The organism is Streptomyces sp. NPDC025793 (assembly GCF_055558375.1).
Genome location: NZ_JBVHMR010000022.1, coordinates 56,559 through 112,008, shown reverse-complemented (window position 1 = coordinate 112,008; position 55,450 = coordinate 56,559). Strand labels below are relative to the sequence as shown.

The 55,450-nt window shown below is 69.9% G+C and carries 54 protein-coding genes, 4 tRNA genes and 2 pseudogenes (2 of these 60 only partly in view); 17 read left to right on the top strand and 43 right to left on the bottom strand.

Annotated elements, in window-relative coordinates; genetic code table 11:
* The 11 genes from rplB to ACZ4MF_RS32715 all read right to left on the bottom strand — a co-directional run.
* Positions 1-503: the 5' portion of a 50S ribosomal protein L2 gene (gene rplB / locus ACZ4MF_RS32765; protein WP_020941674.1), read on the bottom strand. Its footprint begins 334 nt before the window's first position; 503 of the gene's 837 nt are visible here — the first part of the coding sequence; its start codon is at positions 501-503; the stop codon falls past the left edge of the window.
* Between the two features lie 40 nt (positions 504-543).
* Entirely contained in the window at positions 544-963 is a 420-nt protein-coding gene (gene rplW / locus ACZ4MF_RS32760; RefSeq protein WP_071373347.1) for a 50S ribosomal protein L23, read from the bottom strand.
* Positions 963-1,619: a 50S ribosomal protein L4 gene (gene rplD, locus ACZ4MF_RS32755; protein WP_071385019.1), complete on the bottom strand. Its 657-nt coding sequence runs from the start codon at positions 1,617-1,619 to the stop codon at positions 963-965. Before rplD ends, rplW begins: the two co-directional genes overlap by 1 nt.
* An 8-nt stretch (positions 1,620-1,627) precedes the next feature.
* Positions 1,628-2,272: a 50S ribosomal protein L3 gene (gene rplC, locus ACZ4MF_RS32750; RefSeq protein WP_062706771.1), complete on the bottom strand. Its 645-nt coding sequence runs from the start codon at positions 2,270-2,272 to the stop codon at positions 1,628-1,630.
* Positions 2,273-2,288: 16 nt separating this feature from the next.
* A complete protein-coding gene (rpsJ, locus tag ACZ4MF_RS32745) occupies positions 2,289-2,597 on the bottom strand; it encodes a 30S ribosomal protein S10 (protein ID WP_003948644.1) in 309 nt (102 codons plus the stop codon).
* 449 nt (positions 2,598-3,046) lie between these two features.
* Entirely contained in the window at positions 3,047-3,634 is a 588-nt protein-coding gene (locus ACZ4MF_RS32740) for a hypothetical protein (protein ID WP_467495826.1), read from the bottom strand.
* A 22-nt stretch (positions 3,635-3,656) separates the two neighbouring features.
* Positions 3,657-3,851, bottom strand: coding sequence for a hypothetical protein (locus ACZ4MF_RS32735; RefSeq protein ID WP_467495824.1), 195 nt, complete (start codon positions 3,849-3,851; stop codon positions 3,657-3,659).
* Between the two features lie 51 nt (positions 3,852-3,902).
* Positions 3,903-5,120 carry a hypothetical protein gene (locus tag ACZ4MF_RS32730; protein WP_467495823.1) on the bottom strand — a complete coding sequence of 406 codons (1,218 nt, stop codon included), beginning with the start codon at positions 5,118-5,120 and terminating at the stop codon, positions 3,903-3,905.
* Positions 5,121-5,243: 123 nt separating this feature from the next.
* On the bottom strand, positions 5,244-5,591 hold the full coding sequence (locus tag ACZ4MF_RS32725; protein ID WP_467495822.1) for a hypothetical protein: 348 nt from the start codon (positions 5,589-5,591) through the stop codon (positions 5,244-5,246).
* Positions 5,592-5,638: 47 nt separating this feature from the next.
* Positions 5,639-5,836, bottom strand: coding sequence for a DUF397 domain-containing protein (locus ACZ4MF_RS32720; protein WP_467495821.1), 198 nt, complete (start codon positions 5,834-5,836; stop codon positions 5,639-5,641).
* Positions 5,833-6,690: a helix-turn-helix domain-containing protein gene (locus ACZ4MF_RS32715; protein ID WP_467495820.1), complete on the bottom strand. Its 858-nt coding sequence runs from the start codon at positions 6,688-6,690 to the stop codon at positions 5,833-5,835. The genes ACZ4MF_RS32720 and ACZ4MF_RS32715 overlap by 4 nt, the downstream gene beginning before the upstream one ends.
* Positions 6,691-6,794: 104 nt before the next feature.
* Between ACZ4MF_RS32715 and ACZ4MF_RS32710 the strand changes: the two genes are divergently transcribed.
* From ACZ4MF_RS32710 to ACZ4MF_RS32700, 3 genes and pseudogenes are all read left to right on the top strand, one after another.
* On the top strand, positions 6,795-7,346 hold the full coding sequence (locus tag ACZ4MF_RS32710) for an ATP-binding protein (protein ID WP_467495819.1): 552 nt from the start codon (positions 6,795-6,797) through the stop codon (positions 7,344-7,346).
* 140 nt (positions 7,347-7,486) lie between these two features.
* A pseudogene (locus tag ACZ4MF_RS32705) lies at positions 7,487-8,328 on the top strand (helix-turn-helix domain-containing protein).
* Positions 8,329-8,417: 89 nt separating this feature from the next.
* A pseudogene (locus ACZ4MF_RS32700) lies at positions 8,418-8,747 on the top strand (Uma2 family endonuclease); the annotation flags it as partial.
* A 110-nt stretch (positions 8,748-8,857) separates the two neighbouring features.
* Here the strand turns inward: ACZ4MF_RS32700 and tuf are convergent.
* From tuf to rpsL, 4 genes are all read right to left on the bottom strand, one after another.
* Positions 8,858-10,051, bottom strand: coding sequence for an elongation factor Tu (gene tuf / locus ACZ4MF_RS32695; RefSeq protein WP_467495818.1), 1,194 nt, complete (start codon positions 10,049-10,051; stop codon positions 8,858-8,860).
* Positions 10,052-10,205: 154 nt separating this feature from the next.
* Positions 10,206-12,332 (bottom strand): elongation factor G, encoded by a 2,127-nt coding sequence (gene fusA / locus ACZ4MF_RS32690; protein ID WP_467495816.1) that lies wholly within the window; start codon positions 12,330-12,332, stop codon positions 10,206-10,208.
* Between the two features lie 39 nt (positions 12,333-12,371).
* Entirely contained in the window at positions 12,372-12,842 is a 471-nt protein-coding gene (gene rpsG, locus ACZ4MF_RS32685; protein ID WP_003992340.1) for a 30S ribosomal protein S7, read from the bottom strand.
* Positions 12,843-12,844: 2 nt separating this feature from the next.
* Positions 12,845-13,216 (bottom strand): 30S ribosomal protein S12, encoded by a 372-nt coding sequence (rpsL, locus tag ACZ4MF_RS32680; RefSeq protein ID WP_003948652.1) that lies wholly within the window; start codon positions 13,214-13,216, stop codon positions 12,845-12,847.
* A gap of 454 nt (positions 13,217-13,670) precedes the next feature.
* Here rpsL and ACZ4MF_RS32675 point away from each other — a divergent pair, with 454 nt between their 5' ends.
* From ACZ4MF_RS32675 to ACZ4MF_RS32650, 6 genes are all read left to right on the top strand, one after another.
* Positions 13,671-14,438, top strand: a complete 768-nt coding sequence (locus tag ACZ4MF_RS32675; protein ID WP_467495814.1) for a Crp/Fnr family transcriptional regulator — start codon at positions 13,671-13,673, stop codon at positions 14,436-14,438.
* A gap of 123 nt (positions 14,439-14,561) precedes the next feature.
* Positions 14,562-15,464, top strand: coding sequence for a hypothetical protein (locus ACZ4MF_RS32670; protein WP_467495812.1), 903 nt, complete (start codon positions 14,562-14,564; stop codon positions 15,462-15,464).
* Positions 15,461-17,716, top strand: coding sequence for a hypothetical protein (locus tag ACZ4MF_RS32665; protein WP_467495811.1), 2,256 nt, complete (start codon positions 15,461-15,463; stop codon positions 17,714-17,716). Before ACZ4MF_RS32670 ends, ACZ4MF_RS32665 begins: the two co-directional genes overlap by 4 nt.
* 52 nt (positions 17,717-17,768) lie before the next feature.
* Entirely contained in the window at positions 17,769-19,241 is a 1,473-nt protein-coding gene (locus ACZ4MF_RS32660; protein ID WP_467495809.1) for a hypothetical protein, read from the top strand.
* Positions 19,238-19,771 carry a Pycsar system effector family protein gene (locus ACZ4MF_RS32655; protein WP_467495808.1) on the top strand — a complete coding sequence of 178 codons (534 nt, stop codon included), beginning with the start codon at positions 19,238-19,240 and terminating at the stop codon, positions 19,769-19,771. The genes ACZ4MF_RS32660 and ACZ4MF_RS32655 overlap by 4 nt, the downstream gene beginning before the upstream one ends.
* 50 nt (positions 19,772-19,821) lie before the next feature.
* Positions 19,822-21,063 carry a M48 family metalloprotease gene (locus ACZ4MF_RS32650; RefSeq protein ID WP_467495807.1) on the top strand — a complete coding sequence of 414 codons (1,242 nt, stop codon included), beginning with the start codon at positions 19,822-19,824 and terminating at the stop codon, positions 21,061-21,063.
* Positions 21,064-21,119: 56 nt separating this feature from the next.
* Here ACZ4MF_RS32650 and ACZ4MF_RS32645 read toward each other — a convergent pair whose 3' ends face one another.
* From ACZ4MF_RS32645 to ACZ4MF_RS32600, 10 genes are all read right to left on the bottom strand, one after another.
* Positions 21,120-25,019, bottom strand: a complete 3,900-nt coding sequence (locus tag ACZ4MF_RS32645) for a DNA-directed RNA polymerase subunit beta' (RefSeq protein WP_356027392.1) — start codon at positions 25,017-25,019, stop codon at positions 21,120-21,122.
* A 102-nt stretch (positions 25,020-25,121) separates the two neighbouring features.
* A complete protein-coding gene (gene rpoB, locus ACZ4MF_RS32640) occupies positions 25,122-28,610 on the bottom strand; it encodes a DNA-directed RNA polymerase subunit beta (RefSeq protein WP_356027394.1) in 3,489 nt (1,162 codons plus the stop codon).
* 611 nt (positions 28,611-29,221) lie between these two features.
* Positions 29,222-29,605 (bottom strand): 50S ribosomal protein L7/L12, encoded by a 384-nt coding sequence (rplL, locus tag ACZ4MF_RS32635; RefSeq protein ID WP_467495836.1) that lies wholly within the window; start codon positions 29,603-29,605, stop codon positions 29,222-29,224.
* 107 nt (positions 29,606-29,712) lie between these two features.
* Complete coding sequence (gene rplJ / locus ACZ4MF_RS32630; protein WP_467495806.1) at positions 29,713-30,243, bottom strand: 50S ribosomal protein L10; 531 nt, start codon at positions 30,241-30,243, stop codon at positions 29,713-29,715.
* A 302-nt stretch (positions 30,244-30,545) separates the two neighbouring features.
* Complete coding sequence (locus ACZ4MF_RS32625) at positions 30,546-31,481, bottom strand: SCO4651 family lipoprotein (protein ID WP_467495804.1); 936 nt, start codon at positions 31,479-31,481, stop codon at positions 30,546-30,548.
* A 164-nt stretch (positions 31,482-31,645) separates the two neighbouring features.
* Positions 31,646-32,371: a 50S ribosomal protein L1 gene (gene rplA / locus ACZ4MF_RS32620; RefSeq protein WP_071385037.1), complete on the bottom strand. Its 726-nt coding sequence runs from the start codon at positions 32,369-32,371 to the stop codon at positions 31,646-31,648.
* A gap of 100 nt (positions 32,372-32,471) precedes the next feature.
* Complete coding sequence (gene rplK / locus ACZ4MF_RS32615) at positions 32,472-32,906, bottom strand: 50S ribosomal protein L11 (RefSeq protein ID WP_018543896.1); 435 nt, start codon at positions 32,904-32,906, stop codon at positions 32,472-32,474.
* 169 nt (positions 32,907-33,075) lie between these two features.
* Positions 33,076-33,936 (bottom strand): transcription termination/antitermination protein NusG, encoded by an 861-nt coding sequence (gene nusG, locus ACZ4MF_RS32610; RefSeq protein ID WP_467495802.1) that lies wholly within the window; start codon positions 33,934-33,936, stop codon positions 33,076-33,078.
* 80 nt (positions 33,937-34,016) lie between these two features.
* The gene (gene secE / locus ACZ4MF_RS32605; protein WP_356027402.1) at positions 34,017-34,304 is read right to left on the bottom strand and encodes a preprotein translocase subunit SecE; all 288 of its coding nucleotides are present in this window, start codon (positions 34,302-34,304) and stop codon (positions 34,017-34,019) included.
* 108 nt (positions 34,305-34,412) lie between these two features.
* A tRNA-Trp gene (locus ACZ4MF_RS32600) sits at positions 34,413-34,485 on the bottom strand.
* Between the two features lie 273 nt (positions 34,486-34,758).
* Here ACZ4MF_RS32600 and ACZ4MF_RS32595 point away from each other — a divergent pair.
* A complete protein-coding gene (locus ACZ4MF_RS32595; RefSeq protein ID WP_467495801.1) occupies positions 34,759-35,985 on the top strand; it encodes a pyridoxal phosphate-dependent aminotransferase in 1,227 nt (408 codons plus the stop codon).
* Between the two features lie 128 nt (positions 35,986-36,113).
* The gene (locus ACZ4MF_RS32590; RefSeq protein ID WP_467495799.1) at positions 36,114-37,154 is read left to right on the top strand and encodes an adenosine deaminase; all 1,041 of its coding nucleotides are present in this window, start codon (positions 36,114-36,116) and stop codon (positions 37,152-37,154) included.
* A 482-nt stretch (positions 37,155-37,636) separates the two neighbouring features.
* Here ACZ4MF_RS32590 and ACZ4MF_RS32585 read toward each other — a convergent pair whose 3' ends face one another.
* On the bottom strand, positions 37,637-38,254 hold the full coding sequence (locus ACZ4MF_RS32585; protein WP_467495797.1) for a TetR/AcrR family transcriptional regulator: 618 nt from the start codon (positions 38,252-38,254) through the stop codon (positions 37,637-37,639).
* A gap of 106 nt (positions 38,255-38,360) precedes the next feature.
* Between ACZ4MF_RS32585 and ACZ4MF_RS32580 the strand changes: the two genes are divergently transcribed.
* Positions 38,361-39,002 carry an NAD(P)-dependent oxidoreductase gene (locus ACZ4MF_RS32580; protein ID WP_467495796.1) on the top strand — a complete coding sequence of 214 codons (642 nt, stop codon included), beginning with the start codon at positions 38,361-38,363 and terminating at the stop codon, positions 39,000-39,002.
* Between the two features lie 9 nt (positions 39,003-39,011).
* On the opposite strand, the gene ACZ4MF_RS32575 is transcribed toward ACZ4MF_RS32580, so the two are convergent.
* From ACZ4MF_RS32575 to ACZ4MF_RS32540, 8 genes are all read right to left on the bottom strand, one after another.
* Positions 39,012-40,097, bottom strand: a complete 1,086-nt coding sequence (locus ACZ4MF_RS32575; RefSeq protein WP_467495835.1) for a UDP-N-acetylmuramate dehydrogenase — start codon at positions 40,095-40,097, stop codon at positions 39,012-39,014.
* Positions 40,098-40,341: 244 nt separating this feature from the next.
* The gene (locus tag ACZ4MF_RS32570) at positions 40,342-41,823 is read right to left on the bottom strand and encodes a DHA2 family efflux MFS transporter permease subunit (protein WP_467495794.1); all 1,482 of its coding nucleotides are present in this window, start codon (positions 41,821-41,823) and stop codon (positions 40,342-40,344) included.
* Positions 41,824-41,910: 87 nt separating this feature from the next.
* On the bottom strand, positions 41,911-42,480 hold the full coding sequence (locus ACZ4MF_RS32565) for a TetR/AcrR family transcriptional regulator (RefSeq protein WP_467495792.1): 570 nt from the start codon (positions 42,478-42,480) through the stop codon (positions 41,911-41,913).
* 149 nt (positions 42,481-42,629) lie between these two features.
* Positions 42,630-43,058, bottom strand: a complete 429-nt coding sequence (locus ACZ4MF_RS32560) for a MaoC family dehydratase (protein WP_356027418.1) — start codon at positions 43,056-43,058, stop codon at positions 42,630-42,632.
* A 7-nt stretch (positions 43,059-43,065) separates the two neighbouring features.
* The gene (locus tag ACZ4MF_RS32555) at positions 43,066-43,518 is read right to left on the bottom strand and encodes a MaoC family dehydratase N-terminal domain-containing protein (protein ID WP_071373380.1); all 453 of its coding nucleotides are present in this window, start codon (positions 43,516-43,518) and stop codon (positions 43,066-43,068) included.
* Between the two features lie 192 nt (positions 43,519-43,710).
* Positions 43,711-43,875: a 50S ribosomal protein L33 gene (gene rpmG, locus ACZ4MF_RS32550; protein ID WP_003948671.1), complete on the bottom strand. Its 165-nt coding sequence runs from the start codon at positions 43,873-43,875 to the stop codon at positions 43,711-43,713.
* Between the two features lie 90 nt (positions 43,876-43,965).
* A tRNA-Met gene (locus tag ACZ4MF_RS32545) sits at positions 43,966-44,038 on the bottom strand.
* A gap of 46 nt (positions 44,039-44,084) precedes the next feature.
* Positions 44,085-44,157, bottom strand: a tRNA-Thr gene (locus ACZ4MF_RS32540).
* A gap of 687 nt (positions 44,158-44,844) precedes the next feature.
* Between ACZ4MF_RS32540 and ACZ4MF_RS32535 the strand changes: the two genes are divergently transcribed.
* Together ACZ4MF_RS32535 and ACZ4MF_RS32530 are read left to right on the top strand one after the other, a co-directional pair.
* A complete protein-coding gene (locus tag ACZ4MF_RS32535) occupies positions 44,845-46,110 on the top strand; it encodes an amidohydrolase family protein (RefSeq protein WP_467495790.1) in 1,266 nt (421 codons plus the stop codon).
* A gap of 214 nt (positions 46,111-46,324) precedes the next feature.
* On the top strand, positions 46,325-46,981 hold the full coding sequence (locus tag ACZ4MF_RS32530) for an SDR family oxidoreductase (protein ID WP_356027422.1): 657 nt from the start codon (positions 46,325-46,327) through the stop codon (positions 46,979-46,981).
* A 99-nt stretch (positions 46,982-47,080) separates the two neighbouring features.
* Here ACZ4MF_RS32530 and ACZ4MF_RS32525 read toward each other — a convergent pair whose 3' ends face one another.
* Both ACZ4MF_RS32525 and ACZ4MF_RS32520 read right to left on the bottom strand, forming a co-directional pair.
* On the bottom strand, positions 47,081-47,293 hold the full coding sequence (locus ACZ4MF_RS32525; protein WP_356027425.1) for a hypothetical protein: 213 nt from the start codon (positions 47,291-47,293) through the stop codon (positions 47,081-47,083).
* A 42-nt stretch (positions 47,294-47,335) separates the two neighbouring features.
* Positions 47,336-47,560, bottom strand: a complete 225-nt coding sequence (locus tag ACZ4MF_RS32520) for a hypothetical protein (RefSeq protein WP_467495789.1) — start codon at positions 47,558-47,560, stop codon at positions 47,336-47,338.
* Positions 47,561-47,733: 173 nt separating this feature from the next.
* On the opposite strand from ACZ4MF_RS32520, the gene ACZ4MF_RS32515 reads away from it, so the two are divergent.
* Positions 47,734-47,964, top strand: coding sequence for a DUF7489 domain-containing protein (locus ACZ4MF_RS32515; RefSeq protein ID WP_467495787.1), 231 nt, complete (start codon positions 47,734-47,736; stop codon positions 47,962-47,964).
* Positions 47,965-48,077: 113 nt separating this feature from the next.
* Here the strand turns inward: ACZ4MF_RS32515 and ACZ4MF_RS32510 are convergent.
* Positions 48,078-48,159: transfer RNA gene (locus ACZ4MF_RS32510), tRNA-Tyr, on the bottom strand.
* Positions 48,160-48,385: 226 nt separating this feature from the next.
* On the opposite strand from ACZ4MF_RS32510, the gene ACZ4MF_RS32505 reads away from it, so the two are divergent.
* A complete protein-coding gene (locus tag ACZ4MF_RS32505; RefSeq protein ID WP_467495786.1) occupies positions 48,386-48,874 on the top strand; it encodes a YajQ family cyclic di-GMP-binding protein in 489 nt (162 codons plus the stop codon).
* Between the two features lie 106 nt (positions 48,875-48,980).
* On the opposite strand, the gene ACZ4MF_RS32500 is transcribed toward ACZ4MF_RS32505, so the two are convergent.
* On the bottom strand, positions 48,981-49,247 hold the full coding sequence (locus tag ACZ4MF_RS32500) for a GlsB/YeaQ/YmgE family stress response membrane protein (RefSeq protein WP_467495784.1): 267 nt from the start codon (positions 49,245-49,247) through the stop codon (positions 48,981-48,983).
* Positions 49,248-49,431: 184 nt separating this feature from the next.
* On the opposite strand from ACZ4MF_RS32500, the gene ACZ4MF_RS32495 reads away from it, so the two are divergent.
* On the top strand, positions 49,432-50,685 hold the full coding sequence (locus ACZ4MF_RS32495; protein WP_467495782.1) for an APC family permease: 1,254 nt from the start codon (positions 49,432-49,434) through the stop codon (positions 50,683-50,685).
* Positions 50,686-50,831: 146 nt separating this feature from the next.
* On the opposite strand, the gene ACZ4MF_RS32490 is transcribed toward ACZ4MF_RS32495, so the two are convergent.
* From ACZ4MF_RS32490 to ACZ4MF_RS32470, 5 genes are all read right to left on the bottom strand, one after another.
* A complete protein-coding gene (locus ACZ4MF_RS32490; protein ID WP_356027479.1) occupies positions 50,832-51,224 on the bottom strand; it encodes a YccF domain-containing protein in 393 nt (130 codons plus the stop codon).
* Positions 51,221-52,084, bottom strand: a complete 864-nt coding sequence (gene htpX, locus ACZ4MF_RS32485) for a zinc metalloprotease HtpX (RefSeq protein WP_467495780.1) — start codon at positions 52,082-52,084, stop codon at positions 51,221-51,223. Before htpX ends, ACZ4MF_RS32490 begins: the two co-directional genes overlap by 4 nt.
* A 191-nt stretch (positions 52,085-52,275) precedes the next feature.
* Positions 52,276-53,793, bottom strand: a complete 1,518-nt coding sequence (locus ACZ4MF_RS32480; RefSeq protein WP_467495778.1) for an NADH-quinone oxidoreductase subunit N — start codon at positions 53,791-53,793, stop codon at positions 52,276-52,278.
* Positions 53,790-55,364, bottom strand: coding sequence for an NADH-quinone oxidoreductase subunit M (locus ACZ4MF_RS32475; RefSeq protein WP_467495777.1), 1,575 nt, complete (start codon positions 55,362-55,364; stop codon positions 53,790-53,792). The genes ACZ4MF_RS32480 and ACZ4MF_RS32475 overlap by 4 nt, the downstream gene beginning before the upstream one ends.
* A 6-nt stretch (positions 55,365-55,370) precedes the next feature.
* Positions 55,371-55,450, bottom strand: the end of a protein-coding gene (locus tag ACZ4MF_RS32470) for an NADH-quinone oxidoreductase subunit 5 family protein (protein WP_467495776.1). The gene runs 1,942 nt beyond the window's last position; only the last 80 of its 2,022 coding nucleotides appear in the window; the start codon falls outside the window, past its right edge; its stop codon occupies positions 55,371-55,373.

The following is a 55,450-nucleotide window of genomic DNA, read 5'->3' as shown; positions in this document are numbered from 1 at the left end:
TTCGCGAGCAGCTGCACGGAGGCACCGGCGGAGCGGGCGAACTTGGCACCGCCACCGGGACGGAGCTCGATCGCGTGGATCGTGGTACCGACCGGGATGTTGCGGAGGGCCAGGTTGTTGCCCGGCTTGATGTCGGCCCCGGGACCGTTCTCGACGCGGTCACCCTGCTGCAGGTTGCGCGGGGCGAGGATGTAGCGCTTCTCGCCGTCGGCGTAGTGCAGCAGCGCGATGCGCGCGGTGCGGTTGGGGTCGTACTCGATGTGCGCGACCTTCGCCGGCACGCCGTCCTTGTCGTGACGACGGAAGTCGATCACTCGGTAGGCGCGCTTGTGTCCGCCACCCTGGTGGCGAACGGTCACACGACCGGCGTTGTTACGGCCGCCCTTGCTGTGCAGGGGGCGGACCAGCGACTTCTCCGGCGTGGACCGCGTGACCTCGACGAAGTCGGCGACGCTGGCGCCACGACGGCCCGGCGTAGTCGGCTTGTACTTGCGGATTCCCATTTCTCAGTCCTCGTCCGATATCGGACGATCCGGACCGCCCTTAGGCGGTCGGACCGCCGAAGATGTCGATACGGTCGCCCTCGGCGAGGGTCACGATCGCGCGCTTGCTGCCGGCACGCTGACCGAAACCGGTCTTCGTGCGCTTGCGCTTGCCCTGGCGGTTGATCGTGTTGACCCCGGTGACCTTGACCGAGAAGACCGCCTGGACGGCCTGCTTGATCTGGGTCTTGTTGGCGTTCGGGTCGACGATGAACGTGTACTTGTTCTCGTCGAGGAGCGCGTAGCTCTTCTCGGAGACGACCGGCTTGAGCAGCACGTCACGGGGGTCCGTGTACGACTTGCTCAGCGGGGTCTCGACGGTGTTCTTGCCCTCGGTGGCGTGGCGCTTCGCCTTGGCGACGCGCGCGGCCTTGGCGGCCTTGGCCGCCTTCGAGGCGATGCTCGGGTGACGGGTAGCCATCAGACCTCGGTCCCTTCGGTGTCGTTGGCCTTCGGGCCGGCGACGAAGGACTCGAAAGCGGCCTGGGTGAAGACCACGTCGTCCGAGACGAGAACGTCGTACGTGTTCAGCTGGCCCGGCTCCAGGATGTGGACCTGGGGCAGGTTGCGGGCGGACAGCCACGCGGCCTCGTCGGCGCGGTCGACGACCAGGAGCAGGTTCTTGCGCTCCGAGATCTTGCCGAACAGCGACCTGGCGGCCTTGGTGCTGGGGTTCTCGCCCTCGACCACGCCGGAGACGACGTGGATGCGGTTGTGACGCGCCCGGTCGGTGAGGGCGTGGCGCAGGGCCGCGGCCTTCATCTTCTTCGGGGTGCGCTGCGAGTAGTCACGCGGCACGGGACCGTGCACGACGCCACCACCGGCGAACTGCGGCGCGCGGGTCGAGCCCTGACGGGCGCGGCCGGTGCCCTTCTGGCGGTACGGCTTCTTGCCGCCACCACGGACTTCGCCACGGGTCTTGGTCTTGTGCGTGCCCTGACGGGCCGCGGCCAGCTGCGCGACGACGACCTGGTGGATCAGCGGGATGCTGATCTTCTCCACGTCGAAGATCTCCGCGGGGAGCTCGACGGAACCGGCCTTCTCGCCCGCCGGCGAAAGGATGTCAACAGTGCTCATCGGTTACCTCAGGCCCCCTTGGCCGCGGTGCGGACCAGGACGAGGCCGCCGTTCGGACCGGGAACCGCGCCCTTGATGAGCAGCAGACCCTTCTCCGCGTCAACGGCGTGGACGGTCAGGTTCTGGGTGGTGACCCGCTCGTTGCCCATGCGACCCGCCATGCGGAGGCCCTTGAACACGCGGCCCGGGGTGGCGCAGCCACCGATGGAACCGGGAGAGCGGTGCTTGCGCTGGGTGCCGTGTCCGGCGCCGAGGCCCTTGAAGTTGTGACGCTTCATGACACCGGCGAAGCCCTTGCCCTTGCTCTTGCCGGTGACGTCGACCTTCACGCCGGCCTCGAAGACCTCGGCGGTGACTTCCTGGCCGAGGGTGTACTCGGAGGCGTCCGCCGTACGGATCTCGACAAGGTGGCGACGGGGGGTGACGTCGGCCTTCGCGAAGTGGCCCTTGAGGGGCTTGTTCACCTTGCGCGGGTCGATCTCGCCGAAGGCGATCTGGACCGACTCGTAGCCGTCGACGTCGTTCGTACGAACCTGGGTCACGACGTTGGGGCCGGCCTTGACGACGGTGACCGGAACAACACGGTTGTTCTCGTCCCACACCTGCGTCATGCCGAGCTTCTCGCCCAGGATGCCCTTGATCTGCTTAGCCATTCTCAGCCCACCAGCCTCAGAGCTTGATCTCGATGTCGACACCGGCCGGGAGGTCGAGTCGCATCAGAGAGTCAACGGTCTTGGGGGTCGGGTCGAGAATGTCGATCAGGCGCTTGTGCGTGCGCATCTCGAAGTGCTCGCGCGAGTCCTTGTACTTGTGCGGCGACTTGATGACGCAGTACACGTTCTTCTCAGTGGGCAGCGGCACCGGGCCCGCGACCGACGCACCAGTGCGAGTCACCGTCTCGACGATCTTCTTCGCCGAGGAGTCGATGACCTCGTGGTCGTAGGCCTTGAGCCGGATGCGGATCTTCTGTCCCGCCATGGCTACTCAGTAGTCCTGTCTCTTCTTACGCTCTGGAACCCGGCGGATTCCTTCTGCTGCCTGCTCGCCTCCGACCCACGCGGTCGGGCGTGTCGCTCTCTCGCTGACACGGATGTCCCTTGTTCGAACATCCCTGCAGGGAATGCGACGGCCCTTCCGGAACCGCGGACCGGGGGCCTCAGGCCCACCGGGTGCCTGGCCAGTACCGCACCGCACTTCCCGGAAGATTCCCGTACGTCCGCCCCAGCGCTGCCCGCAGGCAGTTAGGGCGACGAGTACTGTGGGACTCGCTTCCGGTCCTCCCGGCGGGAGGCGCGCAGCATCAACACTCGGCCGAGCAACTCGGACAGTCTGCCATACGGGGCGGGGGCTCCGCCAATCGAGCCGGAGAGAATACCCCGAAGGTGACGGAGGTCAAACCGGGGCGCCGGGCTCCTCGGCCGTCGCGGTCACCGGAGCTTGTCGAGAGCATCGCCGCGGGCCGCGAGGGCACTGTCCCGGGAACCGTACGCCAGAGCGTCCTGGAGCCCGCTGTCGGCGCCGAGCGCCTTGCCCCGGACACGGCTCATGTCCATGCTCTGGGTCTCCAGCCGCGCGAGCGCGTCCGTGGCGTCGGCACCCTTCAGTACCTGCTTCCACGAGTCGATCAGATGGCCGGCGGCGTCCTGGCCGCAGGCGGGCGGCGCGGACGCGTGTGCCGACAGGCGGGCGGCGACGTCCCCGCTCCGCTTCCGCGCCCCGGTCCGTCCCACGCTCCCCCTCACCTTTTCCGCCACCCCGTCCAGCGAGCCGAGGACCCGCCCGCAGAGCTTCGCCCGCAGAGTGAGCGTCTCCTTCCCGGCCGTGGCGGGGGTGGCGGCGAGATCGGCGGCGGCCCGCCGAGTGGCGGCATCACGGACCGTGGCGTAGGCCTCGGGGCTGTCGGACACCGCCCGTACGACATGGTCCGTGTCCACCGACACGGACATGTGGACGCCGGCCCGGTCCTGCCAGGGCGAGGTGGACGACGTGTCCGCGCGGACGTAGCCCACGTTCACCGAGGTCAGGATCTGGTCCGTGTCATCCGCGTAGGCGGCCAGCGCCTGGGTGAAGGGAACGGCGAAGGGCGACCTCGGCCTTCCAGTCGGCGGCCGCGTACTTGGTCGTGCGGTCGTCGTTGACGATGTCCTCCTGGATGACGCTGTAGGTTCCGCGCACCGCTCCGAAGTTCTCGAACTTCGCGTTGATGTCCTGGTGGAGGGCGCCCTTCGGCAACTGTTCTGCCTCGCGAAGTGGCGGGCAGAGCCAGGGCCAGGACTACGTCGATCAGCTACGGGTGACCGTCCCGCACCCCTTGCTGTGGTCGTCCGACACGGACTGGCTGCGGTCGTACGGGTCCGTGGCCGGGCCCGTCGCCGGGGCGCCCGTGGGGGCGGTATTCGGGAAGACGGGGTGGAAGTAGCCGTCGTGGACGCCGCACTCGGTGTTGTAGAACTCGCTGTCGGACGACCGGACCGTGAGCTTGCCCCCGGTCGCGATCCATGTGCGCGGGTCGAGCAGGTCGAAGGTCAGGTCGCGGCGGATGATCGTCCGTGCCACGGCGGCGTCGGCTCCGCCCGACTCCCCGCCGGCCCGGACCAGCGGGTAGACGAAGGTGTAGTCCGCGTGCACCCGCACCTCGCCCGCAGCGCCCGCGGAGAACGTCATACGGCCGCGCACCTTGACCACGTCACCGGCGAGGACCACCTGCGCCGGGTCGAACCGGGTCACCAGTTGCAGGGGGTCGTACCGGCGGTCCGGGGTGCGCAGCGAGCGCCGCAGGTCGGACAGTTCATCGGGGTGCTTCTGCTCCGGGTCGAGCAGGGCCAGCACCGAGGTGGGCTGCCCGCCGCGCAGCACCGCCGGGTCCAGGTTGGCGCCGACCAGGAACTCCTTGGCGCGGCGCAGGGCGACAGCCATGTCCGCCTGGCTCAGCCAGCCCACGGCCTTCGCGCTCGGCACCTCGATGGCGTCCGCCCCGTCGGCCCACCGCTGCGCGGGCGAACCGAGGAACGGGTCCTTGCGGGTGGGCAGTCCGGCCTGGTCGACCGCGCCCGGGGCGCTGGTCGGCGGTGCCGTCTCGGCGGGCAGCGTCGAGGCCGAGGTCCGGGAGCCGTGGTCGCGGCCGGGCAGCCGGTCCAGCAGCAGCGACGGCCGTACGGCCACGAGGGCCAGCGCCGCTGCCAGCACCACACCGATCACCGAGCCCACGGTGCGGCGCCGGCGGCTCCGCCCGTTCATCTCCCGCCAGGCCGGACCGGTGCGCCATCCCGGGGGCAGCGACGGCTGCGGCTTCGCCGGCCGCTTCCGCCAGCGCCGCCGGCCGTTGCCCCCGTCCGCCTCGTCCTGCTCCCGCAGCCGACGGGCCACCATCCGCGCCCGCGCGGACGGCTCCTTCGGCGCATTCCTGCCACCGTCCTCCGTGGCTTCCCGCAGGAACGCCTCCCACTGCTCGTCGGATATGGAGGACTCGTCGGGGTGCTCGGGGGGCTGGACGGCGGTCACGGGTTCACTTTCGGTCGTGCAAGCTCACTGGCGGGGGCAGTGTTCTTCGCCGACACGGGTATTGCACAGAGGGTGTGTCAGATTTTGTGAAAGCCGTGATCGAACCGGTACCGCTTGACGGCTTCAGGAGGCCATACGGCCGGCGAAGAAGACGTACGCAAGCAGCAGGACGCACGGAGCGAGGGTCGCCGTCAGTCGGCGACGTGCCATGTTCTTCACCGTCCACGGCACGCACCAGCTGGTCAGCATCAGCAGCGCGGAAACCGCCAAGCCAGTCAGGAAGACCGGCACGGCGACGTCGTAGCCGGTGTCGAAGCGGTGCGCCTCCGATTCGGTGCAGTTGTCGCACGCCATGGGCGCAAACGCGGCAGCGACGAGGAGGAAGAGGGCCAAGGGAACTGTGACCAGTGTGGACACCAGAGGCGGGATCCACTCGCCCCGCATCCGGTCGTTCCGCGATTCTTCGAGCATGGCTCCACTCAACTCGGCTGTTTCCAGCCGTACATGAGCGCTCGTACTCAGACGAGGGGGCTTCCGGATGCGTAGGGCAGGAAGGCCGACCAGGCCTCCGGCGCGAGGGTGAGGCGGGGGCCGGTGGGGGTCTTGGAGTCGCGGATGTGGATGGTGGTGGGGGTGGGGGCGATCTCCAGGCAGTCGTTGCCGTTGCTGCTGTCGCTGTAGCTGCTCTTGAACCAGTGGAGTTCCGGGGTGCTCATAGTTCTCCCAGTGCTTGCTCGATGAAGACCAGAGACTCCTCTGGCGTGAGCGCCTGAGCCCGGATGATGCCATAGCGCAGGTCGAGGACCCGGAGCTGTCTCGGGTGCGAGACCGGGCGGCCCGAGAAGTCACCGTCGGTACGGCCCATCCCCGTACCGTCCGCGAACTTCAGCACTTGGATACGGCCTCCCGTTCCAGGGTGGTTCGCGCGGGCGGTTGGCATCACCTGAAGCTCCACGAATGGCAACTGGGCCACCTCCAGCATGTGTTCGAGCTGTCGGCGCAACACCATTGTGTCCCCGACCGGACGGCGCAGCGTCACCTCTTCCTGGACGAAGCTGAACTCCGGTGCGGGTGAGCGCTCGAAGACGGACTTTCGAGCCATGCGCCCGGCCACCATGCGCTCCAACGCGTCCACCGAGTAGGCCGGACGCCAGGTGCGAAGCAGCGCTCGCGCGTACTCCTCCGTCTGCAACAACCCATGGATGTTGTGGTTGCTGTACAGCAGCATCTCCACCGACCTCCCCTCCAGCTCCGCCAGCTCCCGCACCTTCTTCGGGTAGCGAGCCTTCCGCATGTCCTCCATGAACGCCCTCAGATGCCCCTGCGCCGTCAGGATCTGGTCCGCTCTGTCCAGGGCCTCCGGCCGGGGAATCCGCGCTCCGCGCTCGATCTTGCGGATCATGTCCTCGCCGTACCCGAGGGCGGCCGCCAGATCCGGCACACTCACCCCGGCCGCCTCCCGGCACACCTTGAGCAGGCGCCCCACCGCCTGCACCACCGGCTCGATCTCGTCCCCCGGCTCGACGTCCCAACCGGCCTCGTCCACCCCGTCGTTCACCACGTCACCCATGCCTCCTCCGACACGCACTCGTACCCGTACAACGCCTGAGACAGCCGAGACAGCCGAGACAAAGCGGGGACAGTCACCGTACGTAAGGGCGTTGACACTCACCCATGGAAGCAAGTCCGGCCACTCTGAGTCACGTGATCCAAGAATCCGTCATCCCCAACTTCACGGTGCTCCTGCCCCCCACCCCACGCGGAGCCCGCCTGGCTCGACTGCTCGCCGTACGGCAACTCCGTGACTGGCAGCTCCCGTTGGACGCCGCGGAGCACATCGTGGCCGAGCTGGCCGCCAACGCCGTGACCCACGGCAAGGTGCCCGGACGGGACTTCCGGCTCACGCTCTACGTCGTCGGCGCCACGCTCCGCATCGAGGTGACCGACACGCGCGGTGACCGCCTGCCCCGCGCCCAAACCCTCACCGCCGAAGCGGAATCCGGGCGCGGACTGCACCTCGTCGGCGCGCTCGCCGACCGCTGGGGAGTGGCGGAGGGGCCCACCCCGCGCAAGACCGTCTGGGCCGAAGTCGCCGTTCCGACACCGGAACCCGGGTGCCCGTGCTCCGGTGCGAGGGGCGGTCTTTCCCAAGGACGAACGAGGGGGAAAGAACCCGACCAAGCCCCACCCCTCCCGCCCACGGCGCAAACTCACCCGCGAGGGTGAACATCGCCAACTCGGCTGGATTCGGGGCCTATTGCCTGCCTTACGCTCGGCGCGACACAGCCGCAGACATGCGACGGCCCTCGCCGGGACGGCAATCCCGTTGCGAGGGCCTGACCACCGAGGAAGGTAAGGACTTCCCGATGGACACCCAGCACCTTAGCGCGCCCCCACACGCCCAGTCCCGCGTTGCAGGCAACAAACACCCGAATCGGGGCCCCCGTACGGGCGTCGGCGGGCTCATCCACGAGCACACCCGCCACACCTCCCGCTTCACGGTGATCGGCAACCATCTCGCCCAGCACCCGGAGCTGTCGGGGCTCGCCATCGGACTGGGGGTGCACATCCAGTCGCTGCCGCCGGGCGCCCAGGTCGACATCAAGACCCTCGCCGCGCGCTTCCCCGAGGGCGCGACCCGCATCGCCGCAGCCCTGCGTGAGCTGGAGGCCCACGGCTACCTGCGCCGCGAACGCACCCGTGTGCCCGGCGGCCGTATCGTCACCCGCACGGTCTCCTGCAACCAGCCCGGTGCCCGGAAGGACGCTCACGAGGCCGGTGTCACGCCTCGCAAGAAGCAGGAACGCCGCCGGTCCCGCGGCCGTCCTGCCCCTCCCCCACGCTCCTCCAGCAGGCCACGGACCTGCTCGCAGGCCTGCGCCGCCACGATCCACGCCTGCTCCTCTCCGAGTGCGACACCGCGCACCTGGCCCCGGGCGTCGCGGCCTGGCTGGAACGCGACGTCGGCCCCACCGCCGTACGCCGGGCCCTGGCCACCGACCTGCCGCCAGAGGTACTACGCCGCCCCGCGGCCCTGCTGGCCCACCGCCTCACCAGCCAACTGCCACCCCTGCCCCCGTTCGCACCAGCCGCCCCACCGCCCGTACGGCACCCCCTGCAGACCTGCGACGTCTGCGACCGGGCCTTCCGCGCACCCCACCCCGGCCACTGCCGCGACTGCCGAACCGATCTGTCAGAGGCCGCCTAGCATGAATGCGACGATCCTTGCCCCTGGGCACGGACGAGGGGCGAGCGCCATGACCATTGCATCGGGCAGCGCACAGCAGGGTGGCTTTCATGCGCCGCCCCGACGTCATGGTGATTACCTGGGCGGACATGGAGGTTCCTGATTCCTTCGATCCCCGCACACTCATCGCCGCCATCGAGATCGTCTCCCGCTCCAACCCTGACAACGACTGGGTGGGCAAGGTCCGCGACTACCCCCTGATGGGCATCCCCGTCTACGCGATCTTCGACCCCCGCACCGGCACCGGCGCCGTCTTCACCGACATCCACCCCACCCCGGACGGCCCCCGCTATGCCACCCGCAAGGACTTCGTCTACGGCGAGGACGTCACGATCGCCGACTGGACGATCTCGACCGAGGGTCTGCCGCTCTACGGGTGACCCTGGACCCCGAGCACCGTTCTCCCCCCAGGCAACAGAAAAGGCCCGTACGACCGAAGTCGTACGGGCCTCTTCGCTGGGTCAATCAGTGACCTTCAAGCAAGCGGTACTTACTTGACGATCTTGGTGACCTGGCCGGCGCCCACGGTGCGGCCACCCTCGCGGATGGCGAACTTCAGGCCCTCTTCCATGGCGATGGGCTGGATGAGCTGCACCGACATCTCGGTGTTGTCACCCGGCATGACCATCTCGGTGCCCTCGGGGAGGGTCACAACACCGGTCACGTCAGTCGTACGGAAGTAGAACTGCGGACGGTAGTTGTTGAAGAACGGCGTGTGGCGGCCACCCTCGTCCTTGGACAGGATGTAGGCCTGCGCCTCGAACTCGGTGTGCGGGGTGACCGAGCCCGGCTTGATGATGACCTGGCCGCGCTCGACGTCCTCGCGCTTGATGCCGCGGAGGAGGAGGCCGACGTTCTCGCCCGCCTGGCCCTCGTCGAGGAGCTTGCGGAACATCTCGATACCGGTGACCGTGGTGGTGGTCTTCTCGGTCTTGATGCCGATGATGTCGACGGTCTCGTTGACCTTCAGGACACCACGCTCGATACGGCCGGTGACGACCGTACCGCGACCGGTGATCGTGAAGACGTCCTCGATGGGCATGAGGAACGGCTTGTCGACGTCACGCTCCGGCTCCGGGATGGCGGAGTCGACGGCGTCCATCAGGTCCAGGACGGACTTGCCCCACTCGGCGTCGCCCTCAAGCGCCTTCAGCGCCGAGACCTTGACGACCGGGACGTCGTCGCCCGGGAACTCGTACTCGGAGAGGAGCTCACGCACCTCGAGCTCGACGAGCTCCAGGATCTCCTCGTCGTCCACCATGTCGGCCTTGTTCAGGGCGACGACGATGTACGGAACGCCGACCTGGCGGGCCAGGAGCACGTGCTCCTTGGTCTGCGGCATCGGGCCGTCGGTGGCGGCGACCACGAGGATGGCGCCGTCCATCTGCGCGGCACCGGTGATCATGTTCTTGATGTAGTCCGCGTGACCCGGGCAGTCGACGTGGGCGTAGTGACGCGCCTCGGTCTGGTACTCGACGTGCGCGATGGAGATGGTGATACCGCGCTGGCGCTCCTCAGGAGCCTTGTCGATCTGGTCGAAGGCCGAGGCCTCGTTCAGGTCCGGGTACTTGTCGTGCAGCACCTTGGTAATGGCGGCCGTGAGGGTCGTCTTACCGTGGTCGATGTGACCGATGGTGCCGATGTTGACGTGGGGCTTAGTCCGCTCGAACTTCGCCTTCGCCACGGGGTCCTCCTGTGGAGTGGTTCTGAACGCCTTGCTTCATCGGCGCCAGGTGATCTTTGCTGGAAAGCCCGGGGCCGAGGGCATTCCCCCACGAATGCGGGTGAATGCCCCTGGCGGCTCCGGAGTCAAGCCTAAAGCGTGTGAACGCGGAGCGTTACTCGCCCTTGGCCTTCGCGATGATCTCCTCGGCGACGTTCCGCGGAACCTCGGCGTAGGAGTCGAACTGCATCGAGTAGCTTGCGCGACCCGACGTCTTGCTGCGGAGGTCGCCGACGTAGCCGAACATCTCCGACAGGGGCACGAGGCCCTTCACGACGCGAGCGCCGGCACGCTCCTCCATGGCCTGGATCTGACCACGGCGGGAGTTGATGTCACCGATGACCTCACCCATGTAGTCCTCGGGCGTGGTGACCTCGACGGCCATCATCGGCTCAAGGAGCACGGGGGACGCCTTGCGCGCGGCCTCCTTGAAGGCCTGCGAACCGGCGATCTTGAAGGCGAGCTCGGAGGAGTCGACCTCGTGGTAGGCACCGTCGTGCAGGATCACGCGGACACCGGTCATCTCGTAACCGGCGAGGATGCCGAACTGCATGGCCTCCTGCGCACCGGCGTCCACCGAAGGGATGTACTCCTTCGGGATACGGCCACCGGTCACCTTGTTCACGAACTCGTACGAGGTGTCGCCACCCTCGAGCGGCTCGATGCCGATCTGCACCTTCGCGAACTGACCGGTACCACCGGTCTGCTTCTTGTGGGTGAAGTCGACGCGCTCGACGGCCTTGCGGATCGTCTCGCGGTAGGCCACCTGCGGCTTGCCGACGTTGGCCTCGACCTTGAACTCACGGCGCATACGGTCGACCAGCACCTCAAGGTGCAGCTCGCCCATGCCACCGATGATGGTCTGGCCGGTCTCCTCGTCCGAGTGGACCTGGAAGGACGGGTCCTCCTCGGCCAGGCGCTGGATCGCGACGCCCAGCTTCTCCTGGTCGCCCTTCGACTTGGGCTCGATGGCGACCTGGATGACCGGCGCCGGGAAGTCCATGGACTCCAGGATGACCGGGTTCTTGTCGTCGGACAGCGTCTCACCGGTGGTGGTCTGCTTCAGGCCCATGACGGCGACGATGTCACCGGCGCCCACCGACTCGATCTCCTCACGCTTGTTGGCGTGCATGCGGTAGATCTTGCCGATGCGCTCCTTCTTGCCCTTGACGGAGTTCAGCACCGAAGAGCCGGACTCCAGGCGGCCCGAGTACACCCGGACGAAGGTGAGCTTGCCGAGGTGCGGGTCGCTCATGATCTTGAACGCCAGCGCCGACAGCGGCTCGTCGTCGGACGGCCTGCGCTTGACGACGACCTCGGGGTCCTTGACGTCGTGGCCCTCGATGGCCTCGATGTCGACCGGGGACGGCAGGTAGCGCACGACCGCGTCGAGCAGGGGCTGAACGCCCTTGTTCTTGAACGCGGTACCGCAGAACACCGGGGTGATCGTCTTGCCGTCGGACTTGCCGGACGCGATGGTGATACGACGGATCGCGGCGTACAGCTGCTCCTCGGAAGGCTCCTCGCCCTCCAGGTACAGCTCCATGATCTCTTCGTCGTTCTCGGCGACGGCCTCGACCAGCTTGCCGCGCCACTCCTCGGCGGCCTCGGTGTGCGTGGCCGGGATGTCGACGACGTCGTACATCTCGCCCTTGGTGGCCTCGGCGGACCAGACCAGGGCCTTCATGCGGACGAGGTCCACGACACCCTGGAAGTCGGCCTCGGCACCGATCGGGAGCTGCATGACGATCGGCTGCGCGCCCAGGCGGTCGACGATCATGTCGACACAGCGGTGGAACTCCGCGCCCGTGCGGTCGAGCTTGTTGACGAAGCAGATACGCGGAACGCCGTAGCGGTCCGCCTGGCGCCACACCGTCTCGGACTGGGGCTCGACGCCGGCGACGCCGTCGAACACCGTCACGGCACCGTCGAGCACACGCAGGGAGCGCTCCACCTCGACGGTGAAGTCGACGTGACCCGGGGTGTCGATGATGTTGATGGTGTGGTCGACGTCTTCCAGCGGCCAGTGGCAGGTGGTGGCAGCAGAGGTGATCGTGATGCCACGCTCCTGCTCCTGCTCCATCCAGTCCATGGTGGCAGCGCCGTCGTGGACCTCACCGATCTTGTACGACACACCGGTGTAGAACAGGATCCGCTCGGTGGTGGTCGTCTTGCCCGCGTCGATGTGGGCCATGATCCCGATGTTGCGGACCTTGGCCAGGTCAAGTGAAGTGGTAGCCATAAGGCTTCAGTCTTCTCTCGGTCTCGATGTGGGTAGCGACTACCAGCGGTAGTGCGCGAAGGCCTTGTTGGACTCGGCCATCTTGTGCGTGTCCTCGCGCTTCTTGACGGCCGCACCGAGGCCGTTCGAAGCGTCGAGAAGCTCGTTGAGCAGACGCTCGGTCATGGTCTTCTCGCGACGGGCGCGGGAGTAACCGACCAGCCAGCGCAGCGCGAGCGTGTTGGCGCGACCGGGCTTGACCTCGATCGGAACCTGGTACGTCGCACCACCGACACGGCGGGACTTGACCTCGAGGGTCGGCTTGATGTTCTCCAGCGCGCGCTTCAGCGTGATGATCGGGTCGTTGCCCGTCTTCTCACGCAGACCCTCCATGGCGCCGTAGACGATGCGCTCGGCGGTGGAGCGCTTGCCGTTCAGCAGCACCTTGTTGATGAGCGACGTGACCAGAGGAGAACCGTAGACCGGGTCGATGATGACCGGGCGCTTCGGGGCGGGGCCCTTACGAGGCATTCTTACTTCTCCTTCTTGGCGCCGTAGCGGGAACGGGCCTGCTTGCGGTTCTTGACACCCTGGGTGTCGAGGGAGCCACGGATGATCTTGTAGCGAACACCCGGCAGGTCCTTCACACGGCCGCCGCGCACGAGCACGATGGAGTGCTCCTGCAGGTTGTGTCCCTCACCCGGAATGTAAGCGGTGACCTCGATGCCGCTGGTCAGACGCACACGCGCGACCTTACGCAGGGCCGAGTTCGGCTTCTTCGGGGTGGTCGTGAACACACGCGTGCAGACGCCGCGACGCTGAGGGGAACCCTCGAGTGCGGGCGTCTTGTTCTTCTCGACCTTGTCCTGCCGGCCCTTGCGGACCAGCTGCTGGATCGTAGGCACTACTTCTCCGGTTTCTGTGTGCCGAATGGTGAAGCTAACCTGGTACGTCGCCGACCCACGCGGTCGGGTGTGTCGAATCCCGCAGACCTTGCCGCAAGGGCAAAAGGGCGCAGAGTACGGTGGCCATGTGCGGCTCGCTGTGCGGTTGAAGGCACGCACGAGAGCCAGGGCACACCCCAGGCACAAGGTCTGAGCGTACCTACCTCACGGACTTCGGTCAAAACAAATGGAGCGGGCCCCGACACGCCGGACTTCTCACCTCGTAAGCGAGCTTTCGTCCCACTTGTCCGATGGCCGCCGGACGGCCGTCCCGGCACCGCATCGTCCCTGGTCGGAGCGGCCACCGGCGACCTTCGGACATTTATGGCCGATTTACGGTCTTGCCGGGGGTACGGCCGATGCGCTTTCAGTACGTTGATCCGTCCGCTGCGGGTGAACAATTCGGGGGACCGGCATGACGAGCGCGTGGACCACCACCTCGGTACGGGACGACGGCGGCCTGGACGACCGGGTGCCCTTCCTGGCCCGGCTGGAGACGGAGGACCGGGAGGCACTGCTCGCCCTCGGCCGGGAGCTGACGTTCCCCGCCCGCACGGTGCTGATCCGGCAGAGCGAGCCGTCCTCGTACGTGCTCTTCCTCGTGCAGGGCTGGACGAAGGTGACCGCGGCGGCCACCAACGGCTACGAGGCGCTGCTCGCGCTGCGCGGCCCCGGTGACATCGTCGGCGAGTCGTCGGCGATCACCGGACGGCCGCGGTCGGCGACGGTGACCGCGCTGGAGCCGGTGCGTTCGCTGGCCGTGGAGCACGAGCGGTTCCGCGGCTTCCTCCAGCACTCCCCCGCCACGTCCTTCGCGCTGCTGGGCCTGACCGCCGACCGCACCCGCGCCGCCGACCGCCGCCGCCTGGAGTTCGCCTCCCTGAACGTGCGCGAGCGGCTCGCCGTCCTCCTCCTGGAGCTGGCCCGCACCCACGGCCGCCGCACCGAGGAGGGCATCGAGCTCTCCGTCCCGCTGAGCAAACAGGAGCTGGCGGGCTCGGTGGGCGCCTCGCGCGAGATGGTCCAGCGCCTGCTGAAGGAGCTCCGTGACAAGCAGGCGGTCACCACGGGCCGCCGCACCCTGCTGATCCGCCGCCCCGACGTGCTCCGGCAGATAGCGGCGGCGACCGTGACGGAGGGAGCACCGGCGATTCCCTCGCCGCCGCGGTCGCCCGAGGGCTGACACCGGCCCCCGGATTCACTCTGTGCACACGGTCACACTTCGACTGCGTCATCCGCCCTCACGGTCGGCGCCGGCGCACGGTCACTCTGCTGCTCTGCACGGCGGAACCTCCGAGAGGCGACCATGACCGACCCCGTGAGCCGGACGATCCTGCTGCTGGACATCGAGCGGTTCAGCGACCGAGACGATGTGGAGCAGGCCTATCTGCGGCGCATGCTGTACGACCTCACCGACCGCGTGCTGGAACGCGCGGGCATCGACGAGACCCGGCGCCGGCGCGCCGACCGCGGGGACGCGGTGATGGAGCTGATCGACGCGAACGCCTCGGTCACCGCGCTGCTGCGGGTCCTGCTCAGCGAGGTCCCGGCCGAGCTGCGGGCCGTCAACCGCATGGCGTCCCGCTCCGCGCAGATGCGGCTGCGCGGCGTCCTCGCCACCGGCTACGTCGCCGTGGACGAGCACGACGGCTGGGTCGGCTCCGATCTGAACCACGCCTGCCGGCTGCTGGACGCCGCCCTGCTGCGCCGGGCCCTGCGCGAGCGGCCCGACGACTTCGCGCTGTGCGTCTCGGACGCCCTGTACGCCGGGGTGGTGCGCCACGACCACCCGGGCATCCCCGCCGGCGACTTCCGCCCGGTGACGGTGGACAGCAAGAACGGCTCGCTGAAGGCCTGGCTGCACGGGCCGCTGCCGGTCGGCCGGGACGGCCGCGCCGACCGGGATCACGACCACGGTGACACGGGGGAGGTGCCGGGCGGATCGGGGGACCGCCCGGCACCGCGGCCGCCCGCCGCGCCGGACGGACCGGGGCAGGCCCCGGCGCCCGGCGCCCACACCACCGGGACGTCCATCACCGTCCAGGGCGGCACCTTCAGCGGCGGCGTGCTCGGCGGCAACCAGTACGGCGGCATCAGCGGCGGCCACTTCAGCGGCGACGTCTCCTTCGGCGAACACCGTGGTGACGGCCGTGGCGACGGCGGCAGGAGAGACGGCCGTGACGGCCGCGGACGGGGTACGGACGCATGAGCACACCCGAGCCACAGGAACCGCCCCGCCCGCCCGCCGGCCCACCGGCACCCGAGCCGCCGGCCGCGGACGAGCCCCGGCCGGCCGACGCCGCCGCCGCGGACCCGGACACGGCCGAGGAACGGGACCAGCCGCAGGACGCCTGGTCGGCCCGGCGCGACCTGGTCGACCACAGCCCGCGCTCCATGAACGTCGGCGCCCGGGCCCGCTTCAGCGGCGGCCTGCTCGGCGGCGACCAGCACGGCGGCATCAGCGGCGGCCACTTCAGCGGCGACGTGTTCCTCGGCGGCAAGACGGAGGTCTACCGGTTCGGCGGACCGGGCACCGCGACCCCGGCCTCCGGCGAGGTGCCCGAGGCCACGCTGGCAGAGCTGGAGCGCGGCTTCGCGGCCGACGAGCAGCTGATGGACCGCCTGCTGCGGCGGCTGCGCGAGGACCGGGTCCTGGTGCTGTCCGGCGGCCGCTTCACCGGCCGGCGCACCGCCGCGCTGATGCTGCTGCGCCGCCTCGGCGCCCACCCCGTGCGCACCCTGGCCCGCGACACCACCGCCGGCGGCCTCGCCGACCGGTTCGGCGACGAGCAGGCCGCACCGGACGCACCGGGCCGGGACAAGGCCCGCGGCCATGTGCTGTGCGACCTCACCCCGCGCCGCGACCAGCCGCTGCGCTGGACCCACCTGCTCGCCGTCCGCGAGCGCCTCGCCGAGCGCGACGCCTACCTCGTCGTCACCCTCGACCCCGGCGCCGCGCTGGACGACGTGACCACCGAGGAATGGCGGGCGCCGGCCGCCGCCGAGGTGCTCGCCGCCCGGCTGCGTGCCCGCACCGACGAGGAGACGGCCGGCCGGCTGCTCGCCCTGCCGGAGGTCGCCGACTTCCTGCGGCGCAGCCACCAGCCGCGCGAGACGGCCGAGTTCGCCGGGCTGCTCGGCCGGTACGCGTCCGGCGAGGCCGACGCGGCCGACGTGGCACGGTTCTCGCTGGCGACCCTGGAGAGCCAGGTCCAGGAGTGGTTCGAGGCCCCGGAGTCCGAACTGCACCTGCGCGACAAGGCCTTCCTCGTCGCCCTCGCCGCCTTCGACGGCGGGCCGTACGCGCTCACCGCCGAGCTGAGCGACCTGCTCTACCGCCACCTCCAGGAGACCGAGAACCGCGCCCGCGTCCCCGAGGTCCCCGTCTTCGGCACGCACGTCGGCAAGCGGCTGCAACTGGCCCGCGCGGAGATGAAGTGGGAGCCCGAGCAGACCGAGTGGGGCCCGGTCGACCAGCAGAAGGCCGTGTTCCGCGACGACCGCGCCTCGCTGGTGCTGCTGCGCGAGGTGTGGACGGGCCACCCCTCCGCCCGGCCCGCGCTGATCCGCTGGCTGCGCCAACTGGCCGACGACGGGCGCCCGTTGGTGCGCACCCGGGCCGCCTCCACGGTGGCGGTCCTCGCCCGCACCGATCTGCCGTCCGCGATGGCGCTGGTCATCGAGCCGTGGGGCACCTCCAAGCGGTACCGGCACCGGCTCGTGGCGGTCAACGCGCTCGCCCTGGCCCACCTGGTCGGCACGCCCAACATCCCGCGCATCCTCGACACCTGGTGCGAGGACGGCCCCGCGTCGCTGCGCTGGGTGGCCGTACGGGCGTACGGGCTGATCGGGGCGGAGCGCCCGGCGCAGGCCATGGGCGCCCTGCGCCGCGCCGTACGGCGGCTGTACGAGGACCAGCCCGACGACATCGACGGCGAACTGGGTGAGGAACTGGCCGAGTCCGTCGCGCTGTTGCTGCTGTCGGCCGCGAGCGACAGCGTCCTCGGCGAGCTGTGCGCCCACCTCGACGACGACCGTGCCGTACACGACCTGACGCTGGCCGGCTTCATCGGGGCGTGCGCGCACACCGAGGGCGACGAGCGGTACGGCACTCCGCTCGTCCTCGACTGGTTCACCCGCGCGGCCACCGGCCACCCCACCGCCGACCCCGTGACCGGCGACCGTATGACCGCCGCGCAGGGAGTGCCGTTCCTCTGGCGGGCCGCGCTGGCCGATCTGGGCACCACGCGGCAGGCACTGAAGGTGCTGAGCAACTGGGTGCTGACCGCCGACCGGTCGACGCCCGTCGAGTGGGCCCTGGCCGCGCTGCTGCCGAGGCTCGTCACCACCACCACCGAGTACGAACGGCTGAGCCATCTGCTGCGCACCATGCCGGGCGAGGACGGTGCCCGTCCGCCCGAGGTCGCGGCCCGCCTGCTGACCGTGCTGTCCGCCCACTGACCAACCCGTCCCGCAGACCGACCCATCCGAGACCGACCCGGGAAGACACACCATGCCCTCCTTCCGGCAACCCGAGTGGCAGCAGCCCGCCGACCGGCACACCCAGCTGGTCGACCCGGTGCTCACCGTGCGGCAGCTGTCGCGCTTCGAGTTCAACTTCCGATCCCTGGTCCGCATCGACCACGCGCTCGTCTTCTCCACGCCGAAGGGCTCCTACGAGGCCTATCTGCCGCCCCAGCGGCCGACGCGCGCCGAGATCACCGCCAAGCGCTACTCCGCCGTCTACGAGGTGGACATGGGCGTCCACCCGTACACCTCCACCCTGACGCTGCCGAGCGACAACGACGCCTTCGAGTTCACCGCCGAGATCGACCTGTCCTGGCAGGTGCTGGACCCGGCCCGGTTCGTGGCGAGCGGGCACCGGGACGTGCCCGCGCTGGTGCTCGGCGAACTCCAGCAGGCGGCGCGGCCGGTCACCCGGCGCTTCCCGGTCGCGCGGAGCGCCTCGGCCGAGCAGGAACTGCTCCAGGCGGTGACCGTGCTGGGGCCGCTCGGGGCGACCGCGGGACTCCAGGTCACCTGGACCCTTCGGCTGCGGCGCGACCAGGCCGACATCGATCACCAGCAACGGCTGCGGGCCATCGACCACTCCGCCACCGAGCAGTCCTTCGCGGCCCAGCGGGGCATGCAGGTCGACGTGGACATGGACCGTCGGCTGCGCCAGCAGGACGCGCTCCAGATCGAGCGGGCCGTCGCGTACGGCACACAGCAGCAGGAACTGCTGCTCCAGCAGCAGCGCTGGCAGCACGAGCAGGCCATGCTCGCGAGCGGGCAGCACCACGAGCTCGCCCTCCAACAGGGGCGCCAGCAGGTGGAGTTGCAGCAGATCGAGGCCCAGAAGATCGAGTTCTACCAGTACCACCTCCAGCAGGGCGGCGTGCACTCCTGGGCCCTCCATCTCGCCCAGCACCCCGAGGACTCCCAGCTGGTGATGAGCAGCATGCGCGAGGACCAACTGCGCATGATCCAGGCCCAGATGGACCTGGTGAAGCAGCTGCTGAGCGGCGACACGGCCGAGAACTACGAGCTGGAGGGCCCCAAGCAGCTGGCCCTGCGCACGGTCAGCGACATCCTCAACCAGCGCCTGCCCGGCGTACCGCAGAACCCGCCCCTGCTGCCGCCGGGCCCGCCGCAAGCGGTACCGGCGGACGCGATGCCGGCGGATGCGAGACCGGCGCAGCCCGCGAGCCCTCCGCCGCCCATCGCCCCGGCCGCCCCGCCGGCCCCGCCGGCACCACCGGCCGCGCCCTACAGCCCGCCGGGTATGCCCGGCCCGTACGCCGCCCCCGGCTTCCCGGCCCCGCCGCCCCCGCCCGCCTACGCCCCGCAGGCACCTGCCTGGCAGCCGCCTCCCGGGTACGGCACGACGCCGACGGTGCCGGATCCGGGTACGGGTGCGGCGGCGCGACCGGAGGACACGAAGCCCCCGGCCGCCCCCGACGACAGCGAAGCGAGCGGCACGTGACGACCGCAGACCCCGCCGCGCCGGGAGACCCGGACACCCCCACCGCCGCCCGGCTGTGCGCACGGCTGCTCGCCGAGACGCGCGGCGAGATCGCCCACGCCGACAACAAGGCCTCCGTCCTCGTCGCCGCGCTCGGGATGACCGCCGGGGTGTTCAGCGCGCTGCTCGCGGGGCGGAAGTGGAGCCCGTCCGCGCTCTCCGTGGCCGGCACCGTCGTGTGGTGGGCCGGGGCCCTGTCGCTGCTGGTCTCGCTGCTCGCCCTGCTCCTCGCCGTACTGCCCCGCTACCGGCTGGGCGCCTGGACGCCCGGGGAGCCGCTGTCGTACTTCGGCGACATCCAACAGGCCGTCCGGCAGGGCCGCCTGGACGCCGCCCTCGCCGACACCGAGCGGCGTCCCACGGCCGGACTGACCCGCGCGCTCACGGAGAACAGCCGGATCGCCGCGCGCAAGCACCAGTGGATCCGCACCGGGCTCATCGCCTTCTGCGCCGGCACGGTCCTGCTGCCGGCCTCCCTGCTGATCGGCTGAACCGCCGCTCGGCAGCCGTCCCCACGCACGTGAAGGAACGAACGACCGCCATGACCTCACCACCGGACCACCCCGAGCCGGCCGCCCGCCCCCACCCCGAGCCGCCCCCGGCGCCGCCGGCGTACCCGACGGCCTCGCCGACGCCCCCGCCGTACCCTCAGGCAGCCGCCGCTCCCCCGTACCCGCACGCCGCACCCCAGTACCCCGGCCCCCCGCAGGCGGCGGCGCCCGTGCCGCCGCCGTACCCGGGAGCCGCCCCGCAGTACCCGGCGGCGCCGCCGCCCGTGCCCCCGGTCGCGCCGCCGGTCCCGCCGGTCCCGCCGCAGCACCCGCACCACATCGACACCGACCGGGGCCGCGTCTTCCTCACCGACAAGCAGCGCCAGACGGACGCCACGGCCTGGGGAAACCTGCTGCTGCACGTGCCCAACTTCCTGTGCAGCCTCTTCGTCGTCGGCCTGATCTCCGCGTTCTTCGGGGGCTTCGGCATCGTCGTCGTGCTCGCCTGGATCGCCAGCGGCGCGCTCGTGTTCCACCGGCCCACCGAGAGCGCCCTCGCGCGCCATGTGTTCCGGCTGCGCCATCCCACTCCGCAGGAACGCGCCACCCTCGAACCGGTCTGGCGGGAGGTCACGGCCCGCGCCGGGGTCGAGGGCCGGAACTACGAACTGTGGGTGGAGGACAGCGACGCCCTGAACGCCGTCGCGGCCGCCGGGCACATCGTCGGCGTCACCCGCTTCGCCATGAACGGACTGCCCAACGGCGAGCTGGCCGCCGTCATGGCACACGAGCTGGGCCACCACGTCGGCGGCCACGCCTGGTCCTCGCTGCTCGGCTACTGGTACGCCCTGCCCGGCCGGACGGCCTGGCGGGTGCTGAAGGCCGGCTCGGGCTTCATGTTCAAGATCTCGCGCGCCTTCGGCTGCTTCGGCATCGGCTTCCTCTTCCTGGTCGTCGGCAGCATCGGACTCGCCACGATCAGCACGTTCTACGGCCTGCCGCTGCTGCTCCTGGCCGTGCCGTACGCCCTGGCCGCCGTCGGCCGCCGCGCCGAACTGCGGGCCGACGAGCACGCCGCCGCGCTGGGCTTCGCCCCCATGCTGGCGGCCGTCCTCGACAAGATGCACCGGCAGGAGCAGTGGCAGCAGGCCCAGCTGGCCGCGCGGAACGGCGGACGGCACGTCGAGGAGAGCGCACTCGCCCGGCTGCTGTCCTCCCACCCCGACCACCACACCCGGCTGCACCACCTCCAGCCCTACCTGCAGCCGCAGGGCCCGGCACAGCACAGGTGAACAACGCCGAAGGGCGGCCACCCCGAAACGGGGTGGCCGCCCTTCATGCTGCTCGCTTACTGGTTGTACGGACCGTAGTCGTAGTCCTCCAGCGGAACGGCCTGGCCGGAGCCGGTGCCGAACGGCGAGTAGTCGATGTCGTCGTAGCCGACGGCCGAGTACATCGCGGCCTTGGCCTCCTCGGTCGGCTCGACCCGGATGTTGCGGTAGCGGGACAGACCCGTACCGGCCGGGATGAGCTTACCGATGATGACGTTCTCCTTGAGGCCGATGAGGCTGTCGGACTTGGCGTTGATCGCCGCGTCCGTCAGGACTCGGGTCGTCTCCTGGAAGGAGGCGGCCGACAGCCAGGACTCCGTCGCCAGCGAGGCCTTGGTGATACCCATCAGCTGCGGACGACCGGAGGCCGGGTGACCGCCCTCCTGGACCACACGACGGTTCTCGGTCTCGAACTTCGAGCGCTCGACCAGCTCACCGGGCAGCAGCTCGGCGTCGCCGGACTCGATGATCGTCACGCGGCGGAGCATCTGCCGGATGATGATCTCGATGTGCTTGTCGTGGATCGACACACCCTGCGAGTTGTAGACCTTCTGGACCTCGCCGACCAGGTGGACCTGGACGGCACGCTGACCCAGGATGCGCAGCACGTCGTGCGGGTTGGTCGCACCCACGGTGAGCTGCTGGCCCACCTCGACGTGGTCGCCCTCGCGGACCAGGACCTTGGCACGCTTCGAGATCGGGAACGCCGTCTCGTCGCTGCCGTCGTCCGGCGTGACGATGATCTTCTTCGTCTTCTCGGTCTCCTCGATCCGGACGCGGCCGGAGGCCTCGGAGATCGGGGCGACACCCTTCGGGGTACGGGCCTCGAAGAGCTCGACGACACGCGGCAGACCCTGGGTGATGTCGTCACCGGCCACACCACCGGTGTGGAAGGTACGCATCGTCAGCTGGGTACCGGGCTCACCGATGGACTGGGCGGCGATGATGCCGACCGCCTCGCCGATGTCCACCAGCTTGCCGGTGGCCAGCGAACGGCCGTAGCACATCGCGCAGGTGCCGACGGCGGACTCGCAGGTCAGGACCGAGCGGGTCTTGACCTCCTCGACGCCACGGGCGACCAGCTCGTCCATGAGGACGTCACCGAGGTCGGTGCCGGCCGGGGCCAGGACCTGACCGTCGACCACGATGTCCTCGGCGAGGCAGCGCGCGTACACGGACGTCTCGACGTCGTCCGCCTTGCGCAGCACGCCGTCCGCGCCCCGCTCCGCGATCCGGAGCTTGAGACCGCGCTCGGTGCCGCAGTCCTCCTCGCGGATGATGACGTCCTGCGAGACGTCGACCAGACGACGGGTGAGGTAACCCGAGTCGGCGGTACGCAGGGCGGTGTCCGCCAGACCCTTACGGGCACCGTGCGTGGAGATGAAGTACTCCAGCACGGACAGACCCTCACGGAACGAGGCCTTGATCGGACGCGGGATGGTCTCGTTCTTCGCGTTCGACACCAGACCACGCATACCGGCGATCTGCCGCATCTGCATCATGTTTCCTCGGGCACCCGAGTCAACCATCATGAAGATGGGGTTGGTCTTGGGGAAGTTCTCGTTCATCGCCTCGGCGACCTCGTTGGTCGCCTTGGTCCAGATCGCGATGAGCTCCTGAGTGCGCTCTTCCTTGGTGATCAGACCGCGCTCGTACTGCTTCTGGACCTTCTCGTCCTGGGCCTCGTAGCCCGCGACGATCGCCTTCTTCGCCTCGGGGACGACGACGTCGGAGATGGCCACGGTGACACCGGAGCGGGTGCCCCAGTAGAAGCCGGCCGACTTCAGGTTGTCGAGCGTCGCCGCCACGATGACCTTGGGGTAGCGCTCGGCCAGGTCGTTGACGATCTCGCCGAGCTGCTTCTTGCCCACCGAGTAGTCGACGAACGGGTAGTCCTCGGGCAGCAGCTCGTTGAAGAGCGCGCGGCCCAGCGTGGTGCGCAGGCGGAACGAGTCACCCTGCTGCCACTCGGGCTCGCCCTCCTCGCGGGCCGGCGGGGTCCAGCCACGCGGCGGGATGGTGCCCACCGGGAAGCGGATGTCCACGGCCGACTGGAGCGCCAGCTCGCCGGCGTCGAACGCCATGATCGCCTCGGCCGTGGAGCCGAACGCGCGGCCCTCGCCCTTGACGTCACGCAGCTCGCCGTCGGTGGTGAGGAAGAACAGACCGAGGACCATGTCCTGGGTCGGCATCGTCACCGGGCGGCCGTCGGCCGGCTTGAGGATGTTGTTCGAGGACAGCATCAGGATGCGGGCCTCGGCCTGCGCCTCCGCGGACAGCGGCAGGTGCACGGCCATCTGGTCACCGTCGAAGTCCGCGTTGAACGCGGTGCAGACGAGCGGGTGGATCTGGATGGCCTTGCCCTCGACCAGCTGCGGCTCGAAGGCCTGGATGCCGAGGCGGTGCAGGGTGGGCGCACGGTTCAGCAGCACCGGGTGCTCGGCGATGACCTCTTCGAGGACGTCGTACACGACGGTGCGGCCGCGCTCGACCATGCGCTTGGCCGACTTGATGTTCTGCGCGTGGTTCAGGTCCACCAGGCGCTTCATCACGAACGGCTTGAACAGCTCCAGCGCCATGGCCTTCGGCAGACCGCACTGGTGCAGCTTGAGCTGCGGGCCGACGACGATGACGGAACGCGCCGAGTAGTCGACTCGCTTGCCGAGCAGGTTCTGACGGAAGCGACCCTGCTTGCCCTTGAGCATGTCGGACAGCGACTTCAGCGGACGGTTGCCGGGGCCCGTGACCGGGCGACCACGACGGCCGTTGTCGAAGAGCGCGTCGACGGCCTCCTGGAGCATGCGCTTCTCGTTGTTCACGATGATCTCGGGCGCACCGAGGTCGAGAAGGCGCTTCAGGCGGTTGTTGCGGTTGATGACACGGCGGTACAGGTCGTTCAGGTCGGAGGTCGCGAAGCGGCCACCGTCCAGCTGCACCATCGGACGCAGGTCCGGCGGGATGACCGGGACGCAGTCCAGGACCATGCCCTTGGGGCTGTTGGAGGTCTGCAGGAACGCGGAGACGACCTTCAGCCGCTTCAGGGCGCGGGTCTTCTTCTGGCCCTTGCCGGTGCGGATGATCTCGCGGAGCCGCTCGGCCTCCTCCTCCAGGTCGAAGGACTCCAGGCGCTTCTGCAGCGCCGCGGCACCCATCGAGCCGTCGAAGTACGTGCCGAAGCGGTCACGCAGCTCGCGGTAGAGCAGCTCGTCGCCCTCGAGGTCCTGGACCTTGAGGTTCTTGAACCGGGCCCACACCTCGTCGAGGCGGTCGATCTCGCGCTGCGCGCGGTCGCGCAGCTGCTTCATCTCGCGCTCGGCACCCTCGCGCACCTTGCGGCGCACGTCGGCCTTGGCACCCTCGGCCTCCAGCTCGGCCAGGTCGGCCTCGAGCTTCTTGGCGCGGGCCTCCAGGTCGGAGTCGCGGCGGTTCTCGATCTGCTGGCGCTCGACCGAGACGTGCGCCTCCAGGGAGGGCAGGTCGCGGGTGCGGCGCTCCTCGTCGACGTACGTGATCATGTACGCCGCGAAGTAGATGACCTTCTCCAGGTCCTTCGGGGCGAGGTCCAGCAGGTAGCCCAGCCGGGACGGGACGCCCTTGAAGTACCAGATGTGGGTGACGGGGGCGGCCAGCTCGATGTGGCCCATCCGCTCACGGCGCACCTTGGCGCGCGTGACCTCGACGCCACAGCGCTCGCAGATGATGCCCTTGAAGCGGACGCGCTTGTACTTGCCGCAGTAGCACTCCCAGTCCCGGGTCGGACCGAAGATCTTCTCGCAGAAGAGTCCGTCCTTTTCGGGCTTCAGGGTGCGGTAGTTGATGGTCTCGGGCTTCTTGACCTCGCCGTGGCTCCACTGACGGATGTCGTCAGCGGTGGCCAGGCCGATCCGGAGCTCGTCGAAGAAGTTGACGTCGAGCACTATGCGTCAATCCCTCTCAGGGTCGTAAGTCTGTGGTCTGAAACGGGGGCCTGGGGGTCGGCGGGGGCCTCACTCATCGGCGAGGCCCCTGCCGGACTCCCGTCAGACCTCTTCGACGCTGCTCGGCTCGCGCCGGGACAGGTCGATACCGAGCTCCTCCGCAGCGCGGAAGACGTCCTCATCGGTGTCGCGCATCTCGATGGACATACCGTCGCTGGACAGCACCTCCACGTTCAGGCAGAGCGACTGCATCTCCTTGATGAGCACCTTGAAGGACTCGGGGATGCCGGGCTCGGGGATGTTCTCACCCTTGACGATGGCCTCGTAGACCTTCACGCGGCCGGTGACGTCGTCGGACTTGATGGTCAGCAGCTCCTGGAGGGCGTACGCGGCGCCGTAAGCCTCCAGCGCCCACACCTCCATCTCGCCGAAGCGCTGGCCGCCGAACTGCGCCTTACCACCCAGCGGCTGCTGGGTGATCATCGAGTACGGGCCGGTCGAGCGGGCGTGCAGCTTGTCGTCGACCAGGTGGTGCAGCTTGAGGATGTACATGTAGCCGACCGAGATCGGGTCCGGGAACGGCTCACCGCTACGGCCGTCGAACAGCCGCGCCTTGCCGGACGGGAGCACCATGCGCTCGCCGTCGCGGTTCGGGATGGTGTGCTGCAGCAGACCCGCCAGCTCGTCCTCGCGGGCACCGTCGAAGACCGGGGTCGCGACGTTGGTGCGCGGGGCGACCTGGTCGGCGCCGATGGCCTGGAGGCGCTGGGCCCACTCGTCCGCGAGGCCGGAGACGTCCCAGCCACGGCTGGCGAGCCAGCCGAGGTGGATCTCCAGGACCTGTCCCGGGTTCATTCGGGACGGGACACCGAGCGGGTTCAGGATGATGTCGACCGGGGTGCCGTCCTCCAGGAACGGCATGTCCTCGATCGGCAGGATCTTGGAGATGACACCCTTGTTGCCGTGCCGGCCGGCGAGCTTGTCACCGTCCGTGATCTTGCGCTTCTGCGCGACGTAGACGCGGACCAGCTGGTTCACGCCCGGCGGCAGCTCGTCGCCCTCCTCGCGGTCGAAGACGCGCACGCCGATGACCTTGCCGGTCTCGCCGTGCGGCACCTTCAGCGAGGTGTCACGGACCTCACGGGCCTTCTCACCGAAGATCGCGCGCAGCAGGCGCTCCTCGGGGGTCAGCTCGGTCTCACCCTTCGGGGTCACCTTGCCGACGAGGATGTCACCGGCGATGACCTCGGCACCGATGCGGATGATGCCGCGCTCGTCGAGGTCGGCGAGGACCTCCTCGGAGACGTTCGGGATGTCCCGGGTGATCTCCTCGGGGCCGAGCTTGGTGTCACGGGCGTCGACCTCGTGCTCCTCGATGTGGATCGAGGAGAGGACGTCGTCCTGCACGAGGCGCTGCGACAGGATGATCGCGTCCTCGTAGTTGTGACCCTCCCACGGCATGAACGCCACGAGCAGGTTCTTGCCGAGGGCCATCTCGCCGTTCTGGGTGGCCGGACCGTCGGCGAGGACCTGGCCCTCGATGACGCGGTCGCCCTCGTTGACGATGACCTTCTGGTTGACCGAGGTGCCCTGGTTGGACCGGGAGAACTTGGCCAGGCGGTACGTGATGTACGTGCCGTCGTCGTTGGCGGTGGTGATGTAGTCCGCGGAGACCTCCTGGACCACACCGTCCTTCTCGGCCTTGACCACGTCGCCGGCGTCGACGGCGGAGCGGTACTCCATGCCGGTGCCGACGAGCGGGGACTCGGACTTGATCAGTGGTACGGCCTGACGCATCATGTTCGCGCCCATGAGGGCACGGTTGGCGTCGTCGTGCTCCAGGAAGGGGATCATGGCGGTCGCGACCGACACCATCTGGCGCGGCGAGACATCCATGTAGTCCACGTCCTCGGGGGCGACGTAGTCGACCTCGCCGCCGCGGCGGCGGACCAGGACACGGGCCTCGGCGAACCGCATCTCCTCGTTCAGCGGCGCGTTGGCCTGCGCGATGACGAAGCGGTCCTCCTCGTCGGCGGTCAGGTAGTCCACCTCGTCGGTGACCACACCGTGCTCGTCGACCTTGCGGTACGGGGTCTCGACGAAACCGAACGCGTTGACGCGGCCGTAGGAGGCGAGCGAGCCGATCAGACCGATGTTCGGGCCTTCGGGCGTCTCGATCGGGCACATGCGGCCGTAGTGCGACGGGTGCACGTCACGGACCTCGAAGCCGGCCCGCTCACGGGAGAGACCACCCGGGCCGAGGGCGTTCAGACGACGCTTGTGCGTCAGCCCCGACAGCGGGTTGTTCTGGTCCATGAACTGGGACAGCTGCGACGTACCGAAGAACTCCTTGATCGACGCCACCACCGGGCGGATGTTGATCAGGGTCTGCGGCGTGATCGCCTCGACGTCCTGGGTGGTCATGCGCTCGCGCACGACACGCTCCATACGGGCGAGACCCGTACGGACCTGGTTCTGGATGAGCTCGCCGACGCTGCGGATACGACGGTTGCCGAAGTGGTCGATGTCGTCGGTCTCGACCATGATCGTGCGGCCGGACTCGCCGGTCGTCTCGGTCTCACCGGCGTGCAGCTTCACCAGGTACTTGATGGTGGCGATGACGTCGTCGGTGGTGAGCACGCCGGCGTCCAGCGGCTCGTCCGCGCCGAGCTTCTTGTTCACCTTGTAGCGGCCGACCTTGGCGAGGTCGTAGCGCTTCGGGTTGAAGTAGAGGTTCTCCAGCAGCGTCTGCGCGGCCTCGCGCGTGGGGGGCTCGCCCGGACGCAGCTTGCGGTAGATGTCGAGCAGCGCGTCGTCCTGGCCCTGGGTGTGGTCCTTCTCCAGGGTGGCGCGCATGGACTCGTACTCGCCGAACTCCTCGAGGATCTGCTCGGTCGTCCAGCCGAGAGCCTTCAGCAGCACGGTGACCGACTGCTTGCGCTTGCGGTCGATACGGACACCGACCATGTCGCGCTTGTCGATCTCCATCTCCAGCCAGGCACCCCGGGACGGGATGATCTTGGCGGAGAAGATGTCCTTGTCGGACGTCTTGTCGATGGAGGAGTCGAAGTAGACACCGGGGGAACGGACCAGCTGGGACACCACGACACGCTCGGTGCCGTTGATGACGAAGGTGCCCTTGTTCGTCATGAGCGGGAAGTCGCCCATGAAGACCGTCTGGGACTTGATCTCACCGGTCTCGTTGTTGGTGAACTCGGCGGTGACGAAGAGCGGGGCGGCGTACGTGAAGTCGCGCTCCTTGCACTCGTCGATGGAGTTCTTCGGCGGCTCGAAGCGGTGGTCCCGGAACGTCAGGGACATCGACCCGGAGAAGTCCTCGATCGGGGAGATCTCCTCGAAGATCTCCTCCAGACCGGACTTGGTGGGGACGTCCTGACCGTTCTCCAGAGCCTCCTCGACCCGACTCTGCCAGGCGGTGTTGCCGAGCAGCCAGTCAAAGCTCTCGGTCTGCAGCGCGAGCAGGTTCGGAACCTCGAGAGGCTCCTTGATCTTTGCAAAGGAGATGCGCAGCGGGGCGGTGCTGGCGCCGTTGTTCGTATTCGCGGTCGAGGCATTGCGCGAGGCGGCCAAGAGGGGGTCCTTCCGAGGGCTCGGACTCACTACGCGCGTGCCGGCCCCTCTCCCACGCACAGAGACAGAAGCCCAGGTCAAGGGTGCTTTTGTCGTCGATGCTCGATTGAGGGCAGACCCCTGGTGACGGGCAGGGGACAGCTAACAGGCAGCGCAAAGGGTCAGTGTAGCCACTTGGCACACTGATGTCCAGTCCCGGGTTGCTGAGACCCTTGCGACTCTCGTTGTTCTCAACGCCTTCGTCAACGCCCTCGGCATGCTGCCCTCAACGCACGTTGATACTGCCCTCTTCGTCGTCGATCCATGCCTCGGATTCGGATCCTTGTGACGACGCGTCCTGAGAATTGCGCGCTGCGTGCGGTTCGTCAAGGCCCCCCAGTCCGAAGCGGGCGGTCCGCGGACGGTCCGGAGACACGACGAAGATCACCATACCCCTCGCCGTCGCGAGTGCAAGGCAACCGTGGTCGGGCCCGCCGGGAACGCCGAAGAGCGACCACCCGGATGGATGATCGCTCTTCGGTGCGTTCGCGTTACAGCCCCAGGAGGCGCTTTTTACGGCGCCACAGGGCTGCGGTCAGCGCGCGTTCGAGTCCTTGAGGACCCGGAAGGTCTTACTTGACCTCGACGGAGGCACCGGCGCCCTTGAGGGCCTCGGCGGCCTTGTCAGCGGCCTCCTTGTTGACCTTCTCGAGGACCGGCTTCGGGGTGCCGTCGACCAGGTCCTTGGCCTCCTTGAGGCCCAGGGAGGTGAGCTCGCGCACGACCTTGATGACCTGGATCTTCTTCTCGCCGGCGCCCGTGAGGATGACGTCGAACTCGTCCTGCTCCTCAGCGGCCTCGGCGGGGGCGGCCGGGCCGGCCGGGCCCGCGACGGCGACCGCGGCGGCGGCGGTGACGTCGAACTTCTCCTCGAACGCCTTCACGAACTCGGAGAGCTGGATGAGGGTCATGCCCTCGAACTCGGCGAGCAGTTCGTCCTGGGTGAGAGCCATGATGGCTTTCCTTCCACTCAATCGGCAGGTGCCGGATGTACATGAATGGCGGGCGTACGTTCGGCCCGCTACGACCGCTGCCTCAGGCGGCGGTCATGATGCGAGCCGAATTACTCGGCACCGCCCTGCTCGTCCTGCTTGGCGCGAAGAGCGTCCACGGTGCGGACGAGCTTCGAGGGAAGCGCCTGGAAGAGCTGAGCAGCCTGGGACTGCTTGCCCTTGAAGGCACCCGCCAGCTTGGAGAGCAGAACCTCGCGGGACTCGAGGTCCGCAAGCTTCTTGATCTCGTCGGCGGTCATCGCCTTGCCGTCAAGGACACCGCCCTTGATGACGAGATTCGGGTTGTCCTTGGCGAAGTCACGGAGACCCTTCGCCGACTCCACCGGGTCACCGGTGACGAAGGCGACAGCCGTCGGACCAGCGAAGAGCTGGTCGTCCAGCGTGATCCCGGCCTCGTTGGCCGCAATCTTGGTCAGCGTGTTCTTCACCACGGCGTACTGGGCGTTCTCACCGAGCGACCGGCGCAGCGTCTTGAGCTGCGCCACGGTGAGACCGCGGTACTCGGTCAGCACGGCGGCGTTGGAGCTGCGGAACTTGTCCGTCAGCTCGGCAACCGCGGCAGCCTTGTCGGGCCTCGCCATAGAGCCTCGGCCTCCTTCCGGGTGATTCTGACCGCGCGGACCCGAAGGAGGACTGGGTAAACGAAACGCCCCGGCGCAGGCGCTCGGGGCGGACTCGACCGGCCGCATACGCGCGGGGCGCACACTCCGGGAGTTCTTCCACTGACACCTGCGCGGGTCGTCCACTTTTCAGCGGATCCTTCGGCCACCGCGCCCTCGTGGGAGCGCACGGCAACGACCAGCGGTCTTTGGCTTCGGGAAGAGAGTACGGGAACGGGCCGCACGGGAGCAAATCCGGCGGCCCGCCCGTCCGGTCAGAGGCTTCAGGAGGCGCCGGCGGAGCCGCTCGCCACGTTCCCCGTGCCGGAGGTGCCGAGGGACTTCAGCAGGTCCTTGAAGTCCTTGGTGTCGCCGGCCGGGGGCGCCTCGGCGGAGACCTGCACGCCGTAGTCGCTGTAGTAGGCGGTGTTGGTCAGGGCGCCCTTGGCCGTGTGCGCCTTCTCGGTCTTCTTCACCAGCAGGTTCTGGTCGTTGATCCAGATGTCGATGGTCTCGGTGGTGATCCCCGCCGTGTTGAGCTGGGCCTTCAGGCCCGCCATCTGGTCCGCGGTGAGGCTGCTGCTCCTGCCCGCGAGGTCGGCGACGTTCACCGTGCCCGAGTAATGCGTGGCATGGGTGCCGGAGACCGACTCCTCGCCCACCTTCTTCACATCGCCGGAGGCCAGCAGCATCTGCACGGAGGAGTTCGGCGTGGAGGTCCGGACCTGGTCCTTCATGTACGCCCCGGAGGCGCCGCCGAACTTGGCGAGGTCGTCGTACGAGTACTTGAGCCAGTGCTTGCCGCCCATGCGCTGAGCGGACGCGTCGCCCATGTTCACGTAGTAGGCGTCCGGCAGATAGCGGGCCTGCATCGACGGGGCCGCACCGCTCTTGCGCATGGCCTCGGCCAGCTGTCCGCCGGTGTAGGTGATGGTCAGGTCGCCGCGGAGGCCGTCGCCCCAGCGCAGGGACCCGGTCGACGACGCCGACATCACGTCGCCGATGGACATCGTGGAGCGCACCTTGGCCGAGTCCGCCTTGTCGGTGGACTGCTCGGCGGCGCGCAGCACGGCGGCGATGGGGCTGACGTGGATCGTGCCGCCGCCGGACGCCTTGTCGCTCTTGCCCGAGCCGGCGGAGGAGCCGCAGGCCGCCACGGACGTCAGTGCGGCGGCCGCCGCTACGGAAAGGGCCGTACGGCGGACGGTCGTGCTCTTCATCTGGTCCCACCCCCATGAGTCGTGTGCCCCGCACGGTAGCCCAGGGCACTGACAGCCGTGCGACAGGCTGCACAGAGAAAGGACGGGCCCCGCACCTGGAAGGTTGCGGGGCCCGCCCTCTGCTTCACGCGTCCCTGACGCGGCTACCGGGGTGAGCGCAAGGCTCAGACGGCGGCCGGGTCCTCCTCGACGAGGAGGTTGCGGGTGCGGTTCGGGTCGAGCTGGATGCCGGGGCCCATGGTGGTGCTGACCGCGGCCTTCTTGATGTAGCGACCCTTGGCGGCGGACGGCTTCAGACGGAGGATCTCCTCCAGAGCGGCGCCGTAGTTCTCCACCAGCTTGGCGTCGTCGAAGGACGCCTTGCCGATGATGAAGTGCAGGTTCGAGTGCTTGTCGACGCGGAACTCGATCTTGCCGCCCTTGATCTCGGTCACGGCCTTGGCGGTGTCCGGGGTCACGGTGCCGGTCTTCGGGTTCGGCATCAGACCACGCGGGCCGAGGACGCGGCCGAGGCGGCCGACCTTGCCCATGAGGTCCGGGGTGGCGACGACGGCGTCGAAGTCCAGACGGCCCTTCGCCACCTCGTCGATCAGCTCGTCGGCACCGACGATGTCGGCGCCCGCGGCACGCGCGGCCTCGGCACGGTCACCGGTCGCGAAGACCAGGACCCGGGCGGTCTTACCGGTGCCGTGCGGAAGGTTCACGGTGCCACGGACCATCTGGTCGGCCTTGCGCGGGTCGACACCCAGACGGAAGGCGACCTCGACGGTGGCGTCGAACTTGGTCGTGGAGGTCTCCTTGGCGAGACGGACGGCCTCGAGCGGGGCGTACAGCTTCTCCCGGTCGACCTTGGCGTCCGCAGCGCGGAGAGCCTTGCTGCGCTTGCTCACAACTTGCTCCTGTGTGTTCTGAAAGGAGTCGTGGTCCCTGGGCCGAGCAGGCCCTGCCACGTGCGACCGGCTACGGCCGCATGACTGCTGGGGGGTGAGGTCAGCCCTCGACCGTGATGCCCATGGAACGGGCGGTGCCGGCGATGATCTTCGACGCGGCGTCCAGGTCGTTGGCGTTGAGGTCGGGCATCTTGGTCGTGGCGATCTCGCGGACCTGCGCCTCGGTGATCTTGGCGACCTTGGTCTTGTGCGGCTCGCCGGAGCCCTTCTCGACACCAGCGGCCTTGAGGATCATCTTCGCGGCCGGCGGCGTCTTGGTGACGAAGGTGAAGGAGCGGTCCTCGTAGACCGTGATCTCCACCGGGATCACCCAGCCACGCTGCGACTCGGTCGCGGCGTTGTACGCCTTGCAGAACTCCATGATGTTGACGCCGTGCTGACCGAGCGCGGGGCCGACCGGCGGGGCCGGGTTCGCCGCACCGGCGTTGATCTGGAGCTTGATGAGCCCCGTGACCTTCTTCTTCTTGGGAGGCATTACTCTCCGGGTCCTTTCGATTCGGGTCCATGCCCGCGCGCGGACCGAGTCCTGACGCAGGCATACCGCACAACGATAACGGGTATAGATGCGCGGCTTAAAACCGAGCAGGTCAGACGGGCTGAGACAGCCTGCCTGACCTGCTCGGAAGCGGTGGCTCCAGAGGGAACTAGTTCTTCTGGATCTGGTCGAAGGACAGCTCGACCGGCGTCTCGCGACCGAAGATCTCCACCAGACCCTTGACCTTCTTGGAGTCGGGGTTGATCTCGTTGATGGTCGCCTGGAGCGTGGCGAACGGGCCGTCGGTGACGGTGACCGAGTCGCCGACCTCGAAGTCCAGCACCTGGACCTCGACCTTGCGCTGCGGGGCGGGCTTGCCCTCGGCCTCGGCGGCCTCGCGGGCGGCCTTCTCCTCGGCCTCCGGGGCGAGCATCTTGACGATCTCGTCCAGGGTCAGCGGGTACGGGTCGTAGGCGTTGCCGACGAAGCCGGTGACGCCCGGGGTGTTGCGGACGACGCCCCAGGACTCGTTGGTCAGGTCCATGCGGACCAGGACGTAACCCGGCAGCTTGTTCTGCTTGATCGTCTTGCGGTCGCCGTTCTTGATCTGGACGACCTCTTCCTGCGGCACCTCGGCCTGGAAGATGTAGTCCTCGACGTTCAGCGAGACGGCGCGCTGCTCCAGGTTGGTCTTCACGCGGTTCTCGTAACCGGCGTAGGTGTGGATGACGTACCACTCACCGGGCAGGGTGCGCAGCTCCTCGCGCAGGGCCTCGACGGGGTCGACCGGCGCGGCCGGCTCCTCCTCCGCGGCCTCCGCGACAGCCTCTTCGGCGTCCTCCGCCGCTTCGGCGTCCTCGTCCTCGACGTGCAGCGCGGCCTCCTCGGCCGGCTCGCCCGCCTCGTCGTCGGCAGCCTCGACCTCGTCCAGGTCCTCGTCCGCACCTTCGACGATGTCGAGCTCGTCTTCCACGGACTCGGCTTCCTGCCCGTGCGACTCGATGGCGTCGTTCAGGTTCTGGTCAGACACGGTGGCTGCTTCTTCCTGGATACATAGGGGTGGAACATGCGAAAACGGGCGCCGGTACCACGGCGCCCTTCGCTCTTGGCTCAGCCGAAGACGTACTTGGCCGCGTGGTTGAGCCCATAGTCAATCACGGTCACCAGGGCGATCATGATGGCGACGAAGAAGATCACCACAGTGGTGTACGACGTCAGCTGGTTGCGAGTCGGCCAGACGACCTTGCGGAGTTCCGCGACGATCTGGCGGTAGAAGGTGGCGAGGCGCTTCAGCGGGCCCTTCTTGGCGCGCTTGCCGCCCTTGCGGGCCTTCTTCTTGGACTCGGACACCTCGTCCTGGGCGTCAGGCATGTCGATGGAGCCCACGGCGTCCGTCATGCGTCCTCACCTGGTCCCGGGTCATGGCCGTGCCGCACCCGGTTTCTGGAGCCGCACGGCGGTGCATTACTGAACGTACATGCGCACACATCCTGGCGGTGTGTGTAGCAGGGCCGGAGGGACTTGAACCCCCAACCGCCGGTTTTGGAGACCGGTGCTCTACCAATTGAGCTACGACCCTTTGTGTGCCCCCCAACGTACCGCATCCGACCGGGTGCTCGGTGTGCACCGGTGCCGACGGCGGCTGCTGAAGGCCAACGAGGAGAGAGTGTACGTGGTCAACGGCCCGGCGTCGAACAGAAAGTGCCCGTCCGGGGCGGTGCGGCCGAAGATCGTCCTGGCCGGAGAGCGAACAGGCCCCGGATTCGGATCCGTGTTCACCTGCCACCCCCTGGCTGTTCAGTCTGTGAAACCCGTGTGCCGGGGACATTTCCGGTCTGGAACGATGGGCCGCATGAGCGCTGCAACCCCTCCCACCGAGCGCCGGGTCTCCGCCCGAGTCGGCGCGATCTCCGAGTCCGCCACCCTCGCCGTGGACGCCAAGGCCAAGGCCCTGAAGGCCGCCGGGCGTCCGGTGATCGGCTTCGGCGCCGGCGAGCCCGACTTCCCGACCCCGGACTACATCGTCGAGGCGGCCGTCGAGGCCTGCAAGAACCCCAAGTACCACCGCTACACGCCGGCCGGCGGCCTGCCCGAGCTGAAGGCCGCCATCGCCGCGAAGACGCTGCGCGACTCCGGCTACGAGCCCGAGGTCTCCGAGATCCTGGTGACCAACGGCGGCAAGCAGGCCATCTACGAGGCGTTCGCGGCGATCCTCGACCCGGGCGACGAGGTCATCGTCCCGGCCCCGTACTGGACGACGTACCCCGAGTCGATCCGCCTCGCGGGCGGTGTCCCGGTCGAGGTCGTGGCCGACGAGACCACCGGCTACCGCGTCGGCGTGGAGCAGCTGGAGGCGGCGCGCACGGAGCGGACCAAGGTCGTCCTCTTCGTCTCGCCGTCCAACCCGACCGGCGCGGTCTACAGCCGCGAGCAGGCCGAGGCGATCGGCCGCTGGGCCCACGAGCACGGCCTGTGGGTGCTCACGGACGAGATCTACGAGCACCTCGTCTACGGCGACGCGGAATTCACCTCCCTGCCGGCGCTCCTGCCCGAGCTGCGCGACAAGTGCATCGTGGTCAACGGCGTCGCGAAGACGTACGCCATGACCGGCTGGCGCGTGGGCTGGGTCATCGGCCCGAAGGACGTCGTCAAGGCCGCGACGAACCTCCAGTCGCACGCCACCTCGAACGTCTCCAACGTGGCCCAGGTGGCCGCGCTGGCCGCCGTCTCCGGTGACCTCACGGCCGTCGCGAAGATGCGCGAGGCCTTCGACCGGCGCCGCAGGACGATCGTGCGGATGCTCAACGAGATCGACGGCGTGCTCTGCCCCGAGCCCGAGGGCGCCTTCTACGCGTACCCGTCGGTCAAGGCCCTCCTCGGCAAGGAGATCCGCGGCAAGCGCCCGCAGAACACGGTCGAGCTGGCCGCGCTGATCCTGGAGGAGGCCGAGGTCGCGGTCGTCCCGGGCGAGGCCTTCGGCACGCCGGGCTACCTGCGGCTGTCGTACGCACTCGGTGACGAGGACCTCGTCGAGGGCGTGAGCCGGCTGCAGAAGTTGCTGGCGGAGGCCCGGGACTAGTTCCTGGTTCACTACGCGCGCGTGCGGGCCGTTTCCCTGCGGGGAGACGGCCCGCTTCTGTGTGCGAGCAAGACCACGTTCAGGGAAACGACTTCCGGGAGTTCGGGGACGTACGGCAGGATCCTGGAATGGAGCGTGTACGTGATCTCTCTGAGCTGCCGAAAGCCCATCTGCACCTGCACTTCACCGGCTCGATGCGACCGGCCACCGTGCTGGAACTGGCCGACAAGTACGGCGTCCGTCTGCCCGACGCCCTGACGGGCGCGCTGACCAGCGGCGAGCCGCCGAGACTGCGGGCCACGGACGAGCGCGGCTGGTTCCGTTTCCAGCGTCTGTACGACGCGGCGCGCTCCTGCCTGCAAGAGCCGGAGGACATCCAGCGCCTCGTCCGCGAGGCCGCCGAGGAGGATCTGAAGGACGGCTCGGGCTGGCTGGAGATCCAGGTGGACCCGACGTCGTACGCGCCCCGGATGGGCGGCCTGATCCCGACCCTGGAGATCATCCTGGACGCGGTCGACACCACCGCCCGGGAGACCGGGCTCGGCATGCGCGTCCTGGTCGCCGCCAACCGGATGAAGCATCCGCTGGACGCGCGCACCCTGGCCCGGCTGGCGGTGCGGTACGCGGACCGGGGCGTGGTCGGCTTCGGGCTCTCCAACGACGAGCGGCGCGGCATGGCGCGCGACTTCGACCGGGCTTTCCACATCGCGCGCGAGGGCGGCCTGCTGTCGGCCCCGCACGGCGGCGAGCTGACCGGCCCGGCCTCGGTGCGCGACTGCCTGGACGACCTGCACGCCCATCGGATCGGGCACGGCGTCCGCGCGGCGGAGGACCCGCGGCTGCTGAAGCGTCTGGCGGACCGGCAGGTGACCTGCGAGGTGTGCCCGGCGTCCAACGTGGCGCTCGGCGTGTACGAGAAGCCCGAGGACGTGCCGCTGCGCACGTTCTTCGAGGCGGGCGTCCCGATGGCGCTCGGCGCCGACGACCCGCTGCTGTTCGGCTCGCGGCTGGCCGCCCAGTACGAGATCGCCCGGCACGTCCACGGCTTCTCGGACGCCGAACTCGCCGAGCTGGCGCGTCAGTCGGTGCGCGGTTCGGCCGCCCCGAAGGACGTCAAGGCGCGGCTGCTGACCGGCGTGGACGAGTGGCTGGTGCGCCCGGCCGCCTGAAGCGGGCGTAGGGCGGATGGGGCTTGGAGCAGACGAGCACGTCGACGCAGTGTCCGCCGCCGGGCGGCTGGACCGGCACCGGGGCGGCACCCTTCTGGTGCGGCCCGTTGCCCGCCGCGTGGGCGAACCAGACGGCCGTCTCGGCGAACACGTCCCTGCCGAAGAGGAAGAACGTACGCGCGTGCGTGGCGTGCCGCAGTTCGTCCCGGAAGCCTGCGCGGTCCGGACGCGCGCGCCAGGCGGCGGCGTCCCGCGCGGTGCGGGCCTCGTCGGTGCGGACGGTCAGCGGGGTGCCTCCGCACAGCTTGCGGCGCAGTTCGGGCCACCGGCTGGGGCGCAGGCCGAGCCGGTGGTGGACCAGGGCGAGGTCGAACAGGCCCGCCGGCCGGCTCAGTCCGTCGTGGTCGCCGAGCAGGTGCCCGATGGGCTCGGGGCGCGCAGCGAGGTGTGGGCGCAGGGGGCGGAGGGCCCCAGCGTGCGGCTCACGCGGAGAGCGGCGCAGCGGAGATTCCGCCCAGCAGGGTCTTCGCGAGCCGCGCGGCGAAGGCGTCGACCGGCGGCCGCTTCCCGGTGTCGGTGGCGTCGTAGGCGAAGGCGCGCTGCGCGCAGGCGCCCAGCAGCAGGGAGGCGGCCGCAAAGGTGTCGGCGTCCGCGCGGACGCGGCCCGCGGCCTGCTCGGCGCGCAGGTAGGCGTCCAGGTCCCGGATCGGCCGGTGCGGGCCCGAGCCGAGCTCGCGCAGCGCCTCGAAATGGCGCTCCTTGAGCTGCGGTTCGGCGTACAGGGAGGCGGCGATCGGGAAGCTCTGCTCGTAGAAGAGGGCGGCCTGGCGCGCGATCTCGGTGAGGTTGGCCTCCAGGGTGGCCTGTCCCGGTGCGGCGGCGAGGCCGCCGAGCAGCGGCGTGAGACGGGGCAGCCGCTCCTTGAGCACCTGGACGAACAGCTCTTCCTTGCTGTCGAAGTACTTGTAGAGAGCCGCTTCCGAGCAGCCTGCCGCGCGGGCGATCTCCTTGGTGGTGGCGCGGGCGAGCCCGACGGTGAGCATCAGCTCGTGTGCGGCGTCGAGGATGCGCACGCGCGCGGGCTTCGGCTCTGGCTCCATGAGGCGTCCAATCGGGCTTGACGGGTGGGTGAGTGTTTACCCACTCTAGAGGGAGCAGGGGTGAGTGAACACTCACCCACCCATCCCGAGTACGGGGGCAGCACTCATGAACCTCACCGTTTTCGGCGCCACCGGAGGCATCGGCCGGGAGATCGTCCGCCAGGCACTCGACGCCGGCCACCGGGTCACCGCCGTGGTCCGCGATCCGTCCCGGTTCGATGTCACAGCCGTCAGGGGTGGCGCGCTGGACGTGTTCCAGGCCGACCTGAGCGACCCGGAGGGCGTGCGTGCCGCCGTCGCAGGCCGGGACGCCGTCCTGTCCGGCCTGGGCGCGCGCAGCCGCAAGGACGCCGGGGTCGCCACCCGGCTGACCCGCACGGTGCTGCGCGCCATGGAGGCCGAGGGCGTACGGCGGCTGCTGGTGGTCAGCGCCGGTCCGGTCGGCCCCGCGCCCGAGGGCGACGGCGCCCTGGACCGGACCGTGCGCGGGGTGGTGAAGGCCGTCCTCAAGGACGTCTACGCCGACCTCACCGAGATGGAGGCCGAGCTGGCCCGCAGTGGCACGGACTGGACCTCCGTGCGGCCCCCGCGCCTCCAGGACAAGCCGCTCACCGGTCGTTACCGCACGGTCGTCGGCGGCTTCCCGCGGGCCGGCCGCTTCATCGCGCGCGCGGACGTCGCGCACGCGATGCTGTCGATGATCGACGAAGAGCGGACGGTGAAGCAGGGAGTGGGCGTGGCCTACTGAACCGCCGTGCTAGAGGCTGACACCCACGGTCACCGGTTCGTTGACGAGGGTGATCCCGAAGGCCTCGCGGACACCGGCGACGACCTCGCGGGCCAGCGCCAGCAGGTCCTCTGTGGTGGCCGCGCCCCGGTTGGTGAGGGCCAGGGTGTGCTTGGTGGAGATGCGGGCGGGCCCGGTGCCGTAGCCCTTGGTGAAGCCCGCCTTGTCGATCAGCCAGGCCGCGGAGGTCTTCGTGCGGCCCTCACCCGCCGGATAGGCGGGCGGCTCGACGCCCTCCCCCAGCCGCTCGCACGCGCACGCGTGGAACGCGGCGAACTGCTCGTCGGTGAGGATCGGGTTGGTGAAGAAGGACCCGGCCGACCAGGTGTCGTGGTCCTCGGGGTCGAGCACCATGCCCTTGCCGGCGCGCAGCTTCAGCACGGTCTCGCGGGCGTCGGCCAGCGGCACCCGGTCACCGGGCGCCACGCCGAGCGCCCGCGCCGCCTCCGCGTACTTGACCGGCGCCGACAGCCCGCCCGCGTCCTCCAGCCCGAAGCGGACGCGCAGGACGACGTAACGCGCGGGGTCGGCCTTGAAACGGCTGTGGCGGTACGAGAAGCCGCACTCCTCGCTCGTCAGCGTGACCGTCTCGCCCGCACGCCGGTCGTAGGCGATCACCTCGGTGATGGTGGAGGACACCTCCTGGCCGTAGGCGCCCACGTTCTGGATCGGCGTGGCGCCCGCGGAGCCCGGGATGCCGGCCAGGCACTCGATCCCGGCGAGCCCGGCCTCGACCGTGCGGGCCACGGCGTCCGTCCACACCTCGCCGGCGGCCAGCTCCAGCGTCGTACCGCGCAGTTCGGCACCGCGCGTGGCGATGCGCAGGGCGGTGCCGTCGAAGCCCTTGTCGCCGATGACCAGGTTCGACCCGCCGCCGACGATCAGCAGCGGGGTCCCGCTGTCGTCAGCCTCGCGGACGGCGTCGATCACCTCGGCGTCGGTCTCGGCGGTCACCAGCCGCGTCGCGGGACCGCCCAGCCGGAACGTGGTCAGCGGGGCAAGGGGGGCGTCGTGGAGTACCTGCACGGCCCCAAGACTACGAGACGCCTCGGACAGCCCGTCACGCACGCGGTCCCCCAGCCCGCCTCACCGGACGCCGCCCCGTCCGGCACACGCCGGCCCCGCGGATCCGGCCACGGCGCGTGCAGGCAACGCGCGCGTGGCCCTCGTCCGACTGCGCCACGCCCGGCCGTCGGCCACGCTCAGCGACCGGCACGCACGCACACGCACACGCGCGTGCCCGCGGCGGAACGGTCGCAGGGGTCCGGGGGAGAACGGGCACCACGGGCGAGTTCCCTGATCAGCGGGCGGTGGTCTCCAGCGCGGCGGCTTCGCCGGAGGTGGGCCCCTGGGCGCGGTCGAGCGCCCGCTCGTCCTCCGGGCCGGCCGGGACGACACCGCGGCGCGCCGGGATCACCAGAGCCGCCAGCGCGGCGACGGCGACCACCGCCGAGCCGGTGACCAGGGCGGGCCGCAGGCCGTCCACGAAGCTCTGCGCACTCCCGTAACCGCCCCGCGTGGAGAAGATCGACGACATCACGGCGATGCCGAGCGCACCGCCCACCTCGCGCAGCGCATTGTTCGCGCCGGAGGCGATGCCCTGCTCCTGCGGGTGGACGCTGGACATCACGAGGTTGGCGGCCGGAGCGAAGTACAGGGCCATGCCGACCCCGCTGACGATCAGGGCGGGCAGCTGGACGGCGTAGGAGGCGTCCGCGGTGGCCACGACGGCCATGTAGCCGAGCCCGACGGCCTGGAGGAACAGGCCCGCGGCGACGACCGGACGGCCACCGATGCGGTCGGAGAGGATTCCGGCGACTGGCGCGACCAGCATCGGCATACCGGTCCACGGCAGCATCCGCAGGCCCGCCTCGGTGGGCGAGTAGCCGAGCACGCCCTGCATGTACTGGCTGAGCAGGAAGATCGAGCCGAACATCCCGACGAACATCAGCAGGCTGGCCGCGTTGATCCCGGCGAAGGCGCGGGAGCGGAACAGCCGCATGGGGAGCATCGGATGCTGCGCGCGGGAGCTGTAGATCACGAAGCCGGCCAGCAGGGCGGCGCCGGAGAACAGCGCGGTGAGCACCACGACGTCGCTCCAGCCGTCGGCCGGCCCGCGGACGAGGCCGTAGACGACCCCGAAGAGCCCGCCGCTGGCCAGCAGCGTGCCGGGGACGTCGAGCGGGGATCCGGTGCCGTAGGACTCGGCGAGCCGCAGCCGGGCGAGCGGCAGCACGGCGAGACCCAGCGGCACGTTCAGCCAGAAGATCCAGTGCCAGGAGACGTGTTCGGTGAGGCTGCCGCCGATGAGCGGCCCGGAGGCGACGGCGAGGCCGTTGACGGCGCCCCAGATGCCGTACATCGTCCCGCGCCGGGCGGCGGGCACGGCCGCGGTCAGCAGGGTCAGCGTGAGCGGCATCATCACGGCCGCGCCGACACCCTGGACCGCGCGGGCGGCGATCAGCGAGCCGATGCCGGGCGCCATGGCCGCGGCGGCGGACGCGCCGGTGAAGACGGTGAGTCCGGCGATGAAGAGCCGTCGGCGCCCGAAGCGGTCACCGAGCGCGGCGCCGAACATCAGCAGGACGGCGAAGGTGAGCGTGTAGGCGCTCACGGTCCATTCGAGGTCGTCCAGCGCCCCGCCGAGATCCTTGCGGATGGAGGGCAGGGCGGTGGTGACGACGAGGTTGTCGAGGGCCGCCATGAATCCGGCGACGCTGGTGATCACGAGGGCCCAGACGGCTCCCCCGCGGCCTGTGCTCGGCGCGTTCTGCTGTGACATCTCTCCCCCAGAGAGCGATTCGGTTAGTTATTGATGACTAACTTTCGCGGCCATGAAAAAGCGTCGGTCTTCCCGGTCCATGACGCCCTAATCCTCCAGGCAGCCCTTGGACTCGCCCGACGCGTAGATCCCCTCCCACACCCGGTGTCCGCCCGGGAAGCCCATGGCCACCAGGCAGTTGATGAGCATCCCGTGCGCCATGAAGGCGGTCGTCCCGTCGGCATCCGCGCCGAGCGCGGCGCGCACGGTGTCCCATAGGCGCATCCAGCCGGCCCGCACCCCCTCGCCGAACTCGCGGTCACCCTCCGCCTCGGCCGCCGCCACGGCGACGTACATCTGCATCTGCATCATCAGCCGCTCGGGCCGCTCCGCGATGACCCTGGTGTACGCGTTCGCCATGGCACTCTGGGCCTCCTGGCCCTCCAGCCCCTTCGCGGCCTCCTCGAAGGTGCGGATGGTGTCCTCCACACAGCGGTCGGCCGCCGCGAGGAAGATCGCTTTCTTGCCCGGGAAGAGCCGGAAGAGATACGGCTGCGAGACCCCGACCCGCCGGGCGATCGCCTCCGTGGTCGCGCCGTGGTAGCCACCGCGCGCGAACTCGGCGGTCGCCGCGCGAATGACGCTCTCGCGCCGCTCCTCCGCACTCATCCTGGGCATGGCAGCTAAGTTAGTACTCAATCACTAACTTGGCAATCGCGACCCGCGCGGAATGCACGGAGCGGAACGCACGTAAGGGGCGCCCCTCCAGGGGGACGCCCCTTACCTCAGCACTGCGCGCCGGCCGGCTCAGCGCGTCACGTATGCCGTCACGCCAGTCGTACGACGGCCCGGGACATCCCCAGCACCTTCTGGCCACCGCTGGTCGCCGTCAGGTCCACGCGGACGGTGTTGTCGTCCAGCTTGGCCGCGACCTTGCCGCTGACCTCGATCAGGGCGCCCTTGTCGTCGTTCGGCACGACGACCGGCTTGGTGAAGCGGACGCCGTACTCCACGACCGCGCCCGGGTCCCCGGTCCAGTCGGTGACCACGCGGACCGCCTCGGCCATCGTGAACATGCCGTGCGCGATGACGTCCGGCAGCCCGACCTCCTTGGCGAACTTCTCGTTCCAGTGGATCGGGTTGAAGTCCCCGGAGGCGCCCGCGTAACGCACGAGGGTGGCGCGGGTCACGGGGAAGGTCTGCGCCGGAAGCTCGGTGCCGACCTCGACGTCGTCGTACGCGATCTTCGCCGTCATCAGGTCCTCACGCCTCCTCGGCCGCGCGGGCCACGAGCTTGGTCCAGGCGGTCACGACGTGCTCGCCCGCCTCGTCGTGCACCTCACCGCGGATGTCCAGGATGTCGTTGCCCGCGAGGGACTTGATCGCCTCGATGGTGGAGGTGACCGTGAGCCGGTCGCCGGCACGCACCGGGCGGCTGTAGGCGAACTTCTGGTCGCCGTGCACCACGCGGCTGTAGTCGAGGCCGAGCTGCGGGTCCTCGATCACCTGGCCCGCGGCCCGGAACGTGATCGAGAACACGAACGTGGGCGGGGCGATCACATCGGAATACCCGAACGCCTTCGCGGCCTCCGGATCCGTGAACGCCGGGTTGGCCTCTCCCACCGCCTCGGCGAACTCGCGGATCTTCTCCCGGCCCACCTCGTAGGGCGCGGTGGGCGGGTAGGTCCGTCCCACGAAGGACTGGTCGAGCGCCATGGCCCGGCACCTCCTGAAGTCTGCTGTGATGGCCCCAAAACTAGCCGTAACCGGCCAGGGAATACGCGGGGGACGACGTGGACCCGGCAAGCTGGACGCGGCAAGCCGGATTCCGGATCTTCCGGTCGGCGATCCGGTGAAACGACGCGAGGCCGCCCCCTCGAAAGGGGACGGCCTCGCATACGAGCCTGATCAGCGCGTTTCGCGGTGCGCAGTGTGCGCGTTGCAACGCGGGCAGTGCTTCTTCATCTCCAGACGATCCGGGTTGTTACGCCGGTTCTTCTTGGTGATGTAGTTCCGCTCCTTGCACTCCACGCAGGCCAGCGTGATCTTCGGGCGGACGTCGGTGGCAGCCACGTGAGTGCTCCTAAGACGAACGGATGGACTGATTCAACGCAAGAAAGAGTAGCCGATCGAAGGACCGACCCCGCAATCGGCTACTGTCAGTAGCGGTGACCGGACTTGAACCGGTGACACAGCGATTATGAGCCGCTTGCTCTACCGACTGAGCTACACCGCTATGATGCGATCGGGCCCCGCCTTTCGACGGGAACCTCTCACACCAGAGCCCCAAAACGGAATCGAACCGTTGACCTTCTCCTTACCATGGAGACGCTCTGCCGACTGAGCTATTGGGGCGAGCGATGAAGACATTACACGGTCCGCCGCCGTTCACCCAAATCCGTATCCGGCAGCCCCTCCCAGCCCTCATCTCAGCCCGCGCAGCCGCCTCCTGAGCCGCAGAAGAGGCGCGGCCGCGGACCCGTGCGGGCTCTTCCGCCCCACGCTTCTCGCGCCTCGGGCGGTGGCGACGGAGGGTGTTCGGGGTCGGAGTCACGCGCACGATTGCGCCCGCCTTCGCGGGCTCGGGTTCGTCGGCCCCGGTCCGCCGGCCCGGATGTGCCGGCCCAGGTGCGCTGGTTCGAGGTCCCCGCGGCGGGCGCTCGGCGGGGCACGCGCGCGTGGGCGCCACGCAGTTCACGGGTGGGACGGCGATGACGAGGAGAGTCCGGCACACGCGCGTGGGCGTCATCAGCCCGCCGACGTCTCCGGGCCTCGCCGTCGGGATGCGGCACGCGCGCGTGGGTGTGGTCGCGCTTGGGCGTCGTCGCGCGTTGCGTCGTCGGGAGAGGCGGGGGCCACGCGGGCGGGCGACATCTGTACTGCCATGGGCGGACCACACCGGTACGACTATTGCGCTCCTGCGCGTCCCGCGCGGCTCGCCACCCTAGGCTCGACTCGCTCTGCGTGATCTTGGGGGCAAAGCGCCCCCGCAGCCCTCACGCGAGCCCGCCCCAAGCCCCCCGGCCCCGCCCCTGGAGCGCGATGCCCGACAGTCAGCCGCAGCCCCACCAGCCGTCGAACTTCCCGGGTTCCTCCGGGCCGTCCGACCCTGTCGCCCTGCTGCTGTGCGGGGCACGGCTCACCGACGGCCGGACCGTGGACGTACGGCTGGGCGGCGGGCGCATCGAGGCGGTGGGCACGACCGGCAGCCTCGCGCCGGGACCGGCCCGTACGGGCGCCACACGCCTGGATCTCAGCGGCTATCTGCTCCTGCCGGCCCCGGCCGAACCGCACGCCCACGGCGACACCGCCCTGTCCGCCGAGCGCCCCGGGCCGGTGTCGTATGCCCCGGACGACGTCCAGCGCCGGGCGACGGAGGCGGCCCTGCTGCAGCTCGGGCACGGGGCGACGGCGGTGCGCGCGCACGTGCGCGTGGGTGACGTCCAGGGCCTCGGCGCGTTGGGCGCCGTCCTCCAGGCGCGGCGGTCGCTGCGCGGGCTCGCGGAGCTGACGACGGTGGCGACGCCGCGCCTGCTGACCGGCGCGGCCGGGGCCGACGGGCTCGCGATGCTGCGCGACGCGCTGAAGATGGGCGCCGCCGTGGTGGGCGGCTGCCCCGACCTGGACCCCGACCCCGCCGGCTACGTCGAGGCGGTCCTGGAGATGGCCTCCGAGCACGGCTGCCCGGTGGACCTGCACACGGACGCCGCCGACCCGGCTCGCCTGTCCCGGCTCGCGGCCATGGCGGGGGGCCTGCGCCCCGGCGTGGCGATCGGGCCGTGCGCCGGGCTTGCGAGCCTGCCCTCCGAGGTCGCCTCCCGCGCCGCCGACCAACTCGCGGCGGCCGGGGTCACCGTGGTCTGCCTGCCTCAGGGCGGCTGCTGCGCCGCCGACCGCCGGAGCACGCCTCCCGTACGGATGCTGCGCTCGGCCGGGGTGCGGGTGGCGGCCGGCAGCGGCGCCCTGCGCGACGTCTCCAACCCGGTCGGCCGCGGTGACCCCCTGGAGGCCGCCTACCTGCTCGCCTCCACCCACGGCCTGCGTCCAGAGGCGGCCTACGACGCCGTGAGCACCTCGGCCCGCGCGGTCCTGGGTCTGCCGGAGGTGCGCGTGGAGGCGGGCTTCCCCGCCGACCTCCTGGCCGTGCGCGGCGACCGCCTCCCCGGCGCCCTCTCCCTGGCCTACAGCCGGATCGTGATCCACCGGGGGCGCGTGGTCGCCCGCACGAGCGCGGTCCGTGAGTACTGCAACTCGGCGGCGGCAGCGGAGCTGGGGCTGCCGCGGCAGGGGCGCGGCGAACTGTCGTAGGCGGGTGCACGGCGCTGCCGCCGAGAGGGTCGGGCGCGAACGGTCCGAGTGTGCGCGGGGCGCGTACGTGCCCGCCAGGCGCACGGCTCCGGACGCGCGCCCCATGCCGCCTGTGCACGCCCGGCGCAGGGCCGAGCGCGCGAGCCCGGCGCGCTCCGGCCATGCCGGTTAACCCGTGCGGCGGATGCGCCTCTTCGGGCGTACGGTCGGATTCATGCGCATTGTCATCGCTGGTGGTCATGGTCAGATCGCGCTGCGGCTGGAGCGTCTGCTCTCCGCGCGCGGGGAAGAGGTCGCGGGCATCATCCGCAAGTCCGAGCAGGGCAACGCTCTGCGGACGGCCGGCGCCGAGCCGGTCCTGCTCGACCTGGAGTCCGCCTCGGTGGAGGAGGTCGCGGCACATCTCCAGGGAGCCGACGCGGCCGTCTTCGCGGCCGGCGCGGGCCCGGGCAGCGGCACGGCCCGTAAGGAGACGGTGGACAAGGGCGCGGCGATGCTGTTCGCGGACGCGGCGGTCCGCGCGGGCGTACGGCGCTTCCTGGTCGTGTCCTCGATGGGCGCGGATCCCGCGCACCAGGGCGACGACGTCTTCGACGCGTACCTGCGGGCCAAGGGCGAGGCCGACGCGTACGTGACCCGCCAGAAGGCCCTGGACTGGACGATCCTGCGCCCCGGCTCGCTGACGAACGACGCCGGTACCGGCCAGGTCCGCCTGGAGGCGCACACCGGGCGCGGGATGATCCCGCGGGACGACGTGGCAGCCGTCCTCGCGGAGTTGGTGGACACTCCGGCGACGACCGGCCTGACGCTGGAGCTGATCAGCGGATCGCAGCCGGTGTCGGTCGCGGTGAAGTCGGTGGCCGGGAACTGAGGCGGGCCACCGGCCGTTGAACGGTCGGAGCCACCACCGACCACCACGCCCACCGACCGCTGCCCCGCCGCCCGCTGTCACTCCGTCAGAGGTCTCAGGTCAGAACAGGGGCAGTTGCCCGGGAAACTCCGGTACGGCGTATCCGTCCAACGCCGGCTGGACCGCCCCGAGTTGTGCCTGCCGACGCGACCCGGCGCAGGAGACGAGTTCGCCGTTCTCCCGCGCCCCGGGCGGGTCGTGCCGCGCGAAACGACCCGCGACGACGGCGATGTCGCGGCGGCAGACGGGGCAGGTTCTGCGTCGGGAGGGCATGCCGCCAGTGTGCCCGTACGCGCGCGCGTGCGGCAGCGCCGGTCAGATGCGGGTCTCGGCCTCCCAGCAATCGGGCCCCACCCCGCGCCAGTCGATCAGAGGCGAGTCGGCCACCTGCTCCGGTTCCATCTCCAGCCCCGCGCGGCGCAGGAACTCCACCAGGTCCCGCAGGCTGTGCGCCAGGCCGAGGATCTCGCCGTCCACGCGGACGCGACGACCGCCGGTCGGGGACGGCAGGTGCACGATGATGGGTCGCTTCCCGGCCATGGCTCCAGCATCGTCCGCGCCGCCGAGCCCCGCACCCTGACCGGTCATTCCCGGACTCCCCTTTCATCGCTCATACGTTCGATTCTAGTGAAGGATGCCCGGGAAACTCTCCATCAAGCCCCCTGGGTCGCGTTCCCGCACTCCGCCTGACCCACCGTGGCTACAGTGATGAAATGTTCAAATCACGCAAAGTGCATGAAGAAGACGCCTGGGACGGCATCGTCATCGACAAGACCCGCGGGGCGCCCGACGGTTCGAACCTCTACCACTACGTCGAAGTCCGCCTCCAGGACGGCACGACCAAGAAGGCCCGCATCGGCAAGGCCCTCTGGGAGTCGCTGGCCACCGGCGATCGACTCGGCAAGGAAGCGGGCACCACGACCCCGGTCAAGGCGCACCCGTAGCCGACAGCGGACAGCCGACGACCGGCGACAGGGCCGGACGGGGCACGCCGATCGGGAGAACGACGAGTGCCCCGTGATCTGCTCTCACAGATCACGGGGCACTCGTTCCCGTGTGGCGGCGCCAGGATTCGAACCTGGGAAGGCTGAGCCGGCAGATTTACAGTCTGCTCCCTTTGGCCGCTCGGGCACACCGCCGGGTTGTGCTGCCATCGAAACCGCTTCTCGGCGGCGCTCCCTGGCAACGACGTAAACAATACCCGATGCAGGGGGGTGCTTCGCCACCCGGTTGATCTCCGCCTCTCGGCTCCGGGGGTGGCTAGGCTGGTGCGGATGCGGCCCGGTGACTCGCCGGGCCCGGCGGCCGCCGCCGCGCACGCCGGCACGCACCCGATTCGCACCCCGATACAAGGAGCCACAGGACATGGCCGACTCCAGTTTCGACATCGTCTCGAAGGTCGAGCGGCAGGAGGTCGACAACGCCCTCAACCAGGCCGCCAAGGAGATCTCGCAGCGCTACGACTTCAAGGGCGTGGGCGCCTCGATCTCGTGGTCCGGTGAGAAGATCCTCATGGAGGCGAACTCCGAGGACCGGGTGAACGCTGTCCTCGACGTCTTCCAGTCCAAGCTGATCAAGCGCGGCATCTCGCTGAAGGCGCTGGACGCCGGCGAGCCCCAGCTGTCCGGCAAGGAGTACAAGATCTTCGCGTCGATCCAGGAGGGCATCTCCCAGGAGAACGCGAAGAAGGTGGCGAAGATCATCCGTGACGAGGGCCCGAAGGGCATCAAGGCGCAGGTCCAGGGCGAGGAACTGCGCGTCACCTCCAAGAGCCGCGACGACCTCCAGGCCGTGATCGCGCTCCTGAAGGGCAAGGACTTCGACTTCGCGCTCCAGTTCGTGAACTACCGCTAGGACACCGGCGGGAACAGCGACAGCGAGCGCAACGGCAGGGGTGGGCCGCCCGGTTCCGGGTGGCCCACTGTCGTGTCCCACGTGTCAGGGTCGCGTCCCACGGAGCTCAGTCGCGTGAGTTTCCGAACAGGATGCGGTAGACGATCAGCAGCACCAGGGAACCGCCGACGGCCGCGGCCCAGGTGGCACCGTCGTAGAAGTTCTTGGTGATCGGGTGGTCCAGCCAGCGTGCCGAGATCCAGCCGCCGATGAACGCCCCCGCGATGCCGATGAGGGTCGTACCGATGAAGCCGCCGGGGTCACGCCCCGGCAGGAGGACCTTGGCGATGACTCCGGCCGCCAGGCCCAGGATGATCCAAGCGATGATGCTCATGCCGTGAACCTGCCCTTCCCAGCTGTCCCCGCACGGTCCCGCTGCTGAGGATCCGGTGAGGACTCGCTGTCCACGCGCGCGTGTTCGTGTCGCGTCGATGGAGAAGACGTCACGGGTCCCTCACCTGGTTGCGACGGTCGGCAGGGTGCGGCAGGGTGCGGCAGGGTGCGGCAGGGTGCGGCGCATGACTACATCCGGCACGGGCCTGCGGCGCACGCTGGGCGTACACGACGCCGTGGTCGTCGGTCTCGGCTCGATGATCGGCGCCGGTGTCTTCTCGGCTCTGGGCCCGGCCGCCCGCGCGGCCGGGTCGGGTCTGCTGCCCGGGCTGGCGCTCGCGGCCGTGGTGGCCTACTGCAACGCCATGTCCTCGGCCCGTCTCGCCGCCCGCCATCCGGCCTCCGGCGGGACGTACGTGTACGGCAGGGAGCGGCTCGGCGTCTTCTGGGGGTACCTGGCCGGCTGGGCGTTCGTGGTCGGCAAGACGGCGTCCTGTGCGGCCATGGCGCTCACCGTGGGCGCCTACGTCTGGCCAGGGCAGGCGCACGCGCCGGCGGTCGCGGCGGTGGTGGCGCTGACGGCCGTGAACTACGGCGGGATCCAGAAGTCGGCGTGGCTGACCCGGGCGATCGTGGCCGTCGTACTGGCCGTCCTCGCGGCCGTGGTCGTCGTGTGCCTCGCCTCGGGGCGGGCCGGCGCCGAACGGCTGGACATCGGGCTGTCGTCGGGCGTGAACGGGGTGCTCCAGGCGGCCGGGCTGCTGTTCTTCGCGTTCGCCGGGTACGCGCGGATCGCGACTCTCGGCGAGGAGGTGCGGGATCCGGCACGGACGATCCCGCGCGCCGTCCCGCTGGCCCTCGGGATCACCTTGTTGGTGTACGCGTGCGTGGCCGTCGCGGTGCTCGCCGTCCTCGGCCCGGCCCGGCTCGGGCAGGCGGCAGCGCCGCTGGCCGACGCGGTGCGGGCGGGCGGGGCGCCGGGCCTCGTGCCGGTGGTGCGGGCGGGGGCCGCGGTGGCCGCGCTGGGTTCGCTGCTCGCGCTGATCCTCGGGGTGTCCCGTACGACGCTCGCCATGGCCCGGGACGGGCATCTGCCCGCGGCGCTCGCGGCCGTGCATCCGCGGTTCCGGGTGCCGCACCGGGCGGAGCTGGCCGTGGGCTCGGTGGTCGCCGTACTGGCCGCGACGGTGGACGTGCGCGGCGCGATCGGCTTCTCGTCCTTCGGTGTGCTGGCCTACTACGCCGTCGCCAACGCCTCCGCGTGGACGCTGAGTCCGGCCCCGCTCTCCCGCGTCGTACCCGTCGCGGGCCTGCTGGGTTGCGCCACACTGGCGTTCGCACTGCCCGCCGGTTCGGTCGCGGCGGGAGCGGGCGTGCTCGCGGCGGGCGCGGCGGCCTACGGTGTACGGCGGTGGTGGGCGGGCCGGCGCGGCGCGTGACGCGCTGTCGGAGCACCGGTGACGGCACGCGCGCGTGAGCCGTCGTCGGTACCGGGGCGAGGCCCGGCGCGCCAGCGGGAGAAGCCGCGATTGGCGGTACGCACGCGTGACGCCCTGTCAGTGACCTGGTGGCTGTGACCGCCGGCTCAGCGGCTCGCGAACGGCTGGTCCGTGGGGACGATCTCGCGGCCCAGCGGCAGCAGGGAGACCGGGATCAGCTTGAAGTTGGCGATGCCGAACGGGATGCCGATGATCGTGACACACAGGGCGATGCCGGTGACGATATGGGCGATCGCCAGCCACCAGCCGGCCAGGATCAGCCACAGGACGTTGCCGATACAGGAGGGGGCGCCCGCGTCCCGGCGCTCGACCGTGGTGTACCCGAAGGGCCACAGGGCGTAGAGGCCGATACGGAAGGCCGCTATCCCGAAGGGGATGCCGATGACGGTGATGCACAGCAGGACGCCTGCGAACAGGTAGCCCAGGAACAGCCAGAAGCCGCTCAGGACGAGCCAAATGACGTTCAGGATGGTCTTCACCGGGTGCGTCCTGCCATCTTCTCGAGCCGGGCGATGCGGTCCGCCATCGGCGGGTGCGTGGAGAACATCTTCGTCAGTCCCTGGCCCGCGCGGAAGGGGTTCGCGATCATCATGTGGCTGGCGGTCTCGATCCGGGGCTCCGGCGGCAGCGGAAGCTGCTGCGTGCCCACCTCCAGCTTGCGCAGGGCGCCGGCGAGGGCGAGCGGGTCGCCGGTGAGCTGCGCGCCGGAAGCGTCCGCCTCGTACTCGCGGGAGCGGCTGATGGCCAGCTGGATGAGGGTGGCGGCGAGCGGGCCGAGGATCATGATCAGGAGCATGCCGAGCAGGCCGGGGCCGTCGTCGTCGTCCGAGCGGCCGATCGGGATGAGCCAGGCGAAGTTCACCAGGAACATGATCACCGAGGCGAGGGCGCCGGCGACCGAGGAGATGAGGATGTCCCGGTTGTAGACGTGGCTCAGCTCGTGCCCGATCACACCTCGCAGCTCGCGCTCGTCCAGCAGGCGCAGGATGCCCTCGGTGCAGCACACCGCGGCGTTGCGCGGGTTGCGGCCCGTGGCGAAGGCGTTGGGGGCCTCCGTGGGCGAGATGTACAGGCGGGGCATGGGCTGGCGGGCCTGCGTGGACAGGTCGCGGACCATCCGGTAGAGCGCGGGGGCCTCGAACTCGCTGACCGGGCGGGCGCGCATCGCGCGCAGCGCCAGTTTGTCGCTGTTCCAGTACGCGTACGCGTTCGTGCCGAGCGCGATCAGGACGGCAACGACGAGGCCGGTGCGGCCGAAGAAGCTGCCGATGACGATGATGAGTGCGGACAGTCCCCCGAGGAGTACTGCGGTCCTGAGCCCGTTGTGCCGGCGGTGCACCGTACGCCCTCCAAATCCGTGCAGCTGGGGAACACTTTGGTCCAGTGGACCCTCCCGTTTGTGACAACGCCAGGCGGCGGTCACGAGTTCCCTGTGTCCGTGCGGGCGTCGCTCGGCTGTACGGGTGACGTGCTGTTTCTTCCTCCCGCGCGCGTGGGGGTACGGATGCGGCACGCGCGCGGGGCGGTGTGTCAGAACAGTCCGGTGGAGGCGAACCGGAGGACCACCTGGGGTGCTCCGGACAGGGCGACGCCGAGGACTCCGGTGAGGGCGATGGCGGCCGTGAGAGGGGCCGGAACGCGGTGCCGCGCGGGCTCGCCCTCGGGAGCGCGGAACAGCAGGGCCGTCCACTGGAGGTAGTAGAAGAGGGCGATCACCACGTTGACGGCCATGACGACGGCGAGCCAGCCGAGGCCCGCGTCGACGGCCGCCGAGAACACGGTGACCTTGGCGAACAGGCCGATGACGCCCGGCGGGAGCCCGGCCAGGCACAGCAGGAAGAAGGCCAGGAGGAGCGCGGTGAGCGGGTTGGTGGCGTACAGCCCCCGGTAGTCGTTGATCCGGTTCAGGGCCCGGCTGCGGCCCACCAGGGCGGCCACCGCGAACGCGCCGAGGTTCACGGCCGCGTACATCAGCGCGTAGGCGATCGTGGAGCCGATCGCTTTCTGCGGGTCCTTGGCGTACCCGGCGGCGGCGATCGGCACCAGCAGGTAGCCGGCCTGGCCGACGGAGGACCAGGCGAGCAGTCGTACGGCGCTGTACGCGCGCGTGGCCTGCTGGCGCAGGGCTCCGACGTTGCCGACGGTCATGGTGAGGGCGGCCAGGGCGGCGAGCGCGGGCCCCCAGACGTCGGCGTACGACGGGAACGCGACGACGGTGACGAGGATCAGGCCGGAGAAGCCGACCGCTTTGCCGACCACCGACAGGTAGGCGGCGACGGGCAGCGGCGCACCCACGTAGGTGTCGGGCACCCAGAAGTGGAACGGGACGGCGGCGGTCTTGAAGGCGAAGCCGACGAGGGTGAGGACGACCCCGGTCTGGGTGAGAGTGTGCAGCTGTCCGTCGACGTGGGTCAGGCGCTGCGCGACCTGGGTGAGGTACAGGGTGCCGGTGGAAGCGTAGACAAAGCTGACGCCCATCAGGCTGACGGCGGTGGCCGTGACCGAGGACAGGAAGAACTTCAGGGCGGCCTCGGAGGAGCGCTTGTCGCCGTGCCGGATGCCGACGAGAGCGAAGGCGGGCAGGGAGGCGACCTCCAGGGCGACGATCAGGGTGGCCAGGTCGCGGGAGGCGGGCAGCAGGGCGGCGCCGGCCGCGGAGGACAGCAGCAGGAACCAGAACTCCCCCGCGGGGACCCGCTGCTCGTCGTCCTTGAGGTTCGTGACCGACAGCAGGGCCGCCAGCAGCGCGCCGCCGAGGACCAGGAACTGGACGACGAGCGTGAAGTGGTCGGCGGTGTAGCTGCACGCGCGCGTGGCGCGGTCCACGCAGAAGGTGCTGCGGTGCCCGTCCAGGAGAGGCAGCAGCATCAGCGCGGCCAGGGCCAGGCCGGCGACCGAGACCCAGCCCAGGACGGCCTTGCGGGCCTCGGGCAGGAACAGGTCGGCGACCAGCACCGCGAGCGCGACCGCGGCGGCGACGAGCGGCGGGGCGACGGCGAGCCAGTCGACGGACTGGACCAGCGACTCGGCGAGGGGCTGGGCGCTCATCGGGGGCCTCCTGCGAGGAGCTGGTGCACGGCCGGGTCGGTCAGGCCGAGCAGGGCCTTGGGCCACAGCCCGGCGCCGACGGTGAGGGCGACGAGCGGGGTCCAGGCGGCGAACTCGTAGCCGTGGACGTCGGCGAGCTTCGGGACCTCCTGTTCCGCGCCGCCCATGCAGACGCGGCGGACCACGATCAGCATGTACGCGGCCGTCAGCAGGGTGCCGAACGCACCGATCGCCATGAACGTGAGGAACGCGGGCCGGCTGAGATCGGCGGCGGGCTTGAACGCGCCGAACAGGGCCAGCATCTCGCCCCAGAACCCGGCGAGCCCGGGCAGCCCGAGCGAGGCGACGGCGGCGAAGGCGAGCAGGCCGCCGAGGCGGGGGGCCCTGCCGTACAGGGCCGCGCCGGTCTCCTCGGCGAGGGTGTCCAGGTCGGTCGTGCCGGTGCGGTCCTTCAGGCCGCCGACCAGGAAGAACAGCAGACCCGTGATGAGGCCGTGGGCGATGTTGGCGAACAGGGCGCCGTTCACGCCGGTCGGGGTCATGGTGGCGATGCCCAGCAGGACGAAGCCCATGTGGCCGACGGAGGAGTAGGCGATCAGCCGCTTCAGATCACCCTTCGCGCCGCGCTTGGCCAGGGCCAGGCAGGCCAGGGATCCGTAGATGATCCCGACGACGGCGAAGGCGGCGAGGTACGGCGCGAAGGTGTGGAAGCCGTGCGGCGCGATCGGCAGCAGGATCCGGACGAACCCGTACGTACCCATCTTCAGCAGGACACCGGCCAGCAGGACCGAGCCGACGGTCGGGGCAGCGGTGTGGGCTTCGGGAAGCCAGCTGTGCAGCGGCCACATCGGGGACTTGACCGCGAGTCCGATCCCGATCGCCAGAACGGCGATGACCTGCACGGATGCGGTGAGCGACCGGCCGTTGTCAGTGGCGAGTGCCACCATGTCGAACGTGCCCGCCTTGATTCCGATCAGGAGCAGGCCGAGCAGCATGACGACGGAGCCGAGCAGCGTGAAAAGGATGAACTTCCACGCGGCCCGGGTCCGCCCCTCGCCGCCCCAGCGGGCGATGAGGAAGTACATCGGGATGAGCACCGTCTCGAACGCGAGGAAGAACAGCAGCAGATCGAGGACGGCGAAGGTGGCGAGGGTGCCGGACTCGAGCAGGAGCAGCAGCGCGACGAACGCCTTGGGGGAGCCGCCCGTCGGCGGCTTGAAGTAGGAGTACAGCGCGCAGAGGAAGGTCAGCAGAGCGGTCAGGACCAGAAGGGGGAGGGAGATGCCGTCGATGCCGAGGTGGATCCGCACGTCGAGCGCGGGGATCCAGCTGATGTCGGTCGTGGCCTGCATCTTCGACGGGTGGTCGCTGTCGAAGCCGAGCGCGAGGACGATCGCGGCGATGAGGATCGCGCCGGTCACGGTGACGCCGTGGCGCAGCACGGCCTGCTCGGGCGACCTCCCCTTCAGTCCCGGCGGGGCGGGCAGGAGAGCGGCGACGGCGCCGAGGAGCGGGCCGACGACGACGAACGCCAGAAGGAACTGCATCACGGACTCGTTGATATCGATCACGCCTGCTCACGCTCCGGTGGCGACGAGGACGACGGCGACCGTCAGGACGACGGTGCCGGCGAGCAGCGCGCTCACATAGGTCTGCA

Coding starts and splice junctions, on each gene's coding strand:
- rplD (WP_071385019.1), bottom strand. CDS start 1,619: ATGAGCACTGTTGACATCCTTTCGCCGGCGGGCGAGAAGGCCGGTTCC.
- fusA (WP_467495816.1), bottom strand. CDS start 12,332: ATGGCTACCACTTCACTTGACCTGGCCAAGGTCCGCAACATCGGGATC.
- ACZ4MF_RS32580 (WP_467495796.1), top strand. CDS start 38,361: ATGAACCTCACCGTTTTCGGCGCCACCGGAGGCATCGGCCGGGAGATC.
- ACZ4MF_RS32670 (WP_467495812.1), top strand. CDS start 14,562: ATGACCGACCCCGTGAGCCGGACGATCCTGCTGCTGGACATCGAGCGG.
- rplC (WP_062706771.1), bottom strand. CDS start 2,272: ATGGCTAAGCAGATCAAGGGCATCCTGGGCGAGAAGCTCGGCATGACG.
- ACZ4MF_RS32560 (WP_356027418.1), bottom strand. CDS start 43,058: ATGACGGCGAAGATCGCGTACGACGACGTCGAGGTCGGCACCGAGCTT.
- ACZ4MF_RS32710 (WP_467495819.1), top strand. CDS start 6,795: ATGGAAGCAAGTCCGGCCACTCTGAGTCACGTGATCCAAGAATCCGTC.
- ACZ4MF_RS32665 (WP_467495811.1), top strand. CDS start 15,461: ATGAGCACACCCGAGCCACAGGAACCGCCCCGCCCGCCCGCCGGCCCA.
- ACZ4MF_RS32480 (WP_467495778.1), bottom strand. CDS start 53,793: ATGAGCGCCCAGCCCCTCGCCGAGTCGCTGGTCCAGTCCGTCGACTGG.
- ACZ4MF_RS32650 (WP_467495807.1), top strand. CDS start 19,822: ATGACCTCACCACCGGACCACCCCGAGCCGGCCGCCCGCCCCCACCCC.
- ACZ4MF_RS32675 (WP_467495814.1), top strand. CDS start 13,671: ATGACGAGCGCGTGGACCACCACCTCGGTACGGGACGACGGCGGCCTG.
- ACZ4MF_RS32555 (WP_071373380.1), bottom strand. CDS start 43,518: ATGGCGCTCGACCAGTCCTTCGTGGGACGGACCTACCCGCCCACCGCG.
- ACZ4MF_RS32530 (WP_356027422.1), top strand. CDS start 46,325: ATGCGCATTGTCATCGCTGGTGGTCATGGTCAGATCGCGCTGCGGCTG.
- ACZ4MF_RS32720 (WP_467495821.1), bottom strand. CDS start 5,836: ATGAGCACCCCGGAACTCCACTGGTTCAAGAGCAGCTACAGCGACAGC.
- secE (WP_356027402.1), bottom strand. CDS start 34,304: ATGACGGACGCCGTGGGCTCCATCGACATGCCTGACGCCCAGGACGAG.
- rplW (WP_071373347.1), bottom strand. CDS start 963: ATGGCTACCCGTCACCCGAGCATCGCCTCGAAGGCGGCCAAGGCCGCC.
- ACZ4MF_RS32570 (WP_467495794.1), bottom strand. CDS start 41,823: ATGTCACAGCAGAACGCGCCGAGCACAGGCCGCGGGGGAGCCGTCTGG.
- ACZ4MF_RS32595 (WP_467495801.1), top strand. CDS start 34,759: ATGAGCGCTGCAACCCCTCCCACCGAGCGCCGGGTCTCCGCCCGAGTC.
- rpsG (WP_003992340.1), bottom strand. CDS start 12,842: ATGCCTCGTAAGGGCCCCGCCCCGAAGCGCCCGGTCATCATCGACCCG.
- ACZ4MF_RS32590 (WP_467495799.1), top strand. CDS start 36,114: ATGGAGCGTGTACGTGATCTCTCTGAGCTGCCGAAAGCCCATCTGCAC.
- ACZ4MF_RS32520 (WP_467495789.1), bottom strand. CDS start 47,560: ATGGCCGGGAAGCGACCCATCATCGTGCACCTGCCGTCCCCGACCGGC.
- ACZ4MF_RS32535 (WP_467495790.1), top strand. CDS start 44,845: ATGCCCGACAGTCAGCCGCAGCCCCACCAGCCGTCGAACTTCCCGGGT.
- rplJ (WP_467495806.1), bottom strand. CDS start 30,243: ATGGCGAGGCCCGACAAGGCTGCCGCGGTTGCCGAGCTGACGGACAAG.
- ACZ4MF_RS32585 (WP_467495797.1), bottom strand. CDS start 38,254: ATGGAGCCAGAGCCGAAGCCCGCGCGCGTGCGCATCCTCGACGCCGCA.
- ACZ4MF_RS32495 (WP_467495782.1), top strand. CDS start 49,432: ATGACTACATCCGGCACGGGCCTGCGGCGCACGCTGGGCGTACACGAC.
- ACZ4MF_RS32725 (WP_467495822.1), bottom strand. CDS start 5,591: ATGCTCGAAGAATCGCGGAACGACCGGATGCGGGGCGAGTGGATCCCG.
- ACZ4MF_RS32525 (WP_356027425.1), bottom strand. CDS start 47,293: ATGCCCTCCCGACGCAGAACCTGCCCCGTCTGCCGCCGCGACATCGCC.
- ACZ4MF_RS32505 (WP_467495786.1), top strand. CDS start 48,386: ATGGCCGACTCCAGTTTCGACATCGTCTCGAAGGTCGAGCGGCAGGAG.
- rpsJ (WP_003948644.1), bottom strand. CDS start 2,597: ATGGCGGGACAGAAGATCCGCATCCGGCTCAAGGCCTACGACCACGAG.
- ACZ4MF_RS32625 (WP_467495804.1), bottom strand. CDS start 31,481: ATGAAGAGCACGACCGTCCGCCGTACGGCCCTTTCCGTAGCGGCGGCC.
- ACZ4MF_RS32660 (WP_467495809.1), top strand. CDS start 17,769: ATGCCCTCCTTCCGGCAACCCGAGTGGCAGCAGCCCGCCGACCGGCAC.
- ACZ4MF_RS32515 (WP_467495787.1), top strand. CDS start 47,734: ATGTTCAAATCACGCAAAGTGCATGAAGAAGACGCCTGGGACGGCATC.
- rplK (WP_018543896.1), bottom strand. CDS start 32,906: ATGCCTCCCAAGAAGAAGAAGGTCACGGGGCTCATCAAGCTCCAGATC.
- ACZ4MF_RS32500 (WP_467495784.1), bottom strand. CDS start 49,247: ATGAGCATCATCGCTTGGATCATCCTGGGCCTGGCGGCCGGAGTCATC.
- ACZ4MF_RS32565 (WP_467495792.1), bottom strand. CDS start 42,480: ATGCCCAGGATGAGTGCGGAGGAGCGGCGCGAGAGCGTCATTCGCGCG.
- ACZ4MF_RS32715 (WP_467495820.1), bottom strand. CDS start 6,690: ATGGGTGACGTGGTGAACGACGGGGTGGACGAGGCCGGTTGGGACGTC.